The organism is uncultured Castellaniella sp., from assembly GCF_937988725.1.
Lineage (GTDB): Bacteria > Pseudomonadota > Gammaproteobacteria > Burkholderiales > Burkholderiaceae_B > Castellaniella.
Genome location: NZ_CALKHS010000001.1, coordinates 1 through 56,583 on the forward strand (window position 1 = coordinate 1; position 56,583 = coordinate 56,583).

General features: G+C 65.6%; 54 protein-coding genes (1 of these 54 only partly in view). 33 read left to right on the top strand and 21 right to left on the bottom strand.

Translation table 11 applies throughout. The annotated features are described in order from the left end of the window. Positions 1-140: 140 nt before the first annotated feature. From pyk to gcl, 6 genes are all read right to left on the bottom strand, one after another. The gene (pyk, locus tag Q0263_RS00005) at positions 141-1,559 is read right to left on the bottom strand and encodes a pyruvate kinase (RefSeq protein WP_298012033.1); all 1,419 of its coding nucleotides are present in this window, start codon (positions 1,557-1,559) and stop codon (positions 141-143) included. Further along, complete coding sequence (locus Q0263_RS00010; protein WP_298012035.1) at positions 1,556-1,999, bottom strand: heme-binding protein; 444 nt, start codon at positions 1,997-1,999, stop codon at positions 1,556-1,558. The genes pyk and Q0263_RS00010 overlap by 4 nt, the downstream gene beginning before the upstream one ends. 25 nt (positions 2,000-2,024) lie before the next feature. After that, positions 2,025-3,284: a glycerate kinase gene (locus Q0263_RS00015; RefSeq protein ID WP_298012038.1), complete on the bottom strand. Its 1,260-nt coding sequence runs from the start codon at positions 3,282-3,284 to the stop codon at positions 2,025-2,027. 163 nt (positions 3,285-3,447) lie between these two features. Further along, positions 3,448-4,332: a 2-hydroxy-3-oxopropionate reductase gene (gene glxR, locus Q0263_RS00020; protein WP_298012040.1), complete on the bottom strand. Its 885-nt coding sequence runs from the start codon at positions 4,330-4,332 to the stop codon at positions 3,448-3,450. An 84-nt stretch (positions 4,333-4,416) separates the two neighbouring features. Continuing rightward, positions 4,417-5,193 carry a hydroxypyruvate isomerase gene (hyi, locus tag Q0263_RS00025; RefSeq protein WP_298012042.1) on the bottom strand — a complete coding sequence of 259 codons (777 nt, stop codon included), beginning with the start codon at positions 5,191-5,193 and terminating at the stop codon, positions 4,417-4,419. A gap of 63 nt (positions 5,194-5,256) precedes the next feature. Beyond that, positions 5,257-7,038, bottom strand: a complete 1,782-nt coding sequence (gcl, locus tag Q0263_RS00030) for a glyoxylate carboligase (RefSeq protein WP_298012044.1) — start codon at positions 7,036-7,038, stop codon at positions 5,257-5,259. Between the two features lie 221 nt (positions 7,039-7,259). Between gcl and Q0263_RS00035 the strand changes: the two genes are divergently transcribed. The 14 genes from Q0263_RS00035 to Q0263_RS00100 all read left to right on the top strand — a co-directional run bounded on the left by Q0263_RS00035 (position 7,260) and on the right by Q0263_RS00100 (position 20,050). Next, positions 7,260-8,177, top strand: a complete 918-nt coding sequence (locus Q0263_RS00035; protein WP_298012045.1) for a LysR family transcriptional regulator — start codon at positions 7,260-7,262, stop codon at positions 8,175-8,177. Next, entirely contained in the window at positions 8,174-9,097 is a 924-nt protein-coding gene (locus tag Q0263_RS00040; protein WP_298012047.1) for an EamA family transporter, read from the top strand. The genes Q0263_RS00035 and Q0263_RS00040 overlap by 4 nt, the downstream gene beginning before the upstream one ends. Positions 9,098-9,109: 12 nt before the next feature. Then, the gene (locus Q0263_RS00045; RefSeq protein ID WP_298012048.1) at positions 9,110-10,057 is read left to right on the top strand and encodes a LysR substrate-binding domain-containing protein; all 948 of its coding nucleotides are present in this window, start codon (positions 9,110-9,112) and stop codon (positions 10,055-10,057) included. A 116-nt stretch (positions 10,058-10,173) separates the two neighbouring features. Then, positions 10,174-11,631: a 2-hydroxymuconic semialdehyde dehydrogenase gene (locus Q0263_RS00050; protein ID WP_298012051.1), complete on the top strand. Its 1,458-nt coding sequence runs from the start codon at positions 10,174-10,176 to the stop codon at positions 11,629-11,631. Between the two features lie 34 nt (positions 11,632-11,665). Next, positions 11,666-12,091, top strand: a complete 426-nt coding sequence (locus Q0263_RS00055; protein WP_298012053.1) for a RidA family protein — start codon at positions 11,666-11,668, stop codon at positions 12,089-12,091. A gap of 79 nt (positions 12,092-12,170) precedes the next feature. Then, on the top strand, positions 12,171-12,743 hold the full coding sequence (gene nbaC, locus Q0263_RS00060; RefSeq protein ID WP_298012056.1) for a 3-hydroxyanthranilate 3,4-dioxygenase: 573 nt from the start codon (positions 12,171-12,173) through the stop codon (positions 12,741-12,743). 42 nt (positions 12,744-12,785) lie between these two features. Further along, the gene (locus tag Q0263_RS00065) at positions 12,786-13,778 is read left to right on the top strand and encodes an amidohydrolase family protein (protein WP_298012058.1); all 993 of its coding nucleotides are present in this window, start codon (positions 12,786-12,788) and stop codon (positions 13,776-13,778) included. Positions 13,779-13,789: 11 nt separating this feature from the next. Then, the gene (dmpE, locus tag Q0263_RS00070; protein ID WP_298012060.1) at positions 13,790-14,575 is read left to right on the top strand and encodes a 2-oxopent-4-enoate hydratase; all 786 of its coding nucleotides are present in this window, start codon (positions 13,790-13,792) and stop codon (positions 14,573-14,575) included. A gap of 12 nt (positions 14,576-14,587) precedes the next feature. Next, on the top strand, positions 14,588-15,376 hold the full coding sequence (gene dmpH, locus Q0263_RS00075; protein WP_298012061.1) for a 2-oxo-3-hexenedioate decarboxylase: 789 nt from the start codon (positions 14,588-14,590) through the stop codon (positions 15,374-15,376). Positions 15,377-15,426: 50 nt separating this feature from the next. Beyond that, positions 15,427-16,596 (top strand): ABC transporter substrate-binding protein, encoded by a 1,170-nt coding sequence (locus tag Q0263_RS00080; protein WP_298012062.1) that lies wholly within the window; start codon positions 15,427-15,429, stop codon positions 16,594-16,596. Positions 16,597-16,659: 63 nt separating this feature from the next. Then, a complete protein-coding gene (locus Q0263_RS00085) occupies positions 16,660-17,580 on the top strand; it encodes a branched-chain amino acid ABC transporter permease (protein WP_298012064.1) in 921 nt (306 codons plus the stop codon). 31 nt (positions 17,581-17,611) lie between these two features. Continuing rightward, positions 17,612-18,577, top strand: coding sequence for a branched-chain amino acid ABC transporter permease (locus tag Q0263_RS00090; protein WP_298012067.1), 966 nt, complete (start codon positions 17,612-17,614; stop codon positions 18,575-18,577). Position 18,578: 1 nt separating this feature from the next. Continuing rightward, entirely contained in the window at positions 18,579-19,340 is a 762-nt protein-coding gene (locus tag Q0263_RS00095) for an ABC transporter ATP-binding protein (RefSeq protein ID WP_298012069.1), read from the top strand. Continuing rightward, positions 19,337-20,050, top strand: coding sequence for an ABC transporter ATP-binding protein (locus Q0263_RS00100; RefSeq protein WP_298012071.1), 714 nt, complete (start codon positions 19,337-19,339; stop codon positions 20,048-20,050). The genes Q0263_RS00095 and Q0263_RS00100 overlap by 4 nt, the downstream gene beginning before the upstream one ends. A gap of 246 nt (positions 20,051-20,296) precedes the next feature. Here the strand turns inward: Q0263_RS00100 and Q0263_RS00105 are convergent, their stop codons facing one another. From Q0263_RS00105 to Q0263_RS00125, 5 genes are all read right to left on the bottom strand, one after another. Beyond that, a complete protein-coding gene (locus tag Q0263_RS00105) occupies positions 20,297-20,803 on the bottom strand; it encodes an ureidoglycolate lyase (protein ID WP_298012073.1) in 507 nt (168 codons plus the stop codon). Positions 20,804-20,908: 105 nt separating this feature from the next. Beyond that, positions 20,909-21,397, bottom strand: coding sequence for a nucleoside deaminase (locus tag Q0263_RS00110; RefSeq protein WP_298012074.1), 489 nt, complete (start codon positions 21,395-21,397; stop codon positions 20,909-20,911). A gap of 28 nt (positions 21,398-21,425) precedes the next feature. Further along, complete coding sequence (locus tag Q0263_RS00115; RefSeq protein ID WP_298012076.1) at positions 21,426-21,563, bottom strand: hypothetical protein; 138 nt, start codon at positions 21,561-21,563, stop codon at positions 21,426-21,428. Positions 21,564-21,582: 19 nt separating this feature from the next. Continuing rightward, positions 21,583-23,022 carry a hypothetical protein gene (locus Q0263_RS00120; protein ID WP_298012078.1) on the bottom strand — a complete coding sequence of 480 codons (1,440 nt, stop codon included), beginning with the start codon at positions 23,020-23,022 and terminating at the stop codon, positions 21,583-21,585. Between the two features lie 2 nt (positions 23,023-23,024). Beyond that, positions 23,025-23,153 (bottom strand): hypothetical protein, encoded by a 129-nt coding sequence (locus tag Q0263_RS00125; protein WP_298012081.1) that lies wholly within the window; start codon positions 23,151-23,153, stop codon positions 23,025-23,027. 238 nt (positions 23,154-23,391) lie between these two features. Here Q0263_RS00125 and Q0263_RS00130 point away from each other — a divergent pair, with 238 nt between their 5' ends. Continuing rightward, positions 23,392-24,189, top strand: coding sequence for a GntR family transcriptional regulator (locus Q0263_RS00130; RefSeq protein WP_298012083.1), 798 nt, complete (start codon positions 23,392-23,394; stop codon positions 24,187-24,189). Then, positions 24,190-24,933 (top strand): aspartate/glutamate racemase family protein, encoded by a 744-nt coding sequence (locus Q0263_RS00135; RefSeq protein WP_298012084.1) that lies wholly within the window; start codon positions 24,190-24,192, stop codon positions 24,931-24,933. 105 nt (positions 24,934-25,038) lie between these two features. Here the strand turns inward: Q0263_RS00135 and Q0263_RS00140 are convergent, their stop codons facing one another. Continuing rightward, the gene (locus Q0263_RS00140) at positions 25,039-25,551 is read right to left on the bottom strand and encodes an ureidoglycolate lyase (protein ID WP_298012087.1); all 513 of its coding nucleotides are present in this window, start codon (positions 25,549-25,551) and stop codon (positions 25,039-25,041) included. A gap of 15 nt (positions 25,552-25,566) precedes the next feature. Continuing rightward, positions 25,567-26,094 carry a 2-oxo-4-hydroxy-4-carboxy-5-ureidoimidazoline decarboxylase gene (gene uraD, locus Q0263_RS00145; protein WP_298012089.1) on the bottom strand — a complete coding sequence of 176 codons (528 nt, stop codon included), beginning with the start codon at positions 26,092-26,094 and terminating at the stop codon, positions 25,567-25,569. Between the two features lie 99 nt (positions 26,095-26,193). On the opposite strand from uraD, the gene Q0263_RS00150 reads away from it, so the two are divergent. Next, positions 26,194-27,129, top strand: coding sequence for a LysR family transcriptional regulator (locus Q0263_RS00150; protein WP_298012091.1), 936 nt, complete (start codon positions 26,194-26,196; stop codon positions 27,127-27,129). Between the two features lie 94 nt (positions 27,130-27,223). On the opposite strand, the gene Q0263_RS00155 is transcribed toward Q0263_RS00150, so the two are convergent. The 7 genes from Q0263_RS00155 to Q0263_RS00185 all read right to left on the bottom strand — a co-directional run bounded on the left by Q0263_RS00155 (position 27,224) and on the right by Q0263_RS00185 (position 36,875). Next, a complete protein-coding gene (locus tag Q0263_RS00155; protein ID WP_298012094.1) occupies positions 27,224-28,612 on the bottom strand; it encodes an NCS2 family permease in 1,389 nt (462 codons plus the stop codon). A 165-nt stretch (positions 28,613-28,777) separates the two neighbouring features. Further along, the gene (locus Q0263_RS00160; protein ID WP_298012096.1) at positions 28,778-30,565 is read right to left on the bottom strand and encodes a peptidase M14; all 1,788 of its coding nucleotides are present in this window, start codon (positions 30,563-30,565) and stop codon (positions 28,778-28,780) included. Between the two features lie 8 nt (positions 30,566-30,573). Next, positions 30,574-31,440: an ABC transporter permease gene (locus tag Q0263_RS00165; RefSeq protein WP_298012099.1), complete on the bottom strand. Its 867-nt coding sequence runs from the start codon at positions 31,438-31,440 to the stop codon at positions 30,574-30,576. Further along, positions 31,440-32,363, bottom strand: a complete 924-nt coding sequence (locus Q0263_RS00170) for an ABC transporter permease (protein ID WP_298012101.1) — start codon at positions 32,361-32,363, stop codon at positions 31,440-31,442. Before Q0263_RS00170 ends, Q0263_RS00165 begins: the two co-directional genes overlap by 1 nt. A 6-nt stretch (positions 32,364-32,369) precedes the next feature. After that, positions 32,370-33,896 carry an ABC transporter substrate-binding protein gene (locus Q0263_RS00175; protein WP_298012104.1) on the bottom strand — a complete coding sequence of 509 codons (1,527 nt, stop codon included), beginning with the start codon at positions 33,894-33,896 and terminating at the stop codon, positions 32,370-32,372. A 13-nt stretch (positions 33,897-33,909) separates the two neighbouring features. Next, entirely contained in the window at positions 33,910-35,787 is a 1,878-nt protein-coding gene (locus Q0263_RS00180; protein WP_298012107.1) for an ABC transporter ATP-binding protein, read from the bottom strand. Between the two features lie 131 nt (positions 35,788-35,918). After that, entirely contained in the window at positions 35,919-36,875 is a 957-nt protein-coding gene (locus tag Q0263_RS00185) for a LysR family transcriptional regulator (protein ID WP_298012109.1), read from the bottom strand. 141 nt (positions 36,876-37,016) lie between these two features. Here Q0263_RS00185 and xdhA point away from each other — a divergent pair, with 141 nt between their 5' ends. The 16 genes from xdhA to Q0263_RS00265 all read left to right on the top strand — a co-directional run bounded on the left by xdhA (position 37,017) and on the right by Q0263_RS00265 (position 55,983). Next, on the top strand, positions 37,017-38,501 hold the full coding sequence (gene xdhA, locus Q0263_RS00190) for a xanthine dehydrogenase small subunit (RefSeq protein ID WP_298012111.1): 1,485 nt from the start codon (positions 37,017-37,019) through the stop codon (positions 38,499-38,501). Between the two features lie 10 nt (positions 38,502-38,511). Further along, a complete protein-coding gene (xdhB, locus tag Q0263_RS00195) occupies positions 38,512-40,893 on the top strand; it encodes a xanthine dehydrogenase molybdopterin binding subunit (protein ID WP_298012113.1) in 2,382 nt (793 codons plus the stop codon). Between the two features lie 10 nt (positions 40,894-40,903). After that, positions 40,904-41,929 (top strand): xanthine dehydrogenase accessory protein XdhC, encoded by a 1,026-nt coding sequence (gene xdhC, locus Q0263_RS00200; RefSeq protein WP_298012115.1) that lies wholly within the window; start codon positions 40,904-40,906, stop codon positions 41,927-41,929. 58 nt (positions 41,930-41,987) lie between these two features. After that, positions 41,988-43,313: a guanine deaminase gene (gene guaD / locus Q0263_RS00205; protein ID WP_298012117.1), complete on the top strand. Its 1,326-nt coding sequence runs from the start codon at positions 41,988-41,990 to the stop codon at positions 43,311-43,313. Between the two features lie 47 nt (positions 43,314-43,360). Further along, positions 43,361-44,845, top strand: coding sequence for an AMP nucleosidase (locus Q0263_RS00210; protein ID WP_298012120.1), 1,485 nt, complete (start codon positions 43,361-43,363; stop codon positions 44,843-44,845). 2 nt (positions 44,846-44,847) lie between these two features. Further along, positions 44,848-45,396, top strand: a complete 549-nt coding sequence (locus tag Q0263_RS00215) for a YaeQ family protein (protein WP_298012122.1) — start codon at positions 44,848-44,850, stop codon at positions 45,394-45,396. A gap of 236 nt (positions 45,397-45,632) precedes the next feature. Further along, positions 45,633-46,907, top strand: coding sequence for a CaiB/BaiF CoA-transferase family protein (locus Q0263_RS00220; RefSeq protein WP_298012123.1), 1,275 nt, complete (start codon positions 45,633-45,635; stop codon positions 46,905-46,907). Next, positions 46,904-48,463, top strand: coding sequence for a carboxyl transferase domain-containing protein (locus tag Q0263_RS00225; protein ID WP_298012125.1), 1,560 nt, complete (start codon positions 46,904-46,906; stop codon positions 48,461-48,463). The genes Q0263_RS00220 and Q0263_RS00225 overlap by 4 nt, the downstream gene beginning before the upstream one ends. Before the next feature lie 46 nt (positions 48,464-48,509). Continuing rightward, the gene (locus tag Q0263_RS00230; RefSeq protein WP_298012127.1) at positions 48,510-48,731 is read left to right on the top strand and encodes an acetyl-CoA carboxylase biotin carboxyl carrier protein subunit; all 222 of its coding nucleotides are present in this window, start codon (positions 48,510-48,512) and stop codon (positions 48,729-48,731) included. Further along, positions 48,728-50,308, top strand: a complete 1,581-nt coding sequence (locus tag Q0263_RS00235) for a carboxyl transferase domain-containing protein (protein WP_298012130.1) — start codon at positions 48,728-48,730, stop codon at positions 50,306-50,308. The genes Q0263_RS00230 and Q0263_RS00235 overlap by 4 nt, the downstream gene beginning before the upstream one ends. A 40-nt stretch (positions 50,309-50,348) precedes the next feature. Continuing rightward, complete coding sequence (locus Q0263_RS00240; protein WP_298012132.1) at positions 50,349-51,716, top strand: biotin carboxylase N-terminal domain-containing protein; 1,368 nt, start codon at positions 50,349-50,351, stop codon at positions 51,714-51,716. Positions 51,717-51,726: 10 nt separating this feature from the next. Beyond that, the gene (locus Q0263_RS00245; protein WP_298012134.1) at positions 51,727-52,431 is read left to right on the top strand and encodes a GntR family transcriptional regulator; all 705 of its coding nucleotides are present in this window, start codon (positions 51,727-51,729) and stop codon (positions 52,429-52,431) included. A gap of 73 nt (positions 52,432-52,504) precedes the next feature. Next, entirely contained in the window at positions 52,505-53,515 is a 1,011-nt protein-coding gene (locus Q0263_RS00250) for an ABC transporter substrate-binding protein (protein ID WP_298012137.1), read from the top strand. 30 nt (positions 53,516-53,545) lie between these two features. Continuing rightward, complete coding sequence (locus tag Q0263_RS00255) at positions 53,546-54,343, top strand: ABC transporter ATP-binding protein (RefSeq protein WP_298012139.1); 798 nt, start codon at positions 53,546-53,548, stop codon at positions 54,341-54,343. Beyond that, positions 54,336-55,211, top strand: coding sequence for an ABC transporter permease (locus tag Q0263_RS00260; protein ID WP_298012142.1), 876 nt, complete (start codon positions 54,336-54,338; stop codon positions 55,209-55,211). The genes Q0263_RS00255 and Q0263_RS00260 overlap by 8 nt, the downstream gene beginning before the upstream one ends. A gap of 10 nt (positions 55,212-55,221) precedes the next feature. Continuing rightward, a complete protein-coding gene (locus tag Q0263_RS00265; protein WP_298012144.1) occupies positions 55,222-55,983 on the top strand; it encodes a sulfite exporter TauE/SafE family protein in 762 nt (253 codons plus the stop codon). A gap of 29 nt (positions 55,984-56,012) precedes the next feature. Here Q0263_RS00265 and Q0263_RS00270 read toward each other — a convergent pair whose 3' ends face one another. Then, positions 56,013-56,583 carry the 3' portion of an aldo/keto reductase gene (locus tag Q0263_RS00270; RefSeq protein WP_298012147.1) on the bottom strand. 293 nt of this gene lie beyond the right edge of the window, so only the last 571 of its 864 coding nucleotides appear in the window; its start codon lies off the right edge, out of view — the gene reads right to left on this strand; the stop codon is at positions 56,013-56,015.

The window sequence follows — 56,583 nt, forward strand, 5'->3', positions numbered from 1 at the left end:
AGATGAAAAGCGCCCCCTCGGGGGGCAGCAAGCCGCAGGCGCAGCGTGGGGGCCCCTTTTCATCGCCGGGCCGTCCCAAGATGAAAAGCGCCCCCTCGGGGGGCAGCAAGCCGCAGGCGCAGCGTGGGGGCCCTCTTTCTTTATTCCACCTGTGCGATGTGCAGCAGATTGGTGCTGCCGCTGCGACCGAACGGCAGGCCGGCGATGACGATCAGCGTGTCGCCGGCCGACGCCAGGCCGGAGCGTTGCGCGGCATCGGTGGCGCAGCGGATCATTTCGCTGGATTCCCGCAGCTGTTCCGGGAAGTGCACCGGACGCACGCCCCAGGCCAGTGCCAGGCGGCGCGCGGTGCGCAGTTCCGGGGTCAAGGCCAGGATGGGGGTGATCGGGCGTTCGCGGCTGGCCCGCAGGGCGCTGAAGCCCGACGCGGTGTAGGCCACGGTGGCCGCCGGTTCCAGCAGGCCGGCCACGCGCCGCAGAGCGCAGCAGATGGCGTCCGGGATGTTGGCCTCGGCCGGGCTGTGGGTGGCTTCCAGGTTGGCGCGCCAGGAAGGATCGGATTCCACTTCGCGGATGATGTGGGCCATGATGGTGACGGCCTCGACCGGATACTGGCCGGAGGCCGATTCCGCCGACAGCATGACGGCGTCCGCGCCGCTGTAGACCGCCGTGGCGACGTCGGAAGCCTCGGCCCGCGTGGGCACCGGGGCGTTGATCATGGATTCCAGCATCTGCGTGGCGACCACCACCGGCTTGCCGGCGGCCCGGGCGTGGCGCACGATGCGCTGCTGCAGCACCGGGACCCGCTGCGGCGGCAGTTCCACCCCCAGGTCGCCGCGCGCCACCATGATGCCGTCGGCCTGGTCGATGATGGCGTCCAGGTGCTCGATGGCGGCGGGCTTTTCCAGCTTGGCCATGATCCAGGCCTGGTCGCCGATCAGGCTGCGGGCCTCGATGATGTCTTCGGGGCGCTGCACGAACGACAGCGCCACCCAGTCCACGCCCAGCGACAGGCCGAAGGCCAGGTCGGCGCGATCCTTCGGGGTCAGCGGGGAAATCGGCAGGATGACGCCGGGCACGTTGACGCCTTTGCGGTCGGACAGCGGGCCGCCCACCATGACGGTCGTTTCCGCGAAGTCGGGACCGTGGCGGTCCACCCGCAGGCGCAGCTTGCCGTCGTCCAGCAGCAGGTCAGTGCCGTCTTCCAGGGCGGCGAAGATTTCCGGGTGCGGCAGGTTGGCGCGCTGGGCGCTGCCTTCGGCCGGGTCCAGGTCCAGGCGGAAGGGCTGGCCCGCCTGCAGCGTGATCTTGCCGCCGGCGATCTTGCCGACCCGCAGCTTGGGGCCTTGCAGGTCCATCAGGATGCCGATGGGGCGGCCGACGTCCTGCTCGACCTGCCGGATGATGCGGTAGCGTTCGGCGTGGTCTTCGTGGCTGCCGTGGCTGAAGTTCAGGCGGAACACATTGGCGCCGGCATCGACCAGGGCGCGGATCTGCTCGAGGGTGGAGCTGGCGGGGCCCAGGGTCGCCAGGATGCGGGCGCGGCGTTCGCGGTTCATGCTTGCTTTCCTTTGTACAGATGTTCGGCCAGGTGATCGGCGCCATCCAGGGCGGCGACGCCGGCGCGGGCCACCTGGGCGTCCTGGCCGGCCTGCACGCCGGACACGCCGACGGCGCCGACGATCTGCTTGTCGTAGTAGATGGGTTCGCCGCCTTCCAGGGGCACGACCGGCATGGACAGGGCGGCGATGCGGCCCTGGTTGACCATGTCTTCGTAGACCTTGCTGGGCTTGCCGCTGAGCACGCAGGCGCGGGCCTTGTCGGGCGCGACCATGGCGCTCATGATCGGCGCGGCGTCCATGCGCTGCAGCCAGATCGGATAGCCGCCCGCGTCGCAGATCGCGATGCTGACGTTCCAGCCATTGTTGCGGGCTTCGGTTTCGGCGGCGGCCGCCATGCGGCGGGCGTCGTCCAGGGTCAGGACTCGTATCGTTTTCATGTGTGTCTCCTTGGGCGCCGTTCCGTCACAGGATCAGGATGGCGCGAAAATCGTTGACGTTGGTCAGCGTGGGGCCGGTGATCAGGGAATCGCCCAGCCGTTCAAAAAAGCCATGGCCGTCGTTGTCGTCCAGGTGGGCGCGGGGCGGCATCCCGGCCGCCCAGGCGCGGGCCAGGGTGTCGGGCGCGATCAGGGCGCCGGCGATTTCCTCCTGGCCGTCCACGCCGTCCGTATCGCCGGCCAGCGCGTGGATGCCCTCGGCTCCGTCCAGCGCGACGGCGATGGACAGCAGGCATTCCACATTGCGCCCGCCGCGCCCCTGGCCGCGCACGGTGACGGTGGTTTCCCCGCCCGACAGCAGCACGCAAGGAGCGGGCGCGGGCTGGCCGTGGGCGCGCACCTGCAGAGCGATGCCGGCCAGCACCTTGCCTACGTCGCGGGCTTCGCCTTCGATGCGGTCGCCCAGCAGCACAGGCGCGACGCCGGCCTCGCGGGCCACGGCCGCGGCGGCTTCCAGCGCCATCTGCGGGGTGGCGATCAGGTGGGTTTCCACGCGGGCCAGCCGCGGGTCGCCGGGCTTCAGGGTTTCGCCGTCGCCGGATTCCAGCAGGCGGCGGGCGCCGGCCGGGAGCTCGATGCCGTAGCGGCGCACGATGTCCAGCGCATCGGCGCAGGTGCTGGGGTCGGCCACGGTGGGGCCGGAGGCGATGTCGCTGGGCTGGTCGCCCGGCACGTCGGAGATCAACAGGTTCACGACGCGCGCGGGGGCGCAGGCTGCGGCCAGGCGGCCGCCCTTGATGCCGGACAGGTGGCGGCGCACGCAGTTCATTTCGGAAATGGTCGCGCCCGATTTCAGCAGAGCGCGGTTGATGGCCTGTTTGTCGGCCAGGGTGATACCGGCGCCCGGCATGGGCAGCAGCGACGATCCTCCGCCGGAAATCAGGCAGATCACCAGGTCGTCGGCCGTCAGTCCTCGCACCTGATCGAACAGCCGCTGGGCGGCGCGCTCTCCGGCCTCGTCGGGCACGGGATGGGCGGCTTCCAGGATCTCGATGCGCTGGCAGGGGACGGCGTAGCCGTAGCGGGTGACGACGACGCCTTCCAGAGGGCCCGTCCAGTGTTTTTCAAAGGCCTGGGCCATGGCGGCCGAGGCCTTGCCCGCGCCGATCACGATGGTGCGGCCCTTGGGGCGCGGCGGCAGGAAAGCGGGAATGCAGTGTTCCGGCTGGGCGGCGCGCACGGCGGCCTGGAACATGCGGGTCAGAAGATCGCGGGGCTCTGTCATGGGACGTCCGTGCAAAAGGCAATGCAAAACAGCGGAATCACCCATCACCCGGCGCGGCCTGGGGGGTTCAGGCCCCGCCGGGTGATCTGGATGCGCCCCGTCCGGTGGGCTGGCGCATCCGGACTCCGATGGATGCGCGGCCGGGCGGGGCGCCGGACACGGCTTATTGGCCGATTTCGTGGTTGGCCATGATTTCCAGGGCTCGCACCATGCCGGAATGGTCCCACGCCGCGCCGCCATGGGCCACGCAGGCGTTGAACAGTTCCTGGGCCACGGCCGTGCTGGGCAGGGACAGCCCCAGCTGGCGGGCGGTCGTCAGGGCCAGGTTCAGGTCCTTCTGGTGCAGATTGATGCGGAAGCCCGGGTCGAAGGTGCGCTTGACCATGCGCTCGCCGTGCACTTCCAGGATGCGCGAGCTGGCGAAGCCGCCCATCAGGGCCTGGCGGACCTTGGCCGGGTCGGCGCCGGCCTTGGAGGCCAGCACCAGGGCCTCGCCCACGGCTTCGATGGTCAGCGCGACGATGATCTGGTTGGCGACCTTGGTGGTCTGGCCGTCGCCGTTGCCGCCCACCAGGGTGACGTTCTTGCCCATCAGTTCGAAGATGGACTTGCACTGGTCGAAGGCCGCCTGGCTGCCGCCGATCATGATGGTCAGGCTGGCGGCCTTGGCGCCGACTTCGCCGCCGGACACCGGGGCGTCCAGGTATTCGCAACCCAGGGCGTTGATCTTCTTGGCGAATTCCTTCGTCGCCACGGGCGAGATCGAGCTCATGTCGATCACGGTCTTGCCCTTGGACAGGCCGGCGGCCACGCCGTTTTCACCGAACAGCACGGCTTCGACGTCGGGGGTGTCGGGCACCATGATGATGATGATGTCGGATGCCTTGGCGACTTCCGTGCTGCTGGCTACGGCCTTGGCGCCGGCGTCCAGCAGGCTTTGCGGGGTCTTGCCGTGGGTGAAGGTGACCAGGGAATGGCCGCCCTTGATGAGGTTCGCCGCCATGGGGGTGCCCATGATGCCCAGACCGATGAAACCGATGTTAGCCATGAGAATGCTCCTTGTTGATGCCGTGGTGGCCGGGCGTTCGGCAGAAAGAAAGGTCGCCCGGCCGGTTTGTCGTATCCGCGGGGATCAGGCCAGCGCCTGGATCCAGCCCAGTCCGTCTTCGGTGCGGCCGGCCGGCTTGTATTCGCAGCCGATCCAGCCCGTGTAGCCGACCTGGTCGATGTGGCGCAGCAGCCAGCGGTAGTTGATTTCGCCGGTGCCGGGCTCGTTGCGCCCCGGGTTGTCGGCCAGCTGGATGTGGCCGATGGAACCCAGATGCTGGCGGATGGTGTTGCCCAGTTCGCCTTCCATGCGCTGCGCGTGGTAGATGTCGTATTGCACGTGCAGGTTGTCGGACCCGACTTCGGCGATGATGGCCAGGGCCTGGTCCGTGCGGCTCAGGAAGAAACCGGGGATGTCGAAAGTGTTGATCGGTTCGATGACCAGCCGGATGCCGGCTTTCTTCAGTTCGCCGGCGGCGTAGCGCAGATTGTCGACGAAGGTCTTGTGCGCGGCGGTCTGGCCGACGCCGGCCGGCACTTTGCCCGCCAGGCAGTTGACCTGGGTGCAGCCCAGCGCCTGGGCGTATTCGATGGCCTTGGCGACGCCCTGCTTGAATTCCTCGACGCGGTCGGGGTGGCAGGCGATGCCGCGCTCGCCGGCTTCCCAGTCGCCCGCGGGCAGATTGTGCAGCACCTGGACCAGACCGTTGTCTTTCAGGCGCTTGGCCAGTTCTTCCTTGTCGTAGGCGTACGGGAATAGATATTCGACGCCCTTGAAGCCGGCTTTGGCGGCCGCTTCAAAGCGGTCCAGGAAGTCGATTTCCGTGAACAGCATCGACAGGTTGGCGGCGAATTTCGGCATGTATGGCTCCTTGAAAGGCTTGCAGGCGGCCCTTCCCGCCGGGAAGGGCCGCGATGTCCCGCTTCAGTCCAGCAGGGTGATGGCGGTGGGGGCGTCGTCGCCGCGCTCGGCCAGTTCCTCGAACTCGTTGATCGCGTTGATGTCGTTGCCCATCGAGATGTTGGTGACACGCTCCAGGATGAATTCCACCACGACCGGCACGCGGAATTCCTTGATCCAGGCGCGGGCCTGCGCGATGGCGGGCTGGATTTCTTCCACCTTCTTCACGCGGATGGCCTTGCAGCCCAGACCTTCGGCGACCTTGACGTGGTCCACGCCGTAGCCGTCGGTTTCCGGCGCGTTGATGTTGTCGAAGGCCAGCTGTACGCAGTAGTCCATGTCGAAGCCTCGTTGCGACTGACGGATCAGCCCCAGATAGGCATTATTCACCACGATGTGAATGTACGGCAGATTGAATTGCGCGCCGACGGCCAGTTCCTCGATCATGAACTGGAAGTCGTAGTCGCCGGACAGGGCCACGATCTCGTCACCGGTGTCGGCGGCGACCACGCCCAGGGCGGCGGGCACGGTCCAGCCCAGGGGCCCTGCCTGGCCTGCGTTGATCCAGTGGCGCGGTCCGTAGACGTGCAGCAGCTGGGCGGCGGCGATCTGCGACAGACCGATGGTCGTCACGTAGCGCGTGTCGCGGCCGAAGGCCTTGTTCATTTCCTCGTACACGCGCTGCGGCTTGAGCGGCGACTGGTCGAAGTGCGTCTTGCGCTGCATGGACTTTTCGCCCTTGCGTGCGCGGCATGCCTGGGCCCAGGCGCCGCGGTCGCGCAGCTGGCCGGCGGCCTTCAGGCGCTTGGCTTCCTCGATCATCAGGCGCAGGGCGACGCCCGCGTCGGAGGCGATGCCGTAATCCGGACCGAAGACCTTGCCGATCTGCGTGGGATCCACGTCGATGTGCACGAAGGTGCGGCCTTCGGTGTAGACGGGGGTGGAACCGGTGTGGCGGTTGGCCCAGCGGTTGCCGATGCCCATGACGAAGTCAGAGGCCAGCAGGCTGGCGTTGCCGTAGCGGTGCGCGGTCTGCAGGCCGACCATGCCGGCCATCAGCGGGTGGTCGTCGGGGATCACGCCCCAGCCCATCAGGGTCGGGATGACCGGCACGCCGGTCAGTTCGGCGAATTCCTTCAGCAGGTCGGCGGCATCGGCGCTGAAGATCCCGCCGCCGGCGACCAGCAGGGGGCGCTCGGATGCGTTCAGCATGGCCACGGCCTTGGCGGCCTGGGCCGGGGTAGCCGAAGGCTTGTAGACTTCCAGCGGCTCGTACGTGTCGATGTCGAACTCGATTTCGGCCATCTGCACGTCGAAGGGCAGGTCCACCAGCACCGGACCGGGGCGCCCGGAGCGCATGATGTGGAAGGCCTGCTGCAGGATGCGCGGCACCAGTTCGGGTTCGCGCGCCATCACGGCCCACTTGGTGACCGGCTTGGCGATGGTTTCGATGTCCACGGCCTGGAAGCTTTCCTTGTGCAGCTGCGAACGCGGCGCCTGGCCGGTGATGCACAGGATGGGGATGGAGTCGCCGGAGGCGGAATACAGCCCGGTGATCATGTCGGTGCCGGCGGGGCCGGACGTGCCCAGGCAGACGCCGATGTTGCCGGGATTGGCTCGGGTGTAGCCTTCGGCCATGTGCGAAGCGCCTTCGACGTGGCGGGCCAGCACGTGCTTGAAGCCGCCGTTCTTGCGCAGCGCCGAGTACAGCGGGTTGATGGCGGCGCCGGGGACGCCGAACAGGGTGGTGATGCCTTCTTTCTGCAGGACCGCTGCGGCGGCGTCTACTGCTCTCATCCGAGCCATGGTTACTCCTTGATCTGATTCAATGGGTCTACAAGCTTGGGACCAGCATAAAGAATGGCCCGCTGATCAGGAATCCCTGCGACTCTCGTTTCTGTCGATACTAAAAGTATATTGTGGAACGAAGCTAAGGTAGAATTTCCGGCAGAAGCCGAGTTGGCGGACGCATCGATAGTCCCTGCCGCACAAGGACATGGCTTCAGTTTGAAATACCGGAGACCTGGATGGGCCGCTACACCGACATCAGCAGTTTTGTATTGATTGCCGACAAAGGCAGTTTCGCCGCGGCCGCGCTGGTGGAAGGCGTCACGCCGGTGGTCATGGGACGGCGCCTGACCGCTCTGGAGAAGCGTCTCGGGGTGCAGCTGATGCACCGGTCCACCCGGGGACTGGTGCTGACGGAACTGGGCGAGCGCTATCTGGAACAGTGTCAGCAGCTGATCCAGGATTTCGACAACGCGGATTCCAGCATCATGGCGCGGCGGCGCACCTTGAGCGGCCACCTGGTGGTGTCGGCGCCCGCGTCCTTCGGGCGCCTGCACGTGGCGCCGCACGCCCTGTCGTTTCGCCGCCGCTACCCCGATCTGGCGCTGTCCTTCAACTTCACCGACAGCGTGGTGGACCTGGTGCGCGAAGGCTACGACATGGCCATCCGCATCGGCGAAGTCACGGATCCGAACTACGTGGCGGTGCGCCTGTTTCCCAACCGGCGCGTGGTCTGCGGCACACCGGCCTATTTCGATTCGCACGGCGTGCCGCGCGTGCCCGAAGACCTGGTGCGGCACAACTGCCTGGCCTTCAATCTGCAGGGCGGCCAGCACCGCGGCTGGACCTTCGTGCGCGACGGCAAGCCCTTCGCCGTGCGGGTGCGGGGGGACCTGGCCTGCAACGATGGCGAACTGCTGTATCAATGGGTGCGGCAGGGGCTGGGCATCGGCTGGCGTTCCACCTGGGAAATCCAGCGCGAACTGAAGCGCGGCGAACTGGTGACCGTGCTGGACGAATTCGCGCTGCCCGCCTACGACATCCAGGCCGTCTACCCGCAGCAGCGGTATCTGCCGGCCAAGGTGCGCTATTTCATCGATGACCTTAGAAACCATTATCATGAGCCGGGTTACTGGGAAGGGCAGGGAAAATCTTGAATACCAACGATCAAACACCATCCGCCGATGTCGCGCGGCAGGCCGCCGCCCGCCGCAACGAACGCCTGGCGCTGCTGGCCCTGGCCGGCATGGCCGTGGGCTGGGGCTACAACTGGGTGGTCATGAAGTCGGTGCTGACTTATGTCGGGCCGTTTGATTTTTCCGCTTTGCGAACGTTGTTCGGCGCGGTGCTTCTGCTGGCCCTGCTGGCGGTCCTGCGCCGGCCGATGCGCATCCAGGCCTGGGGGCGCGTCGCGGTGCTGGGGGTCCTGCAGACCGGGGCGTTTTCCGCCCTGATCCAGGTCGCGCTGCTGCATGGCGGCGCGGGGAAGACGTCCATCCTGGTCTACACCATGCCTTTCTGGGTGATTCCCATGGCCTGGGCGGCTTTCGGCGAACGCGTCCGTGGTCTGCAATGGCTGGCCCTGGCCCTGGCGGCGCTGGGACTGGTGCTGATCCTGGAACCCTGGACCCTGCACGCCGATTTCATGAGCGAGCTGCTGGCCGTGCTGGCGGGCCTGTGCTGGGCGTTGGCGACCATCGTGGCCAAATGGATCAAGCGCGACTATCCCATGGAAGCCCTGCCGCTGACCGCCTGGCAGATGCTGTTCGGCGCCCTGGCCCTGTGCCTGGCGGCCTGGGTCGTGCCTGAAAAACCCATCGAACCGGTGCCGTATTTCTACGGCGCGCTGATCTACAACGCGGTCATCGCCACGGCCCTGGCCTGGTTCCTGTGGCTGTTCGCCCTGCAGCACTTGTCGGCCGGTGTCGCCAGCATGTCGGCGCTGGGCGTGCCGGTGGTCGGCGTGCTGGCCGGCTGGCTGCAGCTGGGCGAGCAGCCCGGCGTACTCGAACTGACCGGCATGGTGCTGATCGCCGTGGCGCTGGTGGTCGTCAGCCTGCGTTCGGCGGGGAAGTAGCGGGACGCGCCCATGGTGTCGGACGATCACCTGTCGCGCATCCGCGAACTGAAGTTCAAGCAGCTGCTGGTGTTCGAGCGCGTGGCGACCCTGGGATCCATGCACAAGGCCGCCGAGGCCGTGCACATGACGCAGCCCAACGTGGTCAAGATCGTGCGCCAGCTGGAGGAGCTGCTGGACGTCGCCTTGTTCGAGCGCCACAGCAAGGGCGTCAGGCTGACGGTGTTCGCTGAACATCTGCTGACGCGCATCCGCCCCATGCTGGGCGATGTGCGCGCCATGAGCGAGGAACTGACGGCGCTGCGCGGCGGCGATGGCGGCCAGGTGGCCGTGGGCACGCTGATTTCCGCATCCGCCTGGCTGCTGCCCGAGAGCGCGGCGCTGATGAAGCGGCGCCACCCCAGGGTCGGCCTGGTGATCCGGGAAGCCACCAACGACATCCTGTTCCCCATGCTGCAGGTGGGCGAGCTGGACGTGATCGTGGGGCGCCTGCCCGAGGACCCCGGCGAAGGCGTGGAGATGCACGCCATCTACCAGGACGATCTGATGATCGTGGCCCGGGCCGGGCATCCGCTGTCCCGGCGGTCCGACTGCGCGGTGCGCGACCTGCTGGATTACCCCTGGATCGTGCCGTCCAATGCCTCTCCGGTGCGCAGGCAGGTGGACCAGTTCTTCCTGGACCGCGGGCTGCCCGTGCCCGACAATCAGATCGTGTCCTTGTCCATGCTGACCAATCTGGGAATCCTGGCTCGTTCCGATGCGCTGGCCATGCTGCCCAGCGTGGCCGCCCGTCCCCTGATCCAGGTGGGCGTGCTGTTCGAAGTCCCCATCCACGTGCGCCTGCCCTTCGGCGCGATCGGCTACAGCGTGCGGGCGGACCGTCCGCTGGTGCCCGCGGCGGAGACCTTCGTGCGGGTGCTCAAGGAAGTCGGCGCGCGGGCGCAGTCCGGGATTGCGTGAGCCCGCGGTTTTCAGGGATTCCATAATGGCATCGCAGACAATGTTTTTTTGATTAGAAAATAATCTCCAGCCAGTCTACAGTGCTCCGGACGGACAACAAGAAAGAGACAGGCACTGTGGCCCAGCGTATCCAGCACTACATCGGCGGCCGTTTCGTGGATAGCGCGAAACAGTTCGCCAACGTCAACCCGGTGGACGGCTCCGTCGTCAGCCAGGTCTGCGAGGCCTCGGCCGGCGAAGTCGATCAGGCGGTCCGGGCCGCCCAGGCCGCTTTGCAGGGCGAATGGGGGCGGTGTTCGCCCGCGCAGCGGGCCGACTGGCTGGAAAAGCTGGCGGCGGGCATCGAACAGCGCTTCGAGGAATTCGTGCGGGCCGAGGTCCTGGACACCGGCCGCACCGTGCGCCAGGCGCGCACCCTGGACGTGCCGCGCGCCATCGCCAATTTCCGTTTCTTCGCCAACCTGGTGCGCCAGGCGCATACCGAATGCTTTGAAACCGTCGCCGCCGACGGCAGTCGCGCGCTGAACTACACCGTGCGCAAGCCCCTGGGCGTGGTCGTGGCGATCTCTCCCTGGAACCTGCCGATCCTGCTGTTCAGCTGGAAGGTGGCGCCCGCCCTGGCCCTGGGCAACGCGGTGGTGTCCAAGCCGTCCGAAGAGACCCCTTCGTCCGCCTTCCTGCTGGCGCAGGTGGCGCACGACGCCGGCTTTCCGGCGGGGGCTTTCAACGTGCTGCAGGGCTTTGGCGGCGATTCCGCCGGCCAGGCCATGATCAGCCATCCGGACATCGATGCCGTGACGTTCACCGGAGCGTCGGCCACCGGGGCGCGCATCATGAAGACCGTGGCCGACGGGGTCAAGGACGTGTCCTTCGAGCTGGGCGGCAAGAACGCCGCCATCGTGTTCGAGGACGCCGATTTCGAGGCCGCCGTCGATGGCGTGGTGAAGTCCACCTTCACCAATTCCGGCCAGGTCTGCCTGTGCAGCGAACGCGTGCTGGTGCAGCGCTCCATTTTCGACCGCTTCGTGGCGGCGCTGAAGGAACGCACCGAAGCCCTGGTGCTGGGCCGCCCCGACGATCCGGCCGCCGATATCGGGCCGATGATCTCCAGGAAGCATCAGGCCAAGGTCGTGTCCTATTTCGAACTGGCCCGCCGGGAAGGCGCCACCGTCGTCACCGGCGGCGAGGTCCCCGTCTTCGGCGACGACCGGGACCAGGGCTTCTGGGTGCGCCCGACGATCTGGACCGGCCTGCCCGACGATGCGCGCTGCCTGCGCGAGGAAATCTTCGGGCCGGTGTGCCACGTCGCGCCTTTCGACACGGAAGAAGAGGCCGTCGCCCGCGCCAACGATTCCGACTACGGCCTGGCGACCGCCATCTGGACCGAGAACCTGTCGCGAGCGCACCGCGTGTCGCCGCGGATGCGCAGCGGCCTGGTCTGGGTCAATACCTGGTATCTGCGCGACCTGCGCACCCCCTTCGGCGGCGTGCGGCGTTCGGGCATCGGCCGCGAAGGCGGGCGCAATTCCCTGGACTTCTATTCCGAAGTCACCAACATCTGCATCAAGGTCTGACCCCCGGCCGCCCCGTCCTGAAAGGAGTCCTTCCATGAGTCAATCAGACGCCAAGGTCGTCGTCGGCAAGGCCGCTCCGCGCGGCAAGTTTCCCCACGTGAAGCGCGCGGGCGACTTCCTGTTCGTGTCGGGCACCAGTTCGCGCCGCGCCGACAATACCCTGGCCGGGGTTGAATCCGTCGACGCCATGGGCGCCGTGCGCCTGGACATCCGCGCGCAGACCCGCGCCGTGATCGAGAACATCCGCGACATTCTGGGCAGTGTGGACGCCGGCCTGGAAGACGTGGTGGAAATCAGCGCCTATCTGGTGGATATGGCGGACTTCGCCGGCTACAACGAGGTCTATGGGGAGTTCTTCGGCTATGAGGGCCCGGCGCGCACCACCGTCGCGGTGCATCAGCTGCCGCACCCGCATCTGCGCATCGAGATCAAGGCCGTCGCCTACAAGCCGTCGCATTGACGGCATTTCCCGGCCAACAGCCGGAGCCCCGGACAAGCCTGCGCCAGGACCACCTGGCCCCACACGCAAGGAGACGCACATGGAACTGAAATACGGATTGCCCAAGAACCTGATGGGCTGGGTGGATGCCCATCGCAAGCAGCTGTCGCCCCCGGTGTGCAACGCCGCCATTTTCGAGGACGGCAACTACATCATCAACATGGTGGGCGGCGGCAACCAGCGCACCGACTTCCATGACAATGCCACCGAGGAGTTCTTCTACCAACTGCGCGGCGAGGCCTCGCTGCTGATCTGGGATCGCGGCCGCTACGAGCGCATCGTGCTGAAAGAAGGCGATGTCTTCCTGCAGCCGCCCCACCTGATCCATTCGCCGCAGCGCCCGGACCCCAACGGCCTGTGCCTGCTGATCGAGCATCCGCGGCCCCAGGGCGCGCTGGATGCGCTGCAGTGGCATTGCGCCCACTGCGGCGCCCTGATCTGGCGCGCGGAAAAGCAGCTGGAAAGCCTGGTGGACGACCTGCCCAGGATCTATCAGCAGTTCTACGCCGTCGGCGAGGCCGATCGCGTGTGCCCCGATTGCGGCACGCAGCATCCGGGCAAGGATTACGCCATCTGGCACCGGCAGCTGAGCGAATCGCCGCTCAGCGTCTGAGCCCGGCGCCGCGCCCCCATTTCATCAGGAACCTGAACGCACATGATCGACATTCACGCCCACATTTTCCCCCCCATCAGCCGGGCCGACGCTCAGGCGCTGGACCCCGTCCAGGCCCCCTGGCTGAAGATCGCCGGCCCGGACGCGGGCATGATCATGAAGGGCGACAGCGAATTCCGTCCCGTGATTCCCGTGCTGTGGGACCCGGACCTGCGCGTGGCCGACATGGATCGTCTGGGCCTGGACGTGCAGATCGTCAGCGCCACGCCCATCATGTTCGGCTACGAGCTCGACGCCCGCAAGGTCGCCGGCTGGGCGACCCGCATGAACGACCTGACCCTGGAGTATTGCGCGGGCCATCCGGACCGCCTGAAGGCCCTGGCCCAGGTTCCGCTGCAGGATACGGAACTGGCCTGCCGCGAGGCTTCCCGCGCCAAGGCGGACGGGCACGTCGGCGTGCAGATCGGCAATCACGTCGGCGACCGCGACCTGGACGACGTCCAGCTGGTGGAGTTCCTGCACCATTGCGCGATGAACGACATCCCCATCCTGGCGCATCCCTGGGACATGATGGGCGGGCCCAAGCGCATGCGCAAATGGATGCTGCCCTGGCTGGTCGCCATGCCGGCGGAAACCTCGCTGGGGATCCTGTCCCTGATCCTGTCGGGCGCCTTCGAGCGCCTGCCGCGCAGCCTGAAGCTGTGCTTCGCCCACGGCGGCGGCTCGTTCGCGTTCACCCTGGGACGGGTGGACAACGCCTGGAAATACCGCGACATCGTGCGCCAGGACTGCCCCAATCCGCCGTCCACCTATTGCGACCGCTTTTCGGTGGATTCCGCCGTCTTCGATCCCGCGGCCCTGCGCCTGCTGGTGGACGTGATGGGCAGCGAACGCGTCATGCTGGGCTCCGATTATCCCTACCCCCTGGGGGAACAGAAGATCGGCCACCTGGTGTCCGACGGCGACACGCTGTCGGCCGTGGAAAAGCAACGCATCCTGACGGGCAACGCCAAAGCCTTCTTCAACCTGGCCTGACGCGAGCGACCATGGAAAAAGCAATGATCGAACAATTGGGCGACGAGCTTCACGCCGCCTGGTCCGAGGCCCGGACGGTGGCGCCCCTGACCGAGCGCCACCCGGACATCACCATCGAGGACGCCTATCGCGTCCAGCAGCGCATGATCGGGCGCCGCCTTCAGGCAGGCGCCCGGGTGGTGGGCAAGAAGGTCGGCGTGACCAGCCAGGCCGTGATGGACATGCTGGGGGTCTATCAGCCGGACTTCGGCTATCTGCTCAGCGACATGGTGTATGCGCCGGGCGAGGCCATCTCCATGGCCGGCCTGATCCAGCCCAAGGCCGAGGGCGAGATCGCCTTCATCCTGAAAAAGGATCTCGACGGTCCGGGCGTCGGTGTCAGCGACGTGCTGGCGGCCACCGAGGCCGTGACGGCCTGCTTCGAGATCGTCGATTCGCGCATCCATGACTGGAAGATCAGGATCCAGGACACGGTGGCCGACAATGCTTCGTGCGGGGTGTTCGTGCTGGGCGACCGGCTGGTCAGCCCGCGCGGCCTGGATCTGCGCACCTGCGGCATGGCGCTGGAAAAGAACGGCGAACTGCTGGGCACGGGCGCCGGCGCCGCGGCGCTGGGCCATCCCGCCAACGCCGCGGCCTGGCTGGCCAACGCCCTGGGGGCGCTGGGGGTGGGCCTGAAGGCCGGGGAAGTCATTCTGTCCGGCTCGCTGGCGGCCATGACCCCGGTGAAGGCGGGCGACAGCCTGCAGGTGTCGATCGGCGGCATCGGCGGCTGCGGCGTGCGGTTCACCGCGTAAACGGAGCATCCCATGAGTCTGGACACCACCGTCATCCGCGAACTGGCCGAGCACCTGGAGACCTGCGAACTGCAGGCCCGGGATACCCCGAAGATCACCCTGGACCATCCCGGGATGGACTGGGACGACGCCTATGCCGTGCAGGACGAGATCCTGCGCCGCAAGCTGTCCCGGGGCGCCCGGGTGGCGGGGCTGAAGGCCGGCCTGACCTCGTTTGCCAAGATGCGCCAGATGGGGGTCGAGACCCCGATCTTCGGCTTCCTGGCGGATTCCTTCCTGGTGCCCGATGGCGGCGAATGCCGCCATGCGGACCTGATCCACCCCAAGGTCGAACCGGAGATCGTCTTCGTCACCAAGGCGCCCCTGACGGGGCCGGGCTGCACGATCGCCGAGGTCCTGGCCGCCACCGACTTCGTGCTGGCGGGCATCGAGGTGATCGACAGCCGCTACCGGGATTTCAAGTTCGACCTGAAAAGCGTGGTGGCCGACAACTGTTCGTCGTCGCGCTTCGTGGTGGGCGGCATCATGCGCGATCCGCGCGATCTGGACCTGCGCACCACGGGCGCCGTGATGGAAAAGAACGGCCGGGTCGTGTCGCTGGGGGCGGGCGCCGCGGTGCTGGGCCATCCGGCCAACGCGGTGGCGATGCTGGCCAACCACCTGGGCCGGCGGGGCGCCGGAATCCCGGCCGGGACCCTGATCCTGACCGGCGGCCTGACCGAGGCCGTGGCGGTGGAACCCGGCGATCATGTGGCGCTGCATATGCAGGGAATGGGTTGCACGTCCCTGACTTTCGTGTAAGATCGGAAACACTTTAAAACTAAATTATTAAATCCACTCAGGAGACAAACATGGCATTTCGCAAAACGATGCTGACGGCCGCCCTGACCCTGTCGCTGGGGCTGACCGCGGGGTCGGCGCTGGCTGAAGTCAAGATCGGTTTTCTGGCCACCTTGTCCGGCGCCGGCGCGGCTCTGGGCCAGGACATGGTGGACGGCTTCAACCTGGCGCTGGAAGAACGCGGCGGCAAGCTGGGCGGTCAGGACATCGTCTTTCTGAAGGAAGACGATCAGCTCAAGCCCGACGTGGGCGTGCAGGCGGTGCAGAAATTCCTGGAAAAGGACAAGGTCGATCTGGTGGCCGGCGTCACGTTTTCCAACGTCATGATGGCCATCGCCAAGCCGCTGGCCGATGCCGGCATGACCTTCGTCGGCTCCAACGCCGGCCCGGCGCCGCTGGCGGGCAATCAGTGCAATCCCGGCTTCTTTTTCGCCTCCTGGCAGAATGACGGGCAGGCCGAAGTCATGGGTCAGTTCGCCACCGACCAGAAATACAAAGACGTCTACATGATCACCCCCAACTACCAGTCGGGCCGCGATCAGGTGAAGGGCTTCACGCGCTTCTACAAGGGCCGCGTCTCGGGCGAGGTCTACACCCAGCTGGGCCAGCAGGATTATTCGGCGGAACTGCTGGCGCTGCAGGCCGCCAATCCGGCCGCCGTCTGGGTCTTCCTGCCCGGCGGCATGGGCGTGAACTTCGTCAAGCAGTACAAGCAGTTCGGCCTGATGGGCAAGATCCCGCTGCTGACGGTGTCCACGGTGGACGGCAGCACCCTGCCGGCCCTGGGCGACGCCGCCCTGGGCGCCTATGCGGGCACGTTCTGGGGGCCGGACTTCAAGAATCCCACCAGCGAGGCCTTCGTCGCCGCCTTCGAGAAAAAATACAAGCGCATCCCTTCGCAGTATGCCGCGCAGTCCTATGATTCGGCCCTGCTGATCGACAGCGCCCTGAAGAAGACCGGCGGCAAGGTCAGCGACAAGAAGGCGTTCCGCGATGCGCTGCGGGCCGCCGATTACGCCTCCCTGCGCGGGGCCTACAAGTTCAACGTCAACGGCTTCCCGATCGAGGACTTCTACGCCTTCGAGGTCGCCAAGGACGCGCAGGGCCGGGTGTCGCTGAAGACCATCGCCAAGCCCCTGACGAATCACGCCGACGCGTATTCCAAGAACTGCAAGTACTGATTCCTTGCCGCAAGCCCTGACTGACCGACGGGCGGCGTCCGCCGCCCGTCACGGAGGACGGACATGAGTCCGCAGTTGTTGTTCATGCAGGCCTTGAACGGCCTGCAATACGGAATCCTGCTGTTCCTGCTGGCCGCCGGACTGACCCTGGTCTTCGGCATCATGAGCTTCATCAATCTGGCGCATGGCGCCCTGTACATGATGGGGGCGTATTTCGCCGCCGCGACCTTCAGCCATACGGATTCCTTCCTGCTGGCGATTCTGGCCGGCCTGGGCGGGGCCATGGCGCTGGGCGTGGCGCTGGACCGCTGCGGATTCGCGCGCCTGTACCCCCGGGCGCACCTGGACCAGGTGCTGGCGACTTTCGGGCTGATGCTGTTCTGCAACGAGGCCGTGCGCATGATCTGGGGCTCCGCGCCGATCTTCATGAGCCTGCCCGACGCCCTGAGCAGCACCGTCATCGTACTGGGTACGCCCTATCCCCTGTACCGCCTGCTGATCATCCTGGCGGGCCTGCTGGTGGCGCTGGGCCTGTACCTGCTGATCGAACGCACCCGCATCGGCATGCTGATCCGCGCGGGCGCCAGCAACCGCGGCATGGTGGCCGCGCTGGGTGTGAACATCGGCTGGCTCAACACCTTCATCTTCGCCCTCGGGGCCGGCCTGGCGGGCCTGGGCGGCGCCCTGGTGGGCCCGATCCTGTCGGTACAGCCGGGCATGGGCGATTCGATCCTGATCATGACGCTGGTGGTCATCGTCATCGGCGGCATCGGCTCGATCCGGGGCGCCTTCCTGGGAGCCCTGGTGGTCGGCCTGGTCGACACGCTGGGCCGCACGATCATGCCGGCGCTGCTGCGCCAGTCCCTGGAACAGGAACTGGCCAGCACGCTGGGGGCGGCGATTTCCTCGCTGGCCGTGTACGTGCTGATGGTGATCGTGCTGGCGGTCAAGCCCGAAGGCCTGTTTCCCGTGAAGAAACGCTAAGGTCCGCCGGATGAAAATGGAATCCTCGATCATGAATGCAAGCGTGACGCGCCGTTCCGCCGGCTGGTCCTGGCCGGCCGCGCTGACGGCACTGATCTTCATCCTGCTGGCGCTGGTGCCCGTGTATGCCGGCGCCACCGACAGCCCCTATGTCCTGCTGCAGTTCAGCCGCATCCTGGTGTTCGCGCTGGCCGCCGTGGGCCTGAACCTGGCCCTGGGCTATGGCGGCCTGGTCAGCTTCGGCCATGCCATGTACATCGGCATCGGCGCCTATTGCGTCGCCATCGCCTCGCATTACGGCGCGGACAGCGGCATCCTCCACCTGCTGCTGGTGCTGGTCGTGACCGCCGTGGTGGCCGCGCCCGTGGGCCTGGTCGCCCTGCGCACGCACGGCATCGCCTTCATCATGATCACGCTGGCCCTGGCGCAGATGTTCTATTTCCTGGCCGTGGGCCTGAAGCAGTATGGCGGCGACGAGGGCCTGCCGATCCACCAGCTCAGCCGTTTCGGGGCGCTGACCGGCAGCCACGTCGGCCTGTACCTGGCCCTGCTGGCCTGCCTGGGCGCCAGCCTGCTGTTGCTGCGCCGCGTGATCCGCTCGCGCTTCGGCCTGATCCTGCGGGCCTCCAGCATGGACGCGCGGCGGGTGCGGGCGGTGGGGACTTCGCCGCTGGGGTATCGCCTGCTGGCCTACGTGCTGTCGGCCGAACTGTGCGCCCTGGCGGGGTTCTTCCTGGCCAACCTGACGTCCTTCGCGTCGCCCGCCTACATGGCGTGGACGGCATCCGGCGAACTGATCATCATGGTGCTGCTCGGCGGCGCCGGCACCCTGGTCGGACCCGTGGTGGGCGCCGCCGGCTTCCTGCTGCTGGAAGACGTCCTGAAAGGCCTGACCGATCACTGGATGATCATCATGGGCCCGGTGATCGTGCTCATTGTGCTGTTCCTGCGCAACGGGATCTGGGGCATGATCGGCTCCCCCAAGGAGGATCGCTGACATGCAACCCCTGCTTTCAATTCGCGGCCTGGTGAAGCGCTACGGCGGCCTGCTGGTCACGGACCACATCGACCTGGACATCCTGCCGGGCGAAATCCACGCCATCATCGGCCCCAATGGCGCGGGCAAGACCACGCTGATCAGCCAGATCATGGGCGAAGTGTCCAGCGATGCCGGCAGCATCCATCTGGGCGGGCAGTCCATCGACGCGCTGTCGATGGCGCAGCGGGTGCGGGCCGGCATCGGGCGTTCCTATCAGATCACGTCCGTCATCCAGCAGTTCACCGTGCTGGAGAACGTGATCCTGGCGGTCCAGGGCGGCCAGGGACACGGCTTCCATTTCTGGACGCCGGCGGTGGAAACGCCCGCGCTGGCGGATCGCGCGGACGAGCTCATCGAACTCATGGGTCTGTCGTCCCGGCGCGATGCGCTGGCCATGTCGCTGTCCTACGGGCAGCAGCGCCAGCTGGAAATCGCCATGGCGCTGGCGGCCGACCCCAAGGTCCTGCTGCTGGACGAGCCCATGGCGGGCATGGGTCATGGCGATACGGGGTCGGACATGATGGTGGACCTGCTGCGGCGCCTGAAGAGCCGCTACGGCATCCTGCTGATCGAACACGACATGGATGCGGTGTTTTCCCTGGCGGACCGGATCAGCGTGCTGTTCTACGGCAAGGTCATCTGCTGCGGCGACGCGGACGCCATCCGCCGGAGCGCCGAGGTCCGGGAAGCCTACCTGGGCGACGAGGAGGTGCCGGCATGAGCGAAAATCTGCTGAAGGTCGAGGACCTCGTGTCCGGCTATGGGCGCAGCCAGGTGCTGTACGGCATGCATCTGCAGATCGATGCGGGGCAATGCGTGACCTTGCTGGGCCGCAACGGCATGGGCAAGACCACGACCGTCAAGAACATCATGGGCATGCATCCGGCCTGGCAGGGCCAGGTGCGGTTCAAGGGCTTCGGCATCCAGAATCTGCCCAGCTACCGGGTGGCGCAGCGCGGCATCGGCCTGGTTCCGGAAGGCCGGCAGATCTTCCCCAACCTGTCGGTGGAGGAAAACCTGGTGGCGACGGCGGCCGACCGCCACAAGAAACGCAATCCCTGGACCTTGCAGCGCATCTATGAACTGTTCCCGCGCCTGCGGGAACGCGCCGGCAATTTCGGCAATCAGCTATCGGGCGGCGAGCAACAGATGCTGGCGATCAGCCGGGCTCTGATGACCAATCCCGAACTGCTGATTCTGGACGAAGCCACGGAAGGCCTGTCTCCCCTGGTGCGCCAGGAAATCTGGGCGGCGCTGGCGCTGCTGCGCCGCGAAGGCATGGCGATTCTGGTGATCGACAAGAACCTGGCGCCGCTGCTGCAACTGGCGGACCGCCACTATATCGTGGAAAAGGGCCGGATCGTCTGGGATGGCGATTCGGACGCCCTGAAGGCCGATGCGGGCGCCCGGCAGAAATACCTGGGGGCCTGACGCTGGGTAATTGTCCCAGCCTGCGCTTGGTGAATCCGTGCAGCATGCAGGCAGCGCAGCGTGGGGGCAAAGCTTTTGCCGCCGAGCCGCCCCAAGGCAAAAGGGCCCCCTTGGGGGGCAGCAAGCGGCCGCAGGCTGCGCAGCGTGGGGGAAAAGCTTTTGCCGCCGGGCCGCCCCAAGGCAAAAGAGCCCCCTTGGGGGGCAGCAAGCGGCCGCAGGCTGCGCAGCGTGGGGGCAATAATACTTTCAGCCCAGTTCGGGGATGATGCTGGGGGCTTCCATCTGCACGACGTCGCAGTTGTCGCCCGGGCCGGCGCGGTCGACGATCAGGAAGTCGGACACGGCGTCCAGGCCCAGCAGGGGGTGGTGCCAGACGCCGCGGGCGTAGTTCACGCCCTGTTCGCCGGTGCACAGGAAGACGCGCAGATCGTCCACCGTGGGGGTGGATTCGGCCCTGGCCACCACGACCAGGTAGGGGCGCCCGGACAGCGGGATGAAGGCCTGGCTGGCCTTGGGGTGGCGTTCCATCATGGTGACGGTGAACGGCAGGGAGCGCGGCAGGCCCCGGAAGATCGACACGATGGCGCGGCCATCGGGGCCCGGATCGACATGGGCCAGGTCGTGATAGCGTTCGGTGTTGCCTTCGTTGATGGTGAAGTGCTTGACGGTATCGTCGGCCTGGATCACGTCGCCGAACGGCGCGAAGGCTTCGCGGGTCAGCGGCTCGATGGTCAGGGTTGTGGAATTAGGCATGCTGTCGCGTCGTGTCCTGAAAGTCATGGTGGATGAACGGAGCCCGTCCAGGATATCGGGCCGCGCCCCGTGAAAGCGGCGCGGCCCGGGTGCTTCCGGCGCTGCTTAGTCGTCCAGCTTCATGGCATCGTTCGGCCCCAGGCCGAAGCGCTGCTTCCAGGCTTCGAAGACAGGCCGGTTTTCGGGCAGGGGCATGTGCTCGATGGCGATGCCCTGTTCACCGAAATTCTTCTGCATGCGCGCGTACAGATGTTTGGTGGACCAGCCATAGGGGGCGCCCTCGACGTCGTCGGCGCAGTAGACGACCCGGCGCACGCCGGCTGCGATCATGGCCGACATGCACATCGCGCAGGGGATTCCGCTGGCGTACATGGTCGTATCCCTGTGGGATGTCGTCGCGTGGTCGCGGCTGGCGTTGCGCAGCGCCTGGATCTCCGCGTGGGCCGTGGGGTCGTGCGCGATGTAGGTTTCGTTCACGCCTTCGGCCAGCACCTGGCCGTCCCGGACCAGGACGGCTCCGAAGGGTTCGCCCCCCCGGGTGACGTTTTCCCCGGCGATGCGGATGGCTTGGATGAGATAGTCTTTGTCTTGCATGGTCTTGATTCCTTTCTGACTTGCCAAATTACCAAAGTTTCTCGGCACGCATTTCTTTCACCAGGATGCCCAGCAGAAATACCAGGGTGAAGCCGACGCCGATGATTGATCCGACGACGACGAATGAGAAAATGGATTCGCTGAAATTCAGGACGATTTCGTTCATGATGAGCTCCGGTCAGGCATCAGGCGGACGGCGCATCATGGGAGAGATGCTGCCATTGAAAGTGGCGGTTGGGCTGCAGCCGGGTCAGGACGAAGACGACCAGTCCCGAGGACACGGCCGAGAAGATGGCCGCTGCGTAGGGCGATATCCAGAAGTAGGCGGCCAATCCGGTGACGAGGCCCGCCAGCATCGCCCAGAAAGCGGATGACAGGTTGGTTTCCTGCGTGTAGATCCCGAACACGATGGGCCAGATCATGGAGGCCACGGCGGGGCCGGTCAGCAGCAGGACCAGGTACATGGAGTCGTAGGGATTCCAGGCGGCCGCCGCGGTGATGACGGCCAGCGCCACGATGGCATAGCGCACGTATCGCTGCAGGGTGATGTCGTCCACATTCGGATTGATCACGCCGCGATAGATGTCGTTCACGATCAGGCCTGCGGCCCCCGTCAGCAGCGAGCTGACGGTCGATGCCAGGGCGGCGTAAATGATGACCAGCACGAGCACGGCCCCGCTGACGCCCATGATCTTGGACACCACGATGGGGAAGATCATGTTCACCTGGGGAATCTCGTACTGCTGGCTGATGGCGATGAAGGCCAGCGAGCCTGCCACGACGGGCACGGCGAACCAGATCAGGCCGGCGAGTGTGAAAGAGCGGGCGGCGGTTTCTTCGCTGGACGCATAGACCCGTTGCCACCAGATGTTGCTGTGGAAGATCTCGCCGCATCCAAACAGGAAGTTGCTGCCCAGGAACATCAGGCCGGCGGCCGTCAGGACGTTCAGGGTGGTGGGGCGGATTTCCGCGGCGCCCATGTAGATGTCGGTCAGGTCGAAGTGCCAGTAGGACCAGGCGGCGACGCAAAACAGGGTGCCCAGGATCATCAGGCTGAGCATGAAGTCCGTGGCGAGGATGGCTTTCAGCCCGCCTTTAAGCGTGTAGAAGGTGCAGACCGCCATGATGGTCAGCATGCCGATCTTGTAGTTGAGGCCGGACAGGGCTTGCAGCAGGATGCCGCCGGCCATGGCCTGCGTGACCAGGAATCCCAGGAAATAGTAGACCGCGAGGATCAGATAGAGCTTCCAGGCCAGGCTGCCGTAGCGGCGCCGGATGAATTCCCCGCTGGAATAGCCCTGGGGCATGAGCCGTTTGATGCGTCGGGCAAGCGGGGCGAAGAGCGCGAGCGACAGCCCCATGGTGCTGATGGCCAGGGATCCGATGAGGCCCACGTTGTAGGCCAGTTCGGGCGCCGCCATGGTCGTGTTGCCGGTGATCCAGGCGGCGACCAGGGTGGCCGTGCCGAGCGCCAGGCCGACGTTGCGGCCCGCGAACAGGAAGTCATTGGCGCTTTTGACGTGGCGCTTGCTGACGTAGTAGCCAAAGCCCAGGATCAGCACGGACATGAGGCCGATCACCAGCAGTGCGGCTTGCGGCGAGATGAAGGTCAGGGATGCTTCCATGATCAGTTCCCGGATTTGGCCTGCTCTTCACGTTTGAAGCGCATGCTGTTGATGAAGATGTAGGCCACCAGCAGGATCGAGGTGATGGTTCCCATTGCAAAAATCAGTACGGCAAGGCTGTATTCGGTCATGGCAGTCTCTCCTTCCCCATGTATGTATCCGATTGTTCGTCAAATCAAGGCGCTTCTTGGACACCATTGTTGTATACAATGATTGTGCATAAGGATATGATGCCGAAAAACATGTAGGAATTATCGTTAACCCTATTAGGGTTTTGGTCATATCCTATGTCCACTAGGGTTGAGGTTAAGATATAGCAAGAAATTCAATCCATTTTGGATGCAAATAATTCATTAAATTGGACACACCATGAGTCAATTTTTTGATGAGCCTGACGAGGACCTATACGCCGAGGGCGGCCGCAGGACCAAGGACGAGGCGGTTTTCCGGCATTTGTATGCCGCCATCGTCGGTCAACACCTGGAGCCCGGCATCAAGCTGCCTGAAGACACTCTGGCGGAGGCCTATGGCGTCAGCCGCACCAGCATTCGCAAGGCCTTGCAGAAACTGGCGCACAAGGGGCTTGTGGACGTCAGGGTCAATCATGGGGCGAGCGTGGCGCAGCCGACGCTGAAGGACGCCAGGGATCTGTTCGCTTCTCGCCGGATACTGGAATGCGGCGTCATCGAGCTGGTGGCCGGCCGGGCCACGCCCGAGCAGCTGCTGCAGCTCGAAGAACTGGTGGATCAGGAAACCGAGGCGACCGGGCAGGGCGACTGGCGCCAGGCGATCTACCTGTCCGGCCAATTCCACCTGGCCCTGGCGAGGCTGGCCGACAACGAGATCATCAGCGGCTACCTGGCCGATCTGGTGGCGCGCACATCCCTGGTCATTGCCACCTTCGGGTCGCCGCAATTCCATTGCGGGTGCCCTCCCAGCCGCCATATCCACATCGAGGTCCTGTCCTTGCTGCGCCGGGGCGAGGCGTCGGCGGCGCGCGAGTGGATGGATGCCCACCTCAAGGCGGTCGAACATAGCGTGGTGCAGGAAAAGCACTCGGACACTTCCTTCGACCTCAAGGCCATATTGAGCCAGGTCGATCCAGATGGCTACAGGTCCCTGACTCAAAAGGAACCTTTGGCGGCAGACAAGAAACGGAGAAAATGAATGCAGATTCGCTTGATCAACCCGAATACCACGGCGGGCATGACTCAAAAGATCGGCCAGGTGGCGGCGGAACTGGCGTCGCCCGGAACGGAAATCAGTGTCAGCAATCCCGACAGCGGGCCTGTCTCCATCGAGTCGCACTTCGATGATGTGTTCGGCGCCGTGGGGGTGCTGGAAGAGATCCGGAACGCCGAACTGGCAGGCGGCGCCGATGCCTACATCATCGCCTGCTTTGGCGACCCCGGGTTGCTGGCTGCGCGCGAGATGACCCGGGCGCCCGTCTTGGGGATCGCCGAAGCCGCGTTTCACGTGGCCAGCCTGATCAGCACGCGGTTCTCGGTCGTCACGACGCTGGGGCGCACCTGCGTCATCGCGGAGCACCTGTTGGCGCAATATGGCTTGGGCGCGCGCTGCAAGCGCATCCGCGCAGCGGAAATTCCCGTGCTGGACCTGGAGGAATCCCCGGGGCGCGCCCTGGAAATGATCATTGACGAGAGCATCAAAGCCAAGCGGGAGGACGGGATCGGTGCGATCGTGCTGGGGTGCGGAGGGATGGCGGACTTGACCGCCCAGATCAGCGAGGCCGTCGGCTTGCCCGTGGTCGAAGGCGTTTCGGCCGCGGTCAAGCTGGCCGAGGCGCTGGTCGGGCTGGGAGCCCAGACGAGCAAGCACGGCGATCTCGACTTTCCGATCAAGAAGCCGTTCCTGGGCAGGTTCGATTACCTGTCCCAGGGGGTCGCCTGACCGGGCGAGCGATGCGCCTCGCCGTCGTCGACGGCTGGGCGCGCGGGCCCGAAAAGCATCAGGGCCGCCCTCGGGCGGCCCTGCGCATGATGCGCGCGGTGCGCGTCAGCCCAGTTCGGGGATGATGCTGGGGGCTTCCATCTGCACGACGTCGCAGTTGTCGCCCGGGCCGGCGCGGTCGACGATCAGGAAGTCGGACACGGCGTCCAGGCCCAGCAGGGGGTGGTGCCAGACGCCGCGGGCGTAGTTCACGCCCTGTTCGCCGGTGCACAGGAAGACGCGCAGATCGTCCACCGTGGGGGTGGATTCGGCCCTGGCCACCACGACCAGGTAGGGGCGCCCGGACAGCGGGATGAAGGCCTGGCTGGCCTTGGGGTGGCGTTCCATCATGGTGACGGTGAACGGCAGGGAGCGCGGCAGGCCCCGGAAGATCGACACGATGGCGCGGCCATCGGGGCCCGGATCGACATGGGCCAGGTCGTGATAGCGTTCGGTGTTGCCTTCGTTGATGGTGAAGTGCTTGACGGTATCGTCGGCCTGGATCACGTCGCCGAACGGCGCGAAGGCTTCGCGGGTCAGCGGCTCGATGGTCAGGCGGATCGGGGTGATGGTGGTCATGGGGGCTCCGTGGGATCAGGCGAACTGCGCATCCAGGCGGAAGCGGGCGATCTGTTCGATCTGGTCCAGGCAAGTGGCGAATTCGGCTTCCTGGTCATTGTGCAGCCGTTCTTCGATGGCGTCCATGATCTGGTAGCGGTTGCGGCCCTTGACGGCGATGACGAAGGGAAAGCCGAAGCGCTCGCGGTAGCGGGCGTTCAGGGCGCGCAGGCGCTGCAGTTCCTCGGCGCTGCATTGGTCCAGGCCGGCGCCGCGCTGTTCCCCGGTGGACTCGTGGGTCAGCGTGCCTTCGGCGGCTTCCTTGCCGGCCAGTTCCGGGTGGGCCGCGATCAGGGCCAGCTGTTCGGCCGGATCGGCCTGCCGCACGACGCGCACCATGGCCTGGTGCAGGGCTGCCACGTCGGCGAACGGCCGGGCATTCCAGGCGCGTTCCGGGATCCAGGGGGAATGTTCGAAGATCGCTCCGAGTTTCCGGGAAAATTCGGACTGCGGCAGCGCGGAAAGCTCTTTCAGGGTCATGGTGAATATCGTCAGATGCGTCATGATGGAAAGTCTAAGGGGTATCCCGGATCAAAAGAAGGGTGCGGGAACGTATAAGTGGTATAAGCTGGGGCGCATTCCCCGAACAAGGAACCCATCTCGATGGCTACACGACGCAGCAATGCCATGCTGGACACCTATCTGCTGAAGGTCTTTTGCATCTTGATGGCCGAACGCAGCGTGTCGCGCACCGCCCTGAAACTGAATCAGTCGCAGCCCGCGATCAGCGTGGCGCTGAAGAACCTGCGGCTCATCTTCCAGGATCCGCTGCTGGTGCGTGAAAAAGGCGGCATGGTGCCTACGGATCGGGCGCTGGCGATTCTGGATCACGCCAAGTCGGCCCTGGAATCCATCGACACGATGCTGGAAACCGGGGAAGATTTCGACCCGTCCAGCAGCCGGCAGGTGTTTCGCATCGGTTCGCCCGATTACATGGCCCCGGCGTTCGCCGCGTCGGCCGTGGCCCGGTTCCGCCGCGAAGCGCCCCATGCGCGGCTGGTGCTGCATGCCCTGGGTCCGGATTTCGATTTCGAGCGGTCCCTGGCCGAAGGCGACCTGGACGTGGTGATCGGCAACTGGCCCGAGCCGCCCGACCGCATGCACCTGTCCGTGCTGCTGGAAGACCAGATCGTGTGCCTGATGTCGGCCGATCATCCGCTGGCCTCTCGACGGCTGACCCTGGATGATTTCCGCCGGGTCCAGCACATCGTGCCCACGCCGTACTCCATGACGCAGCGCGGGATGATCGACACGGTGCTGACGTCCCTGCGCGTCCAGCGCGAGGAATGCGTCGAAGTCCAGTCCTTCATGCTGGCGCCGTATCTGCTGCCTGGCACGGACCTGGTCTTCACCACGACCCGGCACTTCGCCCGCTACTACGCGGGCCTGCTGCCGCTGGTCATCGTGGAATCGCCCATCGATTTCCCGCCGATGCGCTTTTATCAGCTGTGGCATGCGCGCAATCATCATGCGCCCTCCCATCAGTGGTTGAGGCATTTGCTGGGGGATTGCGGCCGGGCCTTGCCGACCCAGCCTTGACCGACAGCCGGCGGGCCGCGGCGCCCGGGGGCGCGCGACCCGCCTGGGTGCCCGTGAAGCCGGAACCGGTCCGGCTTCACGGGCCGTTGTTTTCCTAGATGGCCCAGCCGCCCAGGTAGAACACGGCCAGCGCCACGGCGATGGCCAGGGTGCCGACGTTCAGCTTGCGCCATTCGCCCGCGAACACGCGGCCGATGACCAGGGTGCAGAAGCCTAGCATGATGCCGGTGACGATGTTGCAGGTCAGCACGATGAACACGGCGCAGACCATGCCGGCCATCGTGTCCACGGTGTCGTCCAGGTGCAGCTTGCGCACCCCGCCCAGCATCAGCAGGCCCACGTACATCAGGGCGGGTGCGGTGGCGTAGGCGGGCACCAGGGCGGCCAGCGGCGACAGGAAGATCAGCGCCAGAAAGCCCAGGCCGACGATGGTCGCCGTCAGGCCGGTCTTGCCGCCGGCGGCCGTCCCCGCCGCCGATTCGATGTAGGCGGCGGCGGGCGCGCCGCCCAGCCCGGCGGACACGATCGAACTGACGGAGTCGGCCGTCAGGGCGCGGCCGCCGTTGATGATCTGGCCTTGTTCGTCCAACTGCCCGGCCTGGCCGGCGACGGCCCGGATGGTGCCGGTGGCGTCGAACACCGCCGTCATGACCAGCGCCAGCACGCTGGGGATGACCACGGCGCTCAGCGCCCCGCCCACGTCCATGGCGCCGATCAGCGAATGCTCGCCGCCGAAGGACGGCAGGGCGAACAGGCCCTTGAAGGTGACGGCGGGATCCCAGATCAGGCCGACGACCGACAGGGCCAGGATGACCAGCAGGATGCCGCCGGGCACGCGGCGACGTTCCAGGCCGAAAATGGCGGCCAGCCCCACGACGGACAGCAGCGCGGGCATGGCGTTCAGCGCGCCCAGCGACACGGGCAGGCCGGGGCCGGGGTTCTTCACGACCAGGCCGACTTCATTGGCGGCGATGAGCAGCAGGAACAGGCCGATGCCGATCCCCGTGCCGTGCGCGATGCCCACCGGCAGATTGCGCAGGATCCAGGTGCGCACCCCGGTCACGGAAATGGCGGTGAAGATCAGGCCCATCAGGAAGATGGCCCCCAGGGCGACGGCGGGCGACAGCCCCTGGCCCAGCACCAGGTCGAATGCCGTGAAGGCCGTCAGGGAGATCGCGCAGCCCACGGCGATGGGCAGGTTGGCCCACAGCCCCATCAGCAGCGAGCCGAAGGCGCTGGTCAGACAGACCGCGATGAACACGGACGAGGTGTCGAAGCCGGCCTTGCCCAGCATGGCCGGGACGACGAAGACCGAATAGACCATGGCCAGGAAGGTCGTCAGGCCGGCCAGGGTTTCCTGGCGCGCGCTGGTGCCGCGCGCTGTCAGCTGGAAGCGCTGTTCCAGCCAGTTGCCGGGGGTGGTGCGGTGCGGTGCGGCGGAGGTCTCGAACCCCGCAGGCAAAACGGTTTCCTGCTCGCTCATGAGCCTTGTCTCCTGATGATCGACCGGCTCGTGGGCCGGCTTTGTGGTGAAGGGCGCGCGGTTGCGGGAGCAACCGGCCTGATTCATTCTAGGGACAAGGTTTTGCGCTGTGAGCGCGCGGCGCTGATGACAATTATCAAGCTGCGCTGATGTGGCGGCGCCCGGTCAGGCGTGCTCCCACCACCAGCGGGCGGCCGATTGCACGGTCTGCATCTGGACGGTGTGCCCCAGGATGAAGTCGCCGCCGGCGATGGTTTCATCCGGGAATTCCGTGATCAGCGTGACGTTGCACGCCATGTGTTCGACGGCCGCCGCCAGATAGGGAATGCCGTGCAGCACCTGGAAGGGCGCGGCGTCGACGTGCCGGCGGTAAGTGTCCAGCTGGCGCTCGTTGTAGGCCAGGAGCGGGGCGTTGCCGGCCAGGTCGCGCGTGACCCGGTCCAGCAGCGCCAGCGCCTGGTCCCGGTATTCCCGGCGGTGGCGCAGGATCAGGAAGAAACCCTTGGGGATGCTCCAGAGCTCGAAGCCGCGCGGCAGGTAGCCGGTGCTGGGGCGCGTCCATTCGTGGGCCGGGTAGCCGTGGAGATTCAGGTGCAGCCGGGCCTGGCTGATGGCGAAGGCGTGGTCGCGCGCGCGGCGCTCGAACCAGGGGGCGTGCTCGCGATATTCGATGTCGTCGCCCAGGGCGGAGTAGCGGGCGGCGTGCAGCATGTGGCGCGGGTTGTGCTGGCGCAGCGCCTTGTGCAGCGCATAGCCGTCGGGGTTCTCCAGCGGGATCAGCGCGAAATGGGCGCCCGGCTCGCGGCGCAGGGCGTCGGCGGCCCGCAGCGCCCCCACCACGCCGGTCGTTTCGTTGGCGTGCTGGGCGCCGCTGATGAGGATCGCCGGTCTGGTCCCCGGATGGTAGACCCCGGCCACGGGGCGATGCTGGCGCGATGGAAAGGCGAAATGCGTGCCGTGGAACTGGTGCAACGCGTCCAGCGCGCGGCTTCTGGAAATCGGCTGCTCCAGGCCCGCCAGCGCGCCCAGCACGTCTTCGTCCGTTGCGCGGCGGGGGATGGTGAAAGCCTGCTCGTCCTGCAGGGCCGTGGCCGGTTCGAAAGACACCCGGACGCTGGCGGACTGTTCCTGCGCCAGCCGGATGTCCGGGATGATCTGGCCCGGCTGCAGGCCGCGGCTGCCGGCGGGGCGGCCGGAGTGGCGCTGGAAGAACTCGAGCAGGGAAAAATAGATGTCCTCGTGCAGGGCTTCCGTGGTGCTGATGGTTTCGTGGCCCACGGCCAGCGGCTGTTCGATGCCGGGCAGGGAGGCCTGGATCAGCAGGCGGTCGAAGTACGGTTCGCTGGCCCCCCAGTCGTGCCCGGTGACCGCCTGCAGGACGGCGTCGTAGCACTGCTGGTATTCGCATTCCAGCGGGACGTGGACGAGATGCGGCTGTTCGTGCCGGATGAGCCAGGCGCATGGAACGCAGACCGTCTGTCCCAGGGCGTCGGTCCGCAGGCGGTTCGGCGCGAAGATGCGCTGGGTGCGGACGGCGCCCCCCGCATACTGCAGTTCGACCTGGTACCAAAGGTCCGGGTGCTCGCCGCTGGGTTCGGCCGGGCGTGCTTCGAATTCCACGTCGACCCCGGGCAGCAGGGCCGCCAGCGGATAGGCTTCCAGTCGGAATCGGCCGGGATGGCAGGCCGGATGGACGGGATAGCGGACCAGGACCCGGCTCAGGTCCGCGCGGTCGGCTTCTTCCAGGAAATAATGGACCAGCGGCTTGTAGGCGCTGTGCGCGTGGGCCTGGATGCCGTGTTCCGCCAGGGCGGCCGTCAGGGCCTGCCGGGCGGGCAGGCCCTCGAACAGCCAGATGCGGACCGGCTGCGCCGGCTGCTCCCGGATCAGCCGCGCCAGCAGGGCGTCCGTGGATCGGTCGAATCGTTGATTCAGCAGCGTGTGCTCAGCCATGATTGCTCCTATGCCTTGCCGCGCGGATCCAGACGGTCGCGCGACCAGTCCGCCAGCAGGTTCAGACCCAGTACCGTCAGCATGATGGCCAGGCCGGGAAAGACGCTGACCCACCAGGCCGTCTGCAGGTAGGTCCGTCCGTCGGCCAGCATGCCGCCCCAGCTGGGAATGGTGGGGTCCACGCCCAGTCCCAGGAAGGTCAGGCTGCTTTCCAGCAGAATGTTGTTGCCCACGTTCAGGGCCATCAGGATGACGACCGGCCCCAGCAGATTGGGCAGGTAGTGGTGGCGGATCTGGGCCAGGTCGGACACCCCGAAGGCGCGGGCGGCCTGGATGAATTCCCGGTCGCGCAGCTCGATCACCTGGGCGCGGACCAGCCGCGCGTATTGCACCCACTGCGCCAGGATCATGAAGATGATCAGGTTGCGCACGCTGCCGCCGACGATGGCGATGAAGGTGATGGCGATGAGGATGAAGGGCAGGGCCAGCTGGACGTCCACGCAGCGCATCAGCAGGGTCTCCCAGATGCCGCGATAGTAGCCGGCGATCAGGCCGACCACGACGCCGATGATCACGGCGCCCAGCACGGACAGCACGCCCACCGTCAGGGAAATGCGGCCGCCGACGATGACGCGCGCCAGGATGTCGCGGCCCAGCGGATCGGTGCCCAGGATGTGGCTGGCGCTCACGAACGGGGCCGTCAGGCGGGCCGCCAGGTCCATGGTTTCGCCGCCGTCCGGAAACAGCCAGCCCGACAGCAGCACCGCCCCGGTGATGCCGCCCGCGAACAGCAGGCCCAGGACCAGTTCCAGCGCGCCGCGTCGGCGGGGTGTCTTGAGCGTGACGGAAGGAAGGGTGTCGGGCGGTGTGCTCATCATTTGATCCGGATGCGGGGGTCCACGAGCCCGTAGGCCATGTCGACCAGCAGGTTCGCCAGCACGATCAGCAGGGCCAGGATGGTCACGGCGGCCTGCAGGACGGGGTAGTCGCGCCCCGAGATGGCCTCGAAGGCCAGCGTGCCCAGGCCGGGCCAGTTGAAGACGCGCTCGACCACCACGATGCCGCCGATCAGTCCGCCGAACTGCAGGCCCAGGAAGGTGATGACCGGGATGGCGCAGTTGCGCAGCGCGTGCTTGTACAGGACGGTGCGCTCTTTCAGCCCCTTGCTGCGCACCACCATGATGTACTGGGCGTTCAGGGTTTCCAGCATGGACGTGCGCACCAGGCGGACCGTCGTCGCGGACAGGATGATTCCCATGGTCAGCGCCGGCAGCACGACGCTGGTGGCGTCCGTCATCCCCGACGGAGGGAAGACCGGATAGATGATGGCGAACAGCAGCACCAGCATCAGGGCCAGCCAGAAGTTGGGGAAGGACAGCCCGACGAGCGTCAGGATCCGGATCGTCTGGTCGGACCAGGAGCCCTGGTGCACGGCCGCGTGGATGCCCAGGGGAATGGAGATGATCAGCGAGAAGGCCAGCGAGCAGAAGGTCAGCCACAGCGTGGCGGGCAGCGCGGTGGCGATCAGGCCGCCGACGGATGCGCCGCCCAGGAAGCTTCTGCCGAAGTCGCCGTGGACCATGCCCCACAGGAAATGCCCGTACTGCACCAGGAAGGGCTGGTTCAGGCCCAGGCCTTCGCGGATGCGCTGCAGGTCGGCTTCCGTGATGCTGCCGGCTCCCTGGGCCAGCATCAGGGCCGGGTCGCCCGTCAGGCGGACGGCCCAGGACACCAGCAGCGTCACCACCAGGATGACGAACACCGCCTGGAAGAGGCGCTTGACCAGGAAACCCGTCATGGCGGCTTATTGCACGGAGGCGTCGATGAAGCGGAAGCGCCCGTCCGAGGGGATGGTCAGGTCCTTGACGCGGTCATTGACGCCGAAGACGGCCTTCAGGCTGTACAGGGGCATTTCCAGCGCCTGGTCCTGCACGTAGCGGGCGATGTCCTGCAGCGTCTTCAGCCGCTTCTCGCGGTCGTAGGTGCCGCGCTGGGCCTCCAGCATGGCGTCCAGCTTGGGGTCCTTGTCGTAGGGATTCCATTTCTGGCCCGAGTGGTACATGGCATAGGCGGTATTGTCGTAGTCGAAGGTCCAGCCGCCCCAGGTGTTCTGCCACATATTGCCGGTCTTGCCGTTGGGGATGATGTCGTTGAGCAGGACGTTGGTCTCATAGCCCTTCAGGGTGGGCTTCAGGCCCGCCGCCTGCAGGTAGCCGGCGACCGCCTGGGCGACTTCGCGGAAGTTCTGGTCGCTGCCGCGGTAGTCGATCTGCACCGGAGTGCCGGGCTTGACGCCCTGCTGCTTCAGGATCTCCCGGGCCTTGGCCAGGTCGAAGGGCACGACCTTCAGCGTCGGGTCGTAGCCGAACGACAGCTTGCCCTGGAAGCTGGCCGTCGGGACCGCGTAGCCCAGCAGGATCTGCTTGATGATGGCGTCGCGGTCCACGGCCATGATCAGCGCCTTGCGCACTTCCTTGTTGGCGGTGATGCCGTCCCGGGTGTTGTAGCGCAGCGCCACGGTGGTGGGACCGTCGATGTCCACGATCTTCAGGTTCTTGTTTTCCTTGATGACGGAGGTCATGCTCAGGGGGATGTTGGCGGCGATGTCCAGCCGGCCCGCCAGCAATTCAGAGGCCTGGGTGGACGGTTCCGTGATGTAGCGGTACACCACCTTGTCCAGCTTCGGCGCGCCGCCCCAGTAATCGGGATTGCGTTCCAGCGTCAGGCTGATCTTGGGTTCGTAGCTGACGAAACGGAAGGGGCCGGTGCCCACCGGGTGCGTGTTGAAATAGGCGTCGCCCTTTTCCTGGATGTAGCGCGGCGGCACGATCATGGCGCCGTAGCCCGCCAGCTTGGTCAGGAGCACCGGGTCGGGCTGGCTCAGGATGAAGTCCACCGTGAGGTCGTCCACGACCTTGACTTCCTTGATGGCGTTGTAGTTGGACTGCTGCGGTCCTTTCTTCCCTTCGTCGCCCAGCAGGCGGTCGAAGGTGAATTTGACGGCCTGCGCGTTGAAGGGTTCGCCGTCGTGGAATTTGACGTCCTTGCGCAGAGTGAAGCGGATGCGGGTGTCCTTGTCCAGCATTTCCCAGTGCGTCGCCAGGCCGGGCACCAGCTTCATGTCGGCGCCGCGCATGGTCAGGCCGTCGTAGAGCTGGCTGCCGACGTTGCCCCAGGCCACCAGGAAGGTGTCGATCGGATCGAAGCTGCCGGGGTCGCCGGGCGCGAACGGAGCGACGGTCAGCGTGCCGCCGGCGGCATGGGCGCCGGGCGCGCCCAGCGCGGAAAGCGCCAGGGCGGCGGCCAGGGCGAGCGGTTTGAGGGTGGTCATGGTGTGGACTCCTTCAATGAAGTTCGGGGACGGGGCATTCGGGGGCCGGGGACGCCTGCTGCGCCGCCCAGTGGCCCTGGCCGAGATCGGCCAGGGGATGGATCGCGGGCGGGTCGTCCACGCGGTGGATGACGCTGGGGATGTCCCCGGTGGCCAGCGGGGTGTCCATGCGCCGGGCCGGGTCCGCCACCGGGACGGCCGACAGCAGGCGGCGCGTGTAGGGATGCGCCGGGGTTTCGAACACCGCCTGGCGCGGGCCGAGTTCGACGATCTGGCCCAGGTACATCACCGCCACGCGGTGGCTGATCTGCTCGACCACGGCCATGTTGTGCGTGATGAACAGATAGGCCAGGCCGTGCTCTTCCTGCAGCCGCATGAACAGATCCAGGATCTGCGCCTGGGTGGAGGCGTCCAGGGCGGACACCGATTCGTCGGCGATGATCAGGCGGGGTCTGCAGGCCAGGGCGCGGGCGATGCAGACGCGCTGGCGCTGGCCGCCGGAAAATTCGTGCGGCAGGCGGCCGGCATGCCCGGCCTGCAGGCCGACGTGGACCAGCAGCTCCCGGACCCGCGTGTCGATTTCCTGTTTGTCGCGCAGCAGCCCGTGCGTGATGATCGGTTCGGCGATGCTGAAGCCGACGGTCTTGCGCGGATCCAGGGACGCGTAGGGGTCCTGGAAAATGTACTGGATTTCCTGCCGCAGGCGCTGCCGCCGGGCGCGGTCCATCCGGAAGATGTCCTGGCCCTGGTACAGGATGCTGCCCGCGGACGCCGGCACCAGCTGCTGGATCGACTTGCCGACGGTGGTCTTTCCGCTGCCGGATTCGCCCACCAGCGCCAGCGTCTCGCCGGGGTACAGATCGAAGCTGACGTGCTCGACGGCATGCACGTGGTGCGTCGCCCGGCCCAGGAAGTCGCGCGCCACGTCGAAGCGCGTGGACAGGTCGCGCACCTGCAGGAGGGGCGCGCCGTAGTCGGCCGTGTCCTGGGCGCGGGTGGCGCCCAGCGTTTCCAGGGTGCCGTCCTCGCGCAGCTGGACCAGGGGCGTCCGGTAGGGCAGCGGCTTGCCCTGCAGGGCCCCCAGCCGGGGGACGGCCGCCAGCAGCGCCTGCGTGTACGGATGCCGGGGACGGTTGAAGACGTCCGCTACGGGGCCTTCCTCGACCTTTTTCCCGTGGCGCATGACCACGACGTCGTCGGCGACCTGGGCCACGACGCCCATGTCGTGGGTGATGAAGATCACCGCCGTGCCGAACCGGGACTGCAGGTCGCGGATCAGGTTCAGGATCTGGGCCTGTATGGTGACGTCCAGCGCGGTCGTGGGTTCGTCGGCGATCAGCAGTTGGGGCTGGCAGGCCAGCGCCATGGCGATCATCACCCTCTGGCGCTGTCCGCCCGACAATTGGTGGGGATAGCGGTCCAGGACCTGCTCGGCATCGGGCATGCGCACGGCGTCCAGCATTTCCTTCGCCTTGCGCCGGGCGGGCGCCGCGCCCAGGCGCTGGTGCAGCATGATGGCTTCCATGATCTGGGCGCCGACGCTGAAGACGGGGTCCAGCGAGGTCATGGGTTCCTGGAAGATCATGGAGATTTCATTGCCCCGCAGGCGATGCAGGCGGGACGTCGAGGCGCGGACGATGTCCAGCGGCCCGTCCTTCGCCTGGAACAGGGCCTGGCCGGACAGGATCCGGCCCGGCGTGTAGTCCAGCAGCCGCATCAGGGCCATGGACGTCACGGATTTGCCGGAGCCCGATTCGCCCACGATGGCCAGCGTCCGGCCCGCGGCCACCTCGAAGCTGAGATCGCTCACGGCCTCGAAGGGCCCGTCGGGCGTCGGGAATGCGATGGTCAGGCGGCGAAGCGACAGTAAAGGAGCGACGGCTGGCGGCATGGTGGGGGCGGGCTGTCCGTGGTTCAGGCCCGGTGCGGAGACGACGGAGGCATTCCCGATCTTAAGTCCCCCCGCACGCCTCCGGTACGCTGATTTACCCCAAGTTACCGTCCGGCGGCGCCCCCGGGCTTTCAGGACGGTGTCGCGGACCCCTGCGCGCCCAGGCTGGCCTGCAGCATGGACGCGACCCGGACGATGCACTGGCGCAGCCAGATGACTTCGGCCGCGCCGTGGCAGCGGCGGTGCCACAGCAGGTAGAAGCGCATGGCCGGGAAGGGGAAGGGCGAGGGCAGGATGGTGATGGGCAGATAGCGGGCGTAGTGCTGGGCGAACTGCCGCCCCGTGGTGAAGACCAGGTCGGTGCGCAGCAGCATGCCCGCGACCTGGCCGAAATAGGGGATGGTCATCTGGATGTTGCGCCGCAGGCCCTGGGCGGCCAGATAGCCGTCGATGAAGCTCTGCCGTTCGGAGACGTAGGGAAAGGGCGCCAGGTGGGGCAGTTCCAGATACTGCTTCAGGCTCAGTTCCCGGTGCGCGATGGGGTTCTGGCTGCCCACCATGCAGACGACTTCGTCGTCGAACAGCCGCGCCATGTGCATCTGGGGCGGCGGTTCCAGCCAGTTGCCGATCACCACGTCCAGACCGCCGTCCTCCAGGCCGCCGGCGTAGTCGTAATCGGCATTGATCGGGTGTACGATGAATTTGGCATGGGGCGCTTCGCGGCGCAGGATTTCGGCGATGTTCGGCAGGAACATCGCATCCAGGTAGTCGGGGGCGCCCAGGTGGAATTCGCGCGTCGAATGGGCCGGATCGAATTCTCCGGGAGGCTGGGTGATGCGCTCGATGGCGGACAGCGCTTCGTTGGCATGGGCCAGCAGTTCCTGGCCGCGTTCGGTGGCGACCATGCCGGTCTTGCTGCGCACCAGGATCGGGTCGCCGGTGATGTCGCGCAGCCGCCGCAGCGAATTGCTGAGCGCGGGCTGGGAAAGGCCCAGCTTGATCGCGGCGCGCGACACGCTCTGTTCGGTCAGCAGGATCTGCAGGATGCGCAGCAGGTGGGTGTCCATGGAATCACGGGTTTTGCTCATGCGGACCATTATTCACGGCGCGGGCGTCGGCGTCCATGATCAGCGACCCTGATACCCCCCATCATCGTTCGTGAATGCCGGGGCTTGCGGCTTGGTGCTATCTTGGATCCAACACCCGGCTTGAATATAAAAGGTATCCCGATGGAGACAACAGCCATTCGCTTTCAGTATCGCGGTCAGGTCCACGAGGTCGCTGATCAGCCCACCACCCGCACCGTGCTGCAGTATCTGCGCGAGGACCTGGGCTGCATGGGCACCAAGGAAGGTTGCGCCGAAGGCGACTGCGGCGCCTGTACCGTGATGGTGGCCGAACCCGACGGCCAGGGCGGCGTGACGATGCGCGCGGTCAACTCCTGCATCCAGTTCCTGCCCACCCTGGACGGCAAGGCGCTGTATACGGTCGAGGACCTGCGCCAGCCCGACGGCTCGCTGCATCCGGTGCAGCAGGCCATGGTGGACTGTCATGGATCCCAGTGCGGTTTCTGCACGCCCGGCTTCGTCATGTCGCTGTGGGGCATGTACCTGGCCCATGGCCCGCAGGACCCGGCGCCCTCCCGCACGCAGATCGACGATGCCCTGTCGGGCAATCTGTGCCGCTGCACGGGCTATCAGCCCATCATCCGAGCCGCCGACGAGATGTACCAGTATCCGGCGGTCGAGTTCGACCGCGCCGCGCTGGTGAAGACCCTGGCCACGCTGCAGCGCGAGGACGTGTTTTCCTACACGCACGACGGCCACACCTTCCATGCGCCGCGCACCCTGGCCCAGCTGGCGCAGTTGCGCCTGGATCATCCGGACGCCCGCATCCTGGCCGGCAGCACCGACGTCGGCCTGTGGGTGACCAAGCAGCAGCGCGACCTGCCGCATCTGATCTACATCGGCCAGGTGCGCGAACTGCGCGACATCCACGAAGAAGGCGACGACCTGATCATCGGGGCGGGCGCCCTGCTGAACGACGCCTACGATGCGCTGGTGGCGCATATCCCGGAACTGGCCGAATTGCGCCAGCGCTTCGCCTCCTTCCCGATCCGCAACGCCGGCACGCTGGGCGGCAACGTGGCCAATGGCTCGCCCATCGGCGATTCCATGCCTGCGCTGATCGCCCTGGGCGCCAGCATCATCCTGCGCCGCGGCGACCGGGTCCGGGAACTGCCGCTGGAAGACTTCTATCTGGCCTATCAGAAGAACGCCGCCGAAGCGGGCGAATTCGTGCAGGGCCTGCGCGTGCCGGTCCGGGTGGCGGGCCGCCAGTTCCGCGCCTACAAATTGTCCAAGCGCTTCGACCAGGACATCTCCGCCGTCTGCGCCGCGTTCGCCGTGGTGCTGGACGAGGCCGGGCAGGTGCGGCAGCTGCGCACCGGATTCGGGGGCGTGGCCGCCACGCCCTGCCGGGCGCGGGCGGTGGAAGCTGCCCTGCAGGGCCAGGCATGGGACGAAACCCGCGTGCGCGCGGCCATGCAGGCCGTCGCCCAGGACTTCAAGCCCCTGACCGACATGCGGGCCAGCAGCGACTATCGCCTGCTGGCTTCGCAGAATCTGCTGTATCGCTTTTATCTGGAAACCGCCCCTGGGGCGCCGTTGGCGACGCATCAGGTGAATACGGCCAATCTGGCCGAACTTGCTTGAGGAGCCCGACATGAACATGCGTGTCAACATTCCGGTCGAACTGGACCGGCTGGCGATCGGCAACGACAGCATCCCGCGTCCGGTGGTGGGCGAGCCGGCCGCGGGCGCGGCCAGTCCGCACGAATCGGCCGCGCTGCACGTCAGCGGCGAAGCCGTCTACACCGACGACATCCCCGAATTGCGCAATACCGTGTATGCGGCGCTGGGCCTGTCCGACAAGCCCCACGCCCGCGTCGCCGCCATGGATCTGGACGCCGTGCGCCAGGCGCCGGGCGTGCTGGCCGTGCTGACGGCCAAGGACATCCCCGGCGTGAACGACTGCGGCCCGGTCGTCGCCGACGACCCCATCCTGGCCGATGGCATCGTGCAGTACGTCGGGCAGCCGATGTTCGTGGTGGTGGCCAGAACCGTGGACCAGGCGCGGCGCGCCGCGCGTCTGGGGAAAATCAGCTACGAGGAACTGCCTTTCCTGCTGACGCCCAAGCAGGCCAAGGACGCCGGCGTGGGCACGACCGATGAATTGCGCCTGATCAAGGGCGACGTGCAGAAAGCCCTGGACGGCGCCCCGGTGCGCCTGACGGGCGTGTTTTCCTGCGGCGGCCAGGAGCAGTTCTACCTGGAAGGCCAGATCGCCTATGCCATCCCGCGTGAAAAGGACGGCATGCAGGTGCTGTGCTCCACGCAGCACCCGACGGAAATGCAGCATGCCGTGGCGCATGCCCTGGGCTGGCAGCGCCATCAGGTCGAGATCGAATGCCGGCGCCTGGGCGGCGGCTTCGGCGGCAAGGAATCCCAATCCGCGATGTTCGCCTGCGTGGCGTCCGTCTGCGCCGCGAAGCTGCAGCGGCCGGTGAAGCTGCGGGCCGACCGCGACGACGACATGATGATCACGGGCAAACGCCACGGCTTCTATTTCGAATACGACGTCGGCTTCGATCAGGACGGCCTCATCCTGGGCGTGCGCCTGGACATGACCTTGCATTCGGGCTATTCGGCGGATCTGTCCGAGGCCGTCGCCAGCCGCGCGCTGGCGCACTTCGACAATGCCTATTACATTCCGGCGGCCGATATCCATACGATGTGCGGCAAGCTCAACACGCAGTCGGCCACGGCCTTCCGCGGCTTCGGCGCGCCGCAGGGCGCCCTGGTCACCGAAGTGCTGATCGACCGCGTGGCCCGCCAGCTGGGCAAGGATCCGCTGGACGTGCGCTATCTGAACCTGTATGGCGTCGAGTCGCGCAACACGACCCCCTATGGCGAGGTCGTCGAGGGCAATCTGCTGCACCCCATCATCAGCGAACTGGAAGCTTCTTCCGACTACCGCGCCCGCCGCGAGGCGGTGCGGGACTTCAACGCCCACAGCACTGTCCTGAAGAAGGGCCTGGCGCTGACCCCGGTGAAGTTCGGCATTTCCTTCAACGTGCCGGCCTTCAACCAGGCCGGCGCCCTGGTGCACATCTATCGCGACGGCTCGGTGCTGCTGAACCACGGCGGCATCGAAATGGGCCAGGGGCTGAACACCAAGGTCGCGCAGATCGTCGCCAACACCCTGGGCCTGGACCTGGAGTGCGTGCGCGTCACCGCCACGGATACGTACAAGGTCGTCAACACCTCGGCCACGGCGGCGTCCACCGGGTCCGACCTGAACGGCAAGGCGGCCGAAGACGCCGCCCTGACCCTGCGCGCCCGCCTGGCCGATTTCGCCGCCCGCAAGTACGGCGGCAAGGCCGAGGACGTGTCCTTCGCCTGGCGGCAGGTCAGCGTCAACGGCAAGACCCTGCCGTTCGCGCAACTGGTCGAAGAGGCCTACTGGGATCGCGTGCAGCTGTGGTCCGACGGCTTCTACAAGACGCCCGGCATCAGCTGGGACAAGGCCACCAGCCGCGGCAATCCCTTCTTCTACTACGCCTTCGGCGCCGCCGTGTCCGAGGTCGTCGTCGACACCTTGACGGGCGAATGGAAGCTGCTGCGGGCCGACATCCTGCACGACGCGGGGGCCTCCATCAATCCGGCCATCGACATCGGCCAGATCGAGGGCGGCTACATCCAGGGCATGGGCTGGCTGACCACGGAAGAGCTGGTCTGGCGAGACGATGGCCGCCTGACCACGCATGCGCCGTCGACCTACAAGATCCCGGCCATCAGCGACTGCCCGCGCGATTTCCGCGTGCGGCTGTTCAAGGCCCGTAATCACGCGGATTCGGTCCATCATTCCAAGGCCGTGGGCGAACCGCCGCTGGTGCATGGCGTCAGCGTCTTCAATGCCATCGCCGATGCGCTGTCCGCGCTGGGCGACGGGCGTGAATCGCCCGAACTGTCCGCCCCGGCCACCCCGGAAGCCATCCTGATGGCGGCCGAAGACCTGCGGCAGCGTCACGCCGCCGCGGCTTGAGGACACCGGCATGACTGCCTGGATCGATCAGGCGCTCTGGTGCCTGGACCGCCAGCAGCCCGCGGTGCTGATCAGCGTCGCCTCCGTGCGCGGGTCGGCGCCCCGGGAAGCCGGCGCCAAGATGCTGGTGTCGGCGGGCCATCAATGGCTGACGATCGGCGGCGGCCAGCTGGAATGGCAGGCCACGCGGCTGGCGCGCGAACACCTGGGCAATGCGGATCATCCGGACCGCTGGGTCCGGGACATGCCGCTGGCCGCCTCGGCGGGCCAATGCTGCGGCGGCCTGGTGACGCTGCTGTTCGAGCGCCTGCGGGACACCGATCGCGCCTGGCTGCGGGATGCCTGCGACCGCCTGCGGCGCCAGGAATCGTTCGAGCGCGAGGTCGGCGTGGGCGGTCCGGGCGTGACCCCCTGGGTCCGCCTGCAGGCTCCGGCCGCCGCGTCGCATCCGGCCAACCGCTTCCAGGCGGCCCGCCTGCTGGATCCTTCCGACCCCCGGGGGTGTCCCGTGCTGACGGAACCCCTGCGGCCCGATTCCCTGCAGATCCTGGTCTTCGGGGCGGGGCACGTGGGCCATGCCCTGGTCAGCATCCTGGGCACCTTGCCCTGCCGCGTCACCTGGGTCGATGCGCGGGAAGATCTGTTTCCCGACGTCGTCGCCCCGAACGTCGTCATCGAGGCCACCGACACGCCCGAGGCCGTCATCGATCAGGCGCCCGCGGGCAGCTGCTACCTGGTCATGACGCATGATCACGCCCTGGACCAGCATCTGTGCGAACAGATCATGAAGCGCGACGACGCGGCCTATTTCGGCCTGATCGGCTCGGCCACCAAATGGCACAAGTTCCGGCAGCGCTTCGCGGCGCGCGGCATCCCGCCCGAACGCTATGCGCGGATCACCTGCCCGATCGGCGAGCCGGGGATCGAGGGCAAGCAGCCCGCCGTGATCGCCGTGTCCGTGGCGGCGCAGCTGATGCGGCTGCGCACCCAGCGGGAACATCGCGCGACGCAGGCCGACCTTGCCGTGACGCACTGATTCGAACAGGGCAGCCGGCCTCTCGCGCCGCTGCCGAAAAATACCCTCAGGAGACACCATGACCTCGACGTCAAACGCCCAAGTTGTGCCCGATGTGCAGGCCTATCGCGCCCAGTTGCTGTATTTTCGCGATACGCCCAAGGCCGAGGACGAGGCCTGTGAATGGGTCCGGGACGGCCTGCTGGTGGTGCGCGACGGCGTGATCGAGCAGTGCGGCGACTACGACGCACTGGCGCCCGGGCTGCCGGCGGGCGTCGCCGTGCACGACTGGCGCGGCCGCCTGATTACGCCGGGGTTCATCGATACGCACATCCACTATCCGCAGACCGACATGATCGCGTCGCCCGCGCCCGGCCTGCTGCCCTGGCTGGAAACCTACACGTTTCCCACCGAACGGCGCTTCGAGAACCCCGACTACGCCCGGGAAGTGGCGAAGTTCTTCCTGGATGAGCTGCTGCGCTGCGGCACCACCACGGCCCTGGTGTATTGCACCGTGCACCCCGGGTCGGCCCAGGCCTTCTTTGAGGAAAGCCATGCCCGCAACCTGCGCATGGTGGCCGGCAAGGTCATGATGGACCGCAACTGCCCGGAATACCTGCGCGACACGGCCGAATCCGGCGCGCGGGACAGCGAGGCGCTGCTGCAGCGCTGGCACGGCACGGGCCGCCAGATGTATGCGCTCACGCCGCGCTTCGCCCCCACGTCCACCCCCGAACAGCTGGGGCGCTGCCGCGAACTGGCGCAGCGCTATCCCGACGTATTCATCCAGTCGCACGTCTCGGAGAACCAGGACGAGGTGAAGTGGGTGATGTCCCTGTTCCCCGGGCACCGCAGCTATCTGGACATCTATGACGACTACGGTCTGCTGCGCCCCCGCGCCGTGTACGGGCACTGCGTCTGGCTGGACGACGACGACCGCCGCCGCATGCGCGATGCCGGCGCCGTGGCGGCGCACTGCCCCACGTCCAACCAGTTCCTGGGCAGCGGCCTGTTCGATTTCGCCGCCGCCAAGAACTTCGGCATGCCCGTGACCCTGGCCACGGACGTGGGCGGGGGATCGTCCTTTTCCATGCTGCAGACCATGAACGAGGCCCACAAGGTCGCCCGCCTGTCGGGCCACCACCTGACGGCCCGGCGCATGTTCTGGCAGGCCACCCAGGGCGCCGCCAAGCACCTGGGCCTGACCGGGCAGATCGGCACGCTGGAAGCCGGCGCCGAAGCCGACTTCATCGTCCTGGATCCGGGGGCCACTCCGCTGCTGGAGCGTCGCACCGCCCGCGCCGAATCCTTGGAAGAACTGCTGTTCGCCCTGGCCATGCTGGGCGACGACCGCGCGATCGCCGCGACCTACGCGGCGGGCCGGGAAGTGCATCGGCGGAATTAATCCATGCGTCACGAAGACCTGCCATAATCAGGCGCATGGAAAAGTTCATGGATACCCCCCGCCCGACGCGGCTGCCGCCGCTGGTGCCGTTTGCCAGCTACGACGATGCCGACGCCGCCGTCGATCAGCTGATTCACCTGTATCAGCGCAACACCGCGTTCATCCGCGATGCGTTCCGGGAATACGGCGCCGGCACGCTGGAAGTGGGGCAGCGCGTGCGGGCCTGCTATCCGGCCATCCGCATCCGCATCAACACCTATCCGGACGTGGACAGCCGCCTGTCCTACGGCCACCTGGTCGAGCCCGGCGTCTACATGACCACGGTGACGCGTCCGGCGCTGTTCCATGACTATCTGCGCGAACAGGTGCGCCTGCTGCTGCGCAATCACCGCGTGCCGGTGGAGATCGGCGAATCGGACCTGCCGATCCCCCTGCATTTCGCCTTCCCGGAAGGCGAATACGCCCAGGGCGAATATTCCGAGGTCCCGGGCCATACGCTGCGCGATCATTTCGACGTGCCGGACCTGTCCGTCACGGACGACGCCATCGTCAACGGCACCTGGCGCGGCCGGGCGAACCAGCCCCGGCCGCTGGCGCCCTTCACGGGCCCGCGCATCGATTATTCGCTGCAGCGCCTGCAGCACTACACCGGCACCTCGCCCACGCATTTCCAGGATTTCGTCCTGTTCACGAACTATCAGTTCTATGTGGACGAATTCGTGAAATGGGCGCGGGCCACGCTGGCGACCGGGGCGGGCGGCTATACCGCGCTGGTGGAACCCGGCAATCACATCGTCACGCAGGAAACCGCCGCCCAGGAAGCCCCGCCGCTGGCCTTCACCCCGCAGATGCCCACCTATCACCTGAAGCGCGAAGGCCATACCGGCATCACGCTGATCAACATCGGGGTGGGGCCGTCCAACGCCAAGACCATCACGGACCACGTGGCGGTGCTGCGGCCGTCGGCCTGGCTGATGCTGGGCCATTGCGCGGGCCTGCGCACCACCCAGCGCCTGGGCGATTACGTGCTGGCCCACGGCTACGTGCGTCAGGACCACGTGCTGGACGACGACCTGCCCCTGTGGGTGCCGGTGCCGCCGCTGGCCGAAGTCCAGGTAGCCCTGGAAGACGCCGTGGCCGAGGTCGCCGGCCTGTCGGGCTGGGAACTGAAGAAGATCATGCGCACCGGCACGGTCGCCACCATCGACAACCGCAACTGGGAACTGCGCGACCAGCAGGAACCCGTGCAGCGCCTGTCGCAGTCGCGGGCCATCGCCCTGGACATGGAATCGGCCACCATCGCCGCCAACGGCTTCCGCTTCCGGGTGCCCTACGGCACGCTGCTGTGCGTGTCCGACAAGCCCCTGCACGGCGAACTGAAGCTGCCCGGCATGGCCAGCGCCTTCTATCGCACCCAGGTCAACCAGCACCTGCACATCGGCATCCGGGCCCTGGAACGCCTGCGCGAGATGCCCGGCGAGCGTCTGCATTCGCGTAAACTGCGCAGCTTCATCGAAACCGCATTTAAATAATCATGGCCCTGCGCGCCACCATCTACAAAGCCGAAATCAACGTCGCCGACAACGATCGCGGCTATTACGGCAGCCATGCCGTCACCGTGGCGCGGCATCCGTCCGAGACCGACGAGCGCCTGATGGTGCGCCTGCTGGCCTACGCCCTGTGGGTGCAGGCCGACGAGCGGCTGGTCTTCACCCGGGGCCTGAGCGACACCGACGAGCCCGACCTGTGGAACCTGGACCTGACCGGCGCCGTGCAGCAGTGGGTCGAGATCGGCCTGCCCGACGATCGCCGCCTGCTGAAGGCATGCGGCCGCGCCGAACAGGTCGTCGTCCTGGCATACGGGCGCGGCGTGGACGTCTGGTGGGCGGGGGTGCGCAACAAGGTCGCCCGCGCCGGCAACCTGCAGGTCTATGCCCTGGACGCGGAAGCCACGAAGACCCTGGCCGCGCTGGCGGACCGCACGATGAATCTGAGCGTCAACGTCACCGACCGCAGCGCCTGGGTGTCTTGCGAACGCGGCGACGTCAGCCTGGACGTGCGCAGCCTGCGCAGCGTTGACTGACGGGTTCTCGGAACACAGTCATGGCCGCTGCGACGAGCAGCGGCGACAACTTTCCTTGTGAACAGTGTTTGAGATGTCTTCTTGGGAGGAGGCGTTTTCTTCAATCTAAATAGTTAACTATTTTGTATCTATTGAAGTTCTTGATCGTTGACAAAATAATTTCTACACCTATACTGGTGATTGCCGGGGCAGGTTTCCGAGTCGGGTAGCACAAGACTAGACGAAGGAGCATGGGTGTGAGCAGTCACGACAACTTGGCATCAGGAAAGACTTCCGGGCGCGGGCCCCTGGCGGGATGCCGTGTGCTGGAGCTGGGGTCCACTGTGGCGGGGCCTTTCTGTGCGCGGCTGCTCGCCGACTTTGGCGCTAGCGTGATCAAAGTCGAACAGAAGGACGGCGATGCGGTGCGCGCTATGGGCAAGATCAAGCAGGGGCGCTCGCTGTATGGCGCTTCCATTCTTCGCAACAAGCGCATCATCTCGATCGACCTGCATACATCGCAGGGACGTGAAATCGTCAAGAGGCTCTGCGCTCGCACCGACATCGTCGTCGAGAACTTCCGGCCGGGAACGCTGGAGCGCTGGGGGCTGGGATATCCGGTGCTGAAGGCGCAGAATCCCGGTCTCGTTCTGGTGCGCATCAGCGGCTACGGACAGGACGGCCCATATAGTCAACGTCCCGGCTACGGTGTGGTGTGCGAGGCCTTTAGCGGGTTGCGTGAGCTGACCGGGGATCCGGACCGCCCGCCGGCGCGCGTTTCGGTCTCGCTGACTGACTACATCACCGGTCTGTATGCGGCGTTCGGCGCGGTGATGGCGATCTTGGAGCGCACTCGCAGCGGCGAGGGCCAGGTTGTCGACGCCGCGCTTTATGAGGCGGCCTTCAGCTTCATGGAGCCGCACATTCCGGCGTTTCAACAGCTCGGCGTGGTTGCTACCCGCACGGGATCCAGGTTGCCCAATCACACCCCCAATACCTTGTATACCAGCGCCGACAGGCGCCATATCCACATTACAGCGGGTTCCCAGAGCGTTTTCCGGCGCTTGGTTCAAGCCATGGGGCGCCCGGAGTTGCTGGACGATCCGCGGTTTTCCACTCCCGTGGCCCGTTCGGCTCACGAGGATGACGTGGACGAAGTCGTCGGCGCGTGGGTCGGCAGCCTGCCTCTCGCCGAGGTGGAATCGCAGTTGGCTTGTGCGGGCGTTCCGGCGTCGCGAATTTTCAACATACGAGATATTTTCGATGACCCGCACTATCGCGCTCGCGGGATGGTTGCGACCCCGGAGGACTCGATCCTGGGACCGGTGGCCATGGCCAATGTGGTGCCACGCTTGTCACGCACTCCTGGAGAGGTCGCGTGGGCGGGGCACGATACCGGTGAGGATACGGTGCAGATACTGCGTGATGAACTCGATATGTCCGAGCCGCAGATACAGGAGCTGCTGCGCGAGGGGGTCGTTCACGATGCGACGACCGGGTGCTCCGTCATGGCCACAGGAGGTCAATCATGAATCAGGTTTCTGACTGGGGCGCCTCTGAGCTTGATCAGTTGCGTACGCTCGATGAACGCGAGCAGTGGGCCCTGCGCATGGGCGGGGAACGGAAGCTTCAGCGCCGGCGTGAAGCGGGAATCCTGAACGCCCGTGAGCGCATCGAACACTTTGTCGACCCGGGCAGTTACATCGAGAGCGGGCTGCTGGCCGTCTCGTCCGCGGTGCTGGCGGATCGCGACAGCACACCTGCGGACGCCAAGGTCGCGGGCTTTGCCAAAGTTGGCGGCCGTCCGGTCGGTGTCGTCGCCAATGACTTCACGGTCAAGGGCGCTTCCAGCAGCCTGACCAATATGAAGAAGATCGCGCACGTCAAGCGAGTGGCCACCGATCGTGGATTCCCTCTGGTGTTCTTCGGGGAATCGTCGGGGGCGAGGATGCCCGACAACATGGGTGCGCGGGGGATGGGAACGTTGCTCGGCAACGATCCGCAGCAGTACGTGCGCCAGCGTGAAACGCCGTGGGCGTCCGCCATATTGGGGCAGTGCTATGGCTCGTCGGCCTGGTATTCGTGCTTGTCCGATTTCACGGTCATGCGCAAGGGATCCACGCTCGCGGTTGCCAGTCCCGTGCTGGCTTCGTTGGCGATCGGACAGACGGTCGATTCAGAAGACCTGGGCGGCTGGGAGTTGCACAGTCGCACCACCGGCCTCGTCGATTGTGTCGTCGAGACGGACGAGGAAGCCATTGCGCTGGTGCAACGCTTCCTTTCATACCTGCCGTCCCACAACCAGGAAGCTCCTCCGTGCAGCGAACCTCTGGCCCCCGAGGAAAAATACGCTGACCTCGCCGCCGTGGTGCCCGACAACCGCCGCCGTGTGTATGACGTCCATAAAGTCATTAGGGGTGTCGTGGACGCAGGTAGCCTGCTTGAGTTCAAGCCGGCTTTCGGGCGCTCGCTCGTTACCGGCCTGGCGCGGATCGAAGGCCGGACCGTCGGTATCGTGGCTAACAACCCTATGGCCAAATCGGGTGCCATGGATGTGGCTGCATGCGAGAAGGCGACACGTTTCGTCGTGCTGTGTGATTCTTTCAATATCCCGTTGGTGCTGCTGGTCGACACCCCCGGCTTTGTCATCGGCATCGAGGGAGAGCGCATGAAGGCGCCCGGCAAGATCATGAACTTCATGACGGCTCTGCAGATGTGTACGGTGCCCAAGCTCTCGGTGATCATGCGCAAGAGCTACGGCCAAGCCTATCTGAATATGGGCGGCGGGCGCAATTCTGATGAAGTCGCTGCCTGGCCCATAGCGGAAATCAGTTTCATGGACCCTGACTATGCCGTGCGTGTGGTCACGTGGGGGCGCGATGCCGACGACGGTGCGCTTCAGGCGCTCCGGGAACAGATGGAGCGTGACAGCAACGTATGGGGGCTGGCCGAAATTTATGCTGCCCAATCTGTCATCCGTCCCGAAGATACGCGCCGGTACCTGGCTCAAATGCTGGGTGTGCATGCCATGCGCCGCAGCCATGGCGTCGGGCAGCATCGCATGGCGTCTTGGCCGACGACCTACTGAGTGGATCGGAGACAGTTTGACTTTTGCACGACGAGGAGACGGACAAATGGCAAAGGTAGAGTTGGGTTCGCCGGTAACGGGCACGGTCTGGAAGGTAGAGCGCGCGACTGGAGATTCGGTCGGTGAAGGGGATGTCATCCTTATCCTCGAATCCATGAAGATGGAAATACCGCTTGAATCAAGCGCAGATGGTGTCATTGTCGAGTTGCGTGTGAAGCCGGGCGAAGCCGTCGAAGAGGAGCAGATCCTGTGTGTGCTGGAAACGTGAATGCAGTGCCGGATGTCGATGCATCGGTCGTGTCCGAGCTGGGGTTTCGCCGAGGAGAATCCCGCAAGCTGGGAGGGGACGATGCTGTAGAACGACAGCACGCGAAGGGGAGGCTGACCGTCCGTGAACGCATCGCCGCAATGACCGATCCAGGCAGTTTCCGCGAAATCGGCACTCTGGCGGGCACAGGGCGCTATGACGAGCACAACCGCCTGGTGTCCGTGACGCCGGCGCCCTATGTGGCCGGCCTGGCGCGGATCGATGGTCGCGCCGTGGCCATAGGCGGAGAGGATTTCACGGTGCGAGGGGGAACCACATTCGGCAGCCTGAGACGCAAGGGTGGGCAGGGCGGCTTCATCGAGGATCTGGCGCATCATTACCGTGTCCCGCTGGTCAACCTGATCGACGGCGCGGGGGGCAGCGTGTTGTCCATCAAGCGTCGCGGGCACAGTGTGTTCCCGGGGGTGCATGGTTTCGAGCGATCGGTTGGCTTGTTGGGAACCGTGCCTGTGGTTTGCGCGGTGCTGGGAACCGCAGCCGGCGGGCCCGCCGGGCGGGCGATCCTGTCTCATTTTTCCGTCATGGTGCGCGACAACAGCCAGGTCTTTGCAGCGGGCCCTCCGGTGGTCAAGCGGTCGCTCGGGCAGGAGATCGACAAGAATGACCTGGGCGGCGCCGCCGTGGCGGTGGACAAAGCTGGCACCATCCACAATGCGGCGGTGTCCGAAGAAGATGCGTTCGCGCAAATCAGGAGATTCCTCAGTTTCATGCCGGACAATGTCTGGCAGCTGCCGCCGCGTGGCGATGCAAGCGACCCGGTCGACCGCTGTGACGAACGTTTGGCCAGCATCGTGCCGCAGCGGCGGACCCAGGCCTACAACATGCACAGGCTGGTGAAGCTGGTATGCGACGAGGGTTCGACTTTCGAGCTGCAGCCCACTTACGGCAAGGCAGTCATCACATTGCTGGCCCGCTTGGGCGGGCGCCCGGTTGGAATCGTGGCGAACAATCCGATGGTCTATGGCGGCGCCATGGATGTCCATGCAGCGCGCAAGCAGATTCACTTCATGGATCTCTGCGATACGTTCCATATCCCCATCGTGTTTTTCGTGGATGTTCCGGGTTTCATGGTCGGCCTGCGGGCCGAGGAAGCGGGGACCTTGCGCGAGGGCATGCGCGCCGTGTTCTTTGCCGGGCAGTTGTCGGTGCCGACCATCACCCTGGTCGTGCGCAAATGCTATGGCATGGCGGGCATGGCCACTTGCAACAAGAACGACGTGGATTTGAAACTGGCCTGGCCCACGGCCGAATGGGGGTCTTTGCCGGTTGAGGGCGGGGTGGCGGCCGCGTTCCGCGGAGACATCATGGCGGCGCCTGACCCGGCCGCCCGCGAGAAGGAAATCGAGGCGGAATTTCGGCCCTATGCTTCGCCTTTCCGTACCGCAGAGGCCTTTGCTGTCGAGGAAATCATCGATCCGCGCGAGACGCGGCCAGTGCTGTGCGAATTCGTCGCGCTTGCCGAGGCCCGCCTGCAGTCGGGTCTTGGCAAGCGCTCTCGTTCCGGAGTGCAGCCGTAGAACGCTGCCGGGCCCTGCCGAAGGAGACAAGGACAAATATATGGGCAACAGAAAAGTGTTGATCGCCAATCGTGGCGAGATTGCATGCCGCATCATGCACAGCTGTCGCCAACTGGGGGTTTCCACTGTTGCGGTGTTTTCCGAGGCCGACCGTGAGGCGATGCACGTTCAGCTTGCGGACGAGGCGGTATTCGTCGGTGCCGCGCCGGCGCGTGAGAGCTATCTGCGTGTCGATGCGATTCTTGATGCCGCGCGACGGACGGGAGCCAATGCGGTTCATCCGGGCTATGGCTTTTTGTCTGAGAACGCGGATTTCGCTGCGGCCGTCCAGGATGCCGGACTGATCTGGATAGGGCCGGCGCCTGCCTGCATTGCCGCAATGGGCGACAAGGAGCGCGCGCGCCAGATTGCTGATGCGGCCGGGGTGCCCGTACTTCCGGGCAGCCGCCGCTTTGAGCCTCATGATCTGGATGGCCTCGAGGAGGAGGCCCGGCGGCTGGAGTATCCGCTGCTGGTGAAGGCGGCTGCTGGGGGCGGCGGCATCGGGATGCGCCGGGTGGACCGGGAGTCGGATCTGCATCAGGCTGTGCAGGCCACTCAATCGATGGCGGCCAAGGCTTTCGGCGACGGGAGCGTGTACCTGGAGCATTACGTCTCTTCCGCCCGGCACGTCGAAGTGCAGGTATTCGGTTATGGGGATGGGAGCGGCGTTCATCTTTTTGATCGGGACTGTTCCGTGCAGCGCCGATTCCAGAAAGTGGTGGAGGAAGCGCCGGCTCCGGGGATCCCGGGCGAGGTCCGGGATGTACTGTATCGCTCGGCCCTGTCTCTGGTTCGGGCGCAGAAATACTCGGGGGCGGGGACGGTCGAATTCGTGTTCGACCGGCACAGAGAACGCGCCTGGTTTCTAGAGATGAATACGCGTATTCAGGTCGAGCATCCCGTGACGGAATTGATCACAGGTATCGATCTGGTAGGCTGGCAGCTCGAGCAGGCGTTCGGCTCGCTGCAGCGAGTTCCTCAGGAGGCCATTCGCGCCAGTGGGCATGCGGTCGAATGCAGGCTGTATGCAGAGCGTCCGGAGAAGGGCTTTCTTCCGTCTCCGGGGCCTCTGGAGGAACTGCGTTGGCCGGAAGAATCCGATGGGCTGCGGATAGACACAGGAGTTCGCGAGGGTGATCGGGTCACGCCTTACTACGATCCGATGATCGCCAAGTTGGCTGCATGGGGAGTGGACAGGTCCGCCGCCATCCACAGGCTTGAGCGTGCCTTGGCGGAGCTGAAGTTGAGCGGGTTGCGGACCAATGCTGAATTCCTGCGGCGGGTCCTCGGGGACGACGATTTTCTGCAGAGCAGAGTCGATACGGGGCTTGCAATGGCTGTGCTCGAGCGGTACGTCACACGTTGAACGAGGAATCATGATCAAGCGAGCAGAACATCCCGACCTTGAAAAAAAACCGCGTGTCCGCAAGACGGTTGAACGATCGGCGCCCGTCGACGTTCTGCAGGTGATGCGTGAACGGATTGCGACGTCCGAGCTTCCACCGGGAGCCAAGCTCAACGAATATGACCTTGCGAAAGAGTTCGACGTCCCTCGCACGCGGATCCGCGAGGTCTTCACGGCCCTCGAGCAGCGGGGGCTGATCGAAAGAATACCGAATCGGGGGGCTATGGTCGTGCGCCTCGAGCCTCAGCAAGTGTTCGACATCTACGACATGCGTGAGGTCCTGGAGGGGCTCTGCGCCAGGCTGGCTTGCCAGAATGCCGCGCCGGAGTCGTGGCAGGACCTGCTCGATCAGTTTTCAGGCCCGGTGGAAGAGGCCGTCAAGCGGGGGGATTTCGATGCCTATACCGAATTCTATGGGCAGTTTCGCAGGCGCTGCATAGAGGCAGCCAACAATCCGGTGCTGGCGCAGGCATTGGACAGCATTTATGAAAAGACGCAGGTACTCATACGCCGCATCGTCATTCTGCCGGGGCGCGGCGAGATCGGTGTGCGTGAGCACCGCGCCGTGCTGGAGGCGATGCGGCGAGGGGACGCAGAGGCCGCGGAGCATCTGCGACGCACGAACATCCGCAATGCCAAGGCTTTCCTGACACGGTATATCAAATACATTCTCTAGCGGTTCAAAGGAGACGGGAAGAGGCGCGGCACACCATCCACATTCGGTGGAGACCATAGAACGGGAGACAACGATGAAAGCACATCAGTTTCGTTTCACTGCGATTGCGATAGTTTGCAGCTTTGCCTTTGCCTGTTCAGCGCAGGCCGAAACAGATCAAGTGACGCTCGCGCGCCAGTTCGGAATCGGATATTTGCCCTTGGCCGTCATGCAGAACAAGGGGCTGGTCAAGAAGCATCTCGAGGCAGAAGGCCTGAAAGATACCAAGGTCAGCTGGATGCGGTTTGGTACGGGGTCTGCCGCCAATGATGCTCTGCTCTCCGGCCAGCTCAATTTTGCGGCAGGCGGCACGGGACCCGCCATCATTCTTTGGGACCGCACGCGATCGAGTGTTGATGTCAGGGGGGTGGCGGCGCTGAGTTCCATGCCGAACATGCTCGTGACCGCGGATCCCCGCATCAAGACGATCCAGGACCTTACCAACAAGGATCGTATTGCGATGGCTGGGGCGGGTTCGTCCGTGCAGACGGTATACCTGCAGATGGCCGTGTCCAAGATCTGGGGCATCAAGAACTACAAGAAACTGAATCCGCTCATGGTGAACCTTCCTCACCCTGAGGGCCTGAGGGCGGTGCTTTCCGGTTCCGGAGAGATTCGCTCCACATTCACCTCGCCGCCCTTCCAGTACATGGCGTTGGATCATCCCGGCGTGAAGGTCGTGCTCAATTCGTATGACGTCATGGGCGGGCCCAATACGTTCCTTATGGTCTGGGCCACGGACAAGTTCCGTACCGCCAATCCGAAAACCTATAAGGCGGTCCTGGGCGCGTTGAAGGAAGCAACCGCTTGGATCAACGATAACAAGCATGCGGCTGCACAGCTCTACGTCGAGGATGTTGGTGACAAATCCGACGTCCAGGCGATCGAGAAGATGATTCGCGACCCGCAGATACAGTACAAGATTGCGCCCGACCGGATCCTGCCCTACGCGCAGTTCATGCACAAGGTCGGCTCCATCAAGCATGATCCGAAGTCCTGGAAGGATTTGTTCTTCCCGGAAATTCACGATCTTGCGGGTAGCTGATGTCTCTGGACGTCCTTTCTGGAGTGGCTTATGGCTGAGCTTGTTGGCGGCGCTCCGTTGCTGGAAGTGACGGGCGTGACACTACGGTACAAGACCGCACGGCATCTGATCACGGCGACCTACAAAGTGAGTTTCCAGGTGCTGTCCGGCGATCGTTTTATCCTGCTCGGGCCCTCAGGCTGTGGCAAGTCCACGCTCCTGAAGGCGGTTGGAGGTTATCTGGCGCCGACTGAAGGTTCCATCCGCTTGCGCGGACGTGAGATCCGTGGGCCGGGGCCGGATCGCATGATGGTGTTTCAGGAGTTCGATCAGTTGCTGCCCTGGAAGACCATTTGCGAGAACGTGGCCTTTCCGCTCTGGAAAAGCGGCAAATGCGGGCGCCGGGAGGCTCGCGAAAAGGCGATGGAATACATCGACAAGGTCAACCTCAGCCAGTTCGCCGGCAATTATCCTCATACCCTGTCGGGGGGGATGAAGCAGCGAGTTGCCATCGCGCGCGGAATGGCGATGGAGCCCGACATTCTGCTGATGGACGAGCCCTTTGCTGCTCTGGATGCGCTGACGCGGCGCAAGATGCAAGATGAGTTGCTGCGCTTGTGGGAAGACACCCGCTTCACTGTCCTGTTCGTCACGCATTCCATCCCCGAGGCCATCCGCATCGGCAGCCGGATCCTGCTGCTTTCACCGCACCCGGGGCAGGTCAAGGCCGAACTGAACAGCCTGCGGCTGGACTGCGATGATGGCGTCCTGCGGAAGGGCCTTGAAGACCGCATTAACGATCTGCTGTTCGTGGATCGAGTGGAGGAAACGGAGGCGCCTCATGGATGAAACCACCAAATGGACGCCGCGTCCTGAAATTTATGGGAGCCCCGTGGCATCGGAGTCGTTCGGCGTGGTTGAAAAGCCGCTCTCGCTGTGGGAATGGATTTCCGGCATACCGGGGTTGCGCAAGAGCCTGGTGCTGGTCGGTCTGGCGATCATCTGGGAGTTGTATGCGCGCTATCTCAACAATTCCCTGCTGTTTCCCTCGCTGGGCGATACGTTCGGTGCTCTGGTCGCAGGAATCGTTTCTGGAGGGTTGTTGATCAAGATCTGGGCTTCAATCCGGGTTCTGCTCATCGGGTATGCAGTCGGCATGGCGTTAGCGGCTGCCATGACGGTGCTGGCCATCACTACGCGGGTCGGGGCGGATATTCTTGAAACTCTGACGGCGATGTTCAATCCGTTGCCGGCCATCGCCTTGCTACCCCTGGCGCTGATCTGGTTTGGCCTGGGAGAAGCCAGTCTCGTGTTCGTGCTGGTGCATTCCGTGCTGTGGGCGGTTACGCTCAATACGCACTCTGGATTCCGGAACGTATCACTGACGCTGCGCATGGTCGGGCGCAATTACGGATTGCGGGGGTTTTCCTATGTGTGCAGCATCCTCATTCCGGCCGCGCTGGCGAACATCCTGTCGGGCATGAAGATCGGATGGGCGTTTGCGTGGCGTACGTTGATCGCGGCCGAGCTTGTCTTCGGCGTCAGTTCAGGATCCGGAGGGCTGGGATGGTTCATTTATGAAAGGAAGAACATGCTTGATATCCCCAGCGTTTTCGCCGGCTTACTCGCCGTCATTCTTATCGGCCTGATCGTTGAGAATCTGATCTTCCGGACGCTCGAGAAGTACACCGTGCAGCGCTGGGGCATGCAGGTCTAGGAGCGCGAGCGTGTGGCACGGCCTGCTCCAAGCCGCCCCGTCGCTCCACGTGTATCTGGCCCTGGCTTCGATTACGCTTCTGGGAGGCGTGATGCGGGGCTTTTCAGGCTACGGTTCAGGTTTGCTCATGGCTCCCGTGTTCAGCCTTTTGCTGGCGCCCGCTGATGTCGTCGTCATCATTCTATTGCTGAACTTGCTGACTTCGCTGCAACTGATGCCGGTCTTCCTTCGTCGGGTCGACTGGCGCCTCACGTTTCGTCTCTTCGTCCCGTCGCTGGCGGGGTTGCCGGTCGGCCTGTATTTTCTGCATGGGGTCGATGCGATGATCTTGCGCAGGATCGTGGCCTTCCTGGTGATTCTGGTCGCGGTGTTGATGCTCAGCGGCTGGCATTATCGTGGACGCAGAGGCGTTTTTCAGGACGGCGTTGTGGGTGTCAGTAGCGGGTTCATGACCGCTGTGGGGGGCATAGGCGGGCCGCCCGTCATCCTGTATCTGCTGTCTGATCATACGCTGTCAGCAAGTGTTTTTCGAGCGGTCTGCCTGACGTATTTCAGCTTGGGACAGGTGGCGACTCTCATTCCGATGTCTGCGGGCGGCATAGTCACTGGGCACCAGTTGATCAATGTCGTGTTGCTGCTGCCGGTTGCCATGCTGGCCAATTTCCTGGGCGCCTTCCTGCACCGATGGGCCGAGGGGCGGAATCAGGCTTTGTTCCGTCGAGTGTCGTTGCTGTTCCTGCTCGCGACCGGTGTGTTCACGTTTTTGGTGTGAGCACGGCCGATCGGGCCGAGAGGATGGAACTAGGCTGCCATACGCGTTAGCATCTCAAACTCAGCGTCACTGAGCGGAACCTGGGCGGCGCCCACGTTCTGAGCCAGATGTTCCGGGCTGCCGGTTCCCGGAATCGGCAGCATCACCGGGGACCGTTTCAGCAGCCAGGCCAGGGCGATGGCGCTGGTGGTGACGCCGTGATTTCGGGCGATGTCTTCCAGCTTGGATCCGGGACGGGCCAGCTTGCCCGCGTTCAGCGGATACCAGGGGATGAAACCGATGCCGTGTTCGGCGCAGTAGTCCAGCACGGCTTCGCTCTTGCGTTCGCCCAGGTTGTACTGGTTCTGGACGGTGGCGACGGGGAAATACTGTTGGGCTTCTTCGATGTCGGCCGGACGGACTTCGCTCAGGCCCACGTGGCGGATCAGGCCTTCCCGGCGCATGTCGGCGATCACCCGCAGCTGCGCCTGGCGCGATGCGCCGTGGTCCAGGCGGTGCAGCTGCCAGAGGTCGATGCGCTCCACGCCCAGCCGCCGCAGGCTCATCAGCACGCACTGGCGCAGATAGTCGGGGTCGCCCAGCGGCACCCATTTGTCGGGG

Excerpts from the sequence above, each read along its gene's own strand:
- pyk (WP_298012033.1), bottom strand. The coding sequence starts at position 1,559 with ATGAACCGCGAACGCCGCGCCCGCATCCTGGCGACCCTGGGCCCCGCC.
- Q0263_RS00010 (WP_298012035.1), bottom strand. The coding sequence starts at position 1,999 with ATGAAAACGATACGAGTCCTGACCCTGGACGACGCCCGCCGCATGGCG.
- Q0263_RS00015 (WP_298012038.1), bottom strand. The coding sequence starts at position 3,284 with ATGACAGAGCCCCGCGATCTTCTGACCCGCATGTTCCAGGCCGCCGTG.
- glxR (WP_298012040.1), bottom strand. The coding sequence starts at position 4,332 with ATGGCTAACATCGGTTTCATCGGTCTGGGCATCATGGGCACCCCCATG.
- hyi (WP_298012042.1), bottom strand. The coding sequence starts at position 5,193 with ATGCCGAAATTCGCCGCCAACCTGTCGATGCTGTTCACGGAAATCGAC.
- gcl (WP_298012044.1), bottom strand. The coding sequence starts at position 7,038 with ATGGCTCGGATGAGAGCAGTAGACGCCGCCGCAGCGGTCCTGCAGAAA.
- Q0263_RS00035 (WP_298012045.1), top strand. The coding sequence starts at position 7,260 with ATGGGCCGCTACACCGACATCAGCAGTTTTGTATTGATTGCCGACAAA.
- Q0263_RS00045 (WP_298012048.1), top strand. The coding sequence starts at position 9,110 with ATGGTGTCGGACGATCACCTGTCGCGCATCCGCGAACTGAAGTTCAAG.
- Q0263_RS00055 (WP_298012053.1), top strand. The coding sequence starts at position 11,666 with ATGAGTCAATCAGACGCCAAGGTCGTCGTCGGCAAGGCCGCTCCGCGC.
- nbaC (WP_298012056.1), top strand. The coding sequence starts at position 12,171 with ATGGAACTGAAATACGGATTGCCCAAGAACCTGATGGGCTGGGTGGAT.
- Q0263_RS00065 (WP_298012058.1), top strand. The coding sequence starts at position 12,786 with ATGATCGACATTCACGCCCACATTTTCCCCCCCATCAGCCGGGCCGAC.
- dmpE (WP_298012060.1), top strand. The coding sequence starts at position 13,790 with ATGGAAAAAGCAATGATCGAACAATTGGGCGACGAGCTTCACGCCGCC.
- dmpH (WP_298012061.1), top strand. The coding sequence starts at position 14,588 with ATGAGTCTGGACACCACCGTCATCCGCGAACTGGCCGAGCACCTGGAG.
- Q0263_RS00080 (WP_298012062.1), top strand. The coding sequence starts at position 15,427 with ATGGCATTTCGCAAAACGATGCTGACGGCCGCCCTGACCCTGTCGCTG.
- Q0263_RS00085 (WP_298012064.1), top strand. The coding sequence starts at position 16,660 with ATGAGTCCGCAGTTGTTGTTCATGCAGGCCTTGAACGGCCTGCAATAC.
- Q0263_RS00090 (WP_298012067.1), top strand. The coding sequence starts at position 17,612 with ATGAATGCAAGCGTGACGCGCCGTTCCGCCGGCTGGTCCTGGCCGGCC.
- Q0263_RS00095 (WP_298012069.1), top strand. The coding sequence starts at position 18,579 with ATGCAACCCCTGCTTTCAATTCGCGGCCTGGTGAAGCGCTACGGCGGC.
- Q0263_RS00100 (WP_298012071.1), top strand. The coding sequence starts at position 19,337 with ATGAGCGAAAATCTGCTGAAGGTCGAGGACCTCGTGTCCGGCTATGGG.
- Q0263_RS00105 (WP_298012073.1), bottom strand. The coding sequence starts at position 20,803 with ATGCCTAATTCCACAACCCTGACCATCGAGCCGCTGACCCGCGAAGCC.
- Q0263_RS00110 (WP_298012074.1), bottom strand. The coding sequence starts at position 21,397 with ATGCAAGACAAAGACTATCTCATCCAAGCCATCCGCATCGCCGGGGAA.
- Q0263_RS00115 (WP_298012076.1), bottom strand. The coding sequence starts at position 21,563 with ATGAACGAAATCGTCCTGAATTTCAGCGAATCCATTTTCTCATTCGTC.
- Q0263_RS00120 (WP_298012078.1), bottom strand. The coding sequence starts at position 23,022 with ATGGAAGCATCCCTGACCTTCATCTCGCCGCAAGCCGCACTGCTGGTG.
- Q0263_RS00125 (WP_298012081.1), bottom strand. The coding sequence starts at position 23,153 with ATGACCGAATACAGCCTTGCCGTACTGATTTTTGCAATGGGAACCATC.
- Q0263_RS00130 (WP_298012083.1), top strand. The coding sequence starts at position 23,392 with ATGAGTCAATTTTTTGATGAGCCTGACGAGGACCTATACGCCGAGGGC.
- Q0263_RS00135 (WP_298012084.1), top strand. The coding sequence starts at position 24,190 with ATGCAGATTCGCTTGATCAACCCGAATACCACGGCGGGCATGACTCAA.
- Q0263_RS00140 (WP_298012087.1), bottom strand. The coding sequence starts at position 25,551 with ATGACCACCATCACCCCGATCCGCCTGACCATCGAGCCGCTGACCCGC.
- uraD (WP_298012089.1), bottom strand. The coding sequence starts at position 26,094 with ATGACGCATCTGACGATATTCACCATGACCCTGAAAGAGCTTTCCGCG.
- Q0263_RS00150 (WP_298012091.1), top strand. The coding sequence starts at position 26,194 with ATGGCTACACGACGCAGCAATGCCATGCTGGACACCTATCTGCTGAAG.
- Q0263_RS00155 (WP_298012094.1), bottom strand. The coding sequence starts at position 28,612 with ATGAGCGAGCAGGAAACCGTTTTGCCTGCGGGGTTCGAGACCTCCGCC.
- Q0263_RS00160 (WP_298012096.1), bottom strand. The coding sequence starts at position 30,565 with ATGGCTGAGCACACGCTGCTGAATCAACGATTCGACCGATCCACGGAC.
- Q0263_RS00165 (WP_298012099.1), bottom strand. The coding sequence starts at position 31,440 with ATGAGCACACCGCCCGACACCCTTCCTTCCGTCACGCTCAAGACACCC.
- Q0263_RS00170 (WP_298012101.1), bottom strand. The coding sequence starts at position 32,363 with ATGACGGGTTTCCTGGTCAAGCGCCTCTTCCAGGCGGTGTTCGTCATC.
- Q0263_RS00175 (WP_298012104.1), bottom strand. The coding sequence starts at position 33,896 with ATGACCACCCTCAAACCGCTCGCCCTGGCCGCCGCCCTGGCGCTTTCC.
- Q0263_RS00180 (WP_298012107.1), bottom strand. The coding sequence starts at position 35,787 with ATGCCGCCAGCCGTCGCTCCTTTACTGTCGCTTCGCCGCCTGACCATC.
- Q0263_RS00185 (WP_298012109.1), bottom strand. The coding sequence starts at position 36,875 with ATGAGCAAAACCCGTGATTCCATGGACACCCACCTGCTGCGCATCCTG.
- xdhA (WP_298012111.1), top strand. The coding sequence starts at position 37,017 with ATGGAGACAACAGCCATTCGCTTTCAGTATCGCGGTCAGGTCCACGAG.
- xdhB (WP_298012113.1), top strand. The coding sequence starts at position 38,512 with ATGAACATGCGTGTCAACATTCCGGTCGAACTGGACCGGCTGGCGATC.
- xdhC (WP_298012115.1), top strand. The coding sequence starts at position 40,904 with ATGACTGCCTGGATCGATCAGGCGCTCTGGTGCCTGGACCGCCAGCAG.
- guaD (WP_298012117.1), top strand. The coding sequence starts at position 41,988 with ATGACCTCGACGTCAAACGCCCAAGTTGTGCCCGATGTGCAGGCCTAT.
- Q0263_RS00210 (WP_298012120.1), top strand. The coding sequence starts at position 43,361 with ATGGATACCCCCCGCCCGACGCGGCTGCCGCCGCTGGTGCCGTTTGCC.
- Q0263_RS00215 (WP_298012122.1), top strand. The coding sequence starts at position 44,848 with ATGGCCCTGCGCGCCACCATCTACAAAGCCGAAATCAACGTCGCCGAC.
- Q0263_RS00225 (WP_298012125.1), top strand. The coding sequence starts at position 46,904 with ATGAATCAGGTTTCTGACTGGGGCGCCTCTGAGCTTGATCAGTTGCGT.
- Q0263_RS00230 (WP_298012127.1), top strand. The coding sequence starts at position 48,510 with ATGGCAAAGGTAGAGTTGGGTTCGCCGGTAACGGGCACGGTCTGGAAG.
- Q0263_RS00240 (WP_298012132.1), top strand. The coding sequence starts at position 50,349 with ATGGGCAACAGAAAAGTGTTGATCGCCAATCGTGGCGAGATTGCATGC.
- Q0263_RS00245 (WP_298012134.1), top strand. The coding sequence starts at position 51,727 with ATGATCAAGCGAGCAGAACATCCCGACCTTGAAAAAAAACCGCGTGTC.
- Q0263_RS00250 (WP_298012137.1), top strand. The coding sequence starts at position 52,505 with ATGAAAGCACATCAGTTTCGTTTCACTGCGATTGCGATAGTTTGCAGC.
- Q0263_RS00255 (WP_298012139.1), top strand. The coding sequence starts at position 53,546 with ATGGCTGAGCTTGTTGGCGGCGCTCCGTTGCTGGAAGTGACGGGCGTG.
- Q0263_RS00260 (WP_298012142.1), top strand. The coding sequence starts at position 54,336 with ATGGATGAAACCACCAAATGGACGCCGCGTCCTGAAATTTATGGGAGC.